This window comes from Candidatus Methylacidiphilales bacterium (assembly GCA_030054035.1).
In the GTDB taxonomy this organism is placed as follows: domain Bacteria; phylum Pseudomonadota; class Gammaproteobacteria; order JASGCS01; family JASGCS01; genus JASGCS01.
In genome coordinates this window covers 29,370-79,189 of record JASGCS010000007.1, presented here as the reverse complement: position 1 = coordinate 79,189, position 49,820 = coordinate 29,370, and the positions used below count along the sequence as shown (strand labels likewise).

The following is a 49,820-nucleotide window of genomic DNA, read 5'->3' as shown; positions in this document are numbered from 1 at the left end:
ACTCGTACCATCTAATCTGTAGAGATAGGCATTGCCACGGTCGGTAGCAACACCTGGTGCAGCGATGAGCGCATAGGTGGAATTGAGGGCGACAGAAAATCCAAAAAATGAATTAGCTGCCAGAGTCGTAATGGGTTGAGATGCGCTTGAAGAGAGAGCACACCAAGGGGTGTTAAATCCTGAAGCGCCTGCGACGGCTGAGGTTTGGCAAGTGGAGTTAAAGACACTCGTACCATCTAATCTGTAGAGATAGGCATTGCCACGGTCGGTAGCAACACCTACTGCACCGATGAGCGCATAGGAGGAATTGAGGGCGACAGAAATTCTTACATTACTATTAAGAGCTAGTGCTGAAAATGGCTGATTAGCGATAGATGATAAATCAAGCCAAGTGTTTGATTGTAAGTTATACAGTAATGCTGTAGCCACTCTATCATAGTAATTACTAATCCCAATTAATAAATACGAACTATCTTCAGAAAGCGCTAAAGTATACTTAGCCGCATTGTTTGTTGTTATTTGATTGATATTAGTTGGGAGAGTATTTATATCTTCCACAACTCCACACCAAGGATAGCGATTGGTTGAATTGAAAATATTGCATGCAGTGCCATCTAATTTGTAGAAAAAAGCATTTCCTTTTGAATTAATAGATCCTTCAGCGCTCAGAAGTGCATAGGTAGCATTTAATGCAACCGTATTACCAAATTCACTATCCTCTGTCAAACTATTAGAAGGATTTGCTGGGGTATCATATAAAGCACACCAGGGTGAATTGAATCCAGTGGCGCCAGCTACTGCTGAAGTTTGACAGGAGGTGTTAAAGGTATTTGTCCCATTTAGTTTATAAAGGAATGCAGCGCCAATTTCAATCTCGCCATTACCTCCCAGTATACTTGAATAGTAATTAAATCCTATTAACGCATAGGTATCATTAAGGGCGACTGAACTTCCAAAGCCATACGGATATGTAAAACTAGTTATAGGATTTTGATTGCCTGCAGTAGTGGAATCAGTATCGGTCATGGAAAGCGTGCACCAAGGGGTGTTAAATCCTGATGCGCCTGCGACGGCTGAGGTTTGGCAAGTGGAGTTAAAGACACTTACACCATCTAGTTTGTAGAGATAAACATTAGCAGCGTCTGGAGCTCCGATGAGGGCGTAGGTAGCATTAAGCGCTACAGAATGTCCAAAAGATGAACCAGAATCAAGGGAGGTAATGGGCTCAGATTCACTTGAGGAAAGAATACACCAAGGTGAGTCGAATCCAGTGGCGCCAGATACCGCTGAAGTTTGGCAAGTGTAATTAAAGACATTTGCGCCATCAAGTCTATAGAGAAAAGCCTCGCCTGAACTTAATGGATTGTCATAACCAGGGGTACCGAATAGGGCGTAGGTAGCATTAAGCGCTACAGAATAACCAAAATTTGAACCAGGATCAAGGGAGGTTACGGACTCAGATTCACTTGAGGAAAGAATACACCAAGGTGAGTTGAATCCAGTAGCACCAGACACCGCTGAAGTTTGGCAAGTGGAGTTAAAGACTCTTGCGCCATCTAGTCTGTAGAGATAGGCATCGCCTCGGTTGGTCGCAACACCAGGTGCGCCAATGAGCGCATAGGTATCATTTAACGCAACTGGATAATTTAGGAATAGATCAGAAATCACACCAAGGGCAGTAAGAGGATTTTGATTGCCCTGTAAACTAGAGTTAGTGTCAGTTGTAGTTAGATCACACCAAGGAGTGGTAAGTGGAGCGCCCGAGGTGGCACAATGAGTAGCAAAAGAATTGGTGCCATCTAATCGGTAAAGAAATGCCCGAGGACTTGAACCACTATAAATATTACCTTGGTAAGCATTACCAGCAATGAGAGCATAGGTAGCATTGAGATCTGTCGTGATAGAGATAAATAAGCCAAGTGAAGCAAAGGGATTTTGTGCTGTCGTACTAAGATCTAACCAGTTTCCATTGGTGAGATTTAAAAGAAAAATATTGGCTTTCAGAGCTTGCGTTGTAGGATTAGAAACAAATAACGCATGGGTATCTGATAAGGCGATTGAGTTTGAAAAGTTAGAAATTACAGTAAAATCGCTCTGTTGATAACTACACCAAAATGAATTAGCATTGTTAGGAAACAAGCTACAGTTGCTTTGATTTAAATTATAAATCAAGAATGAATTGTAGCCTAGTATGATCGCAGAGTCGGTATTTAACGAAACAGATGCGCCAAAGTAAGGAATTAATAATTGATTTACTAAAATTGGATTTTGTTTACCAGTAGCGCTGGTATCAATGTCAGTAGAAGATAGATTGCACCACGGTGTGTTAAAACCAGTTGCACCAGAAACTGCTGAAGTTTGACAAGAGGCATTAAAGACATTGGTGCCGTCAATTTTATAGAGATAGGCATTGCCTGTAGGACTCCCATCAGCACCGATGAGAGCATAGGTATTATTCAACGCTACGGAACGCCCGAAAGACCCATACCCATTGGCAAGATCAAGAATTGGATTTTGCTTGCCTGTAGTAGTGGTATCAGTATCAGTAGCGGATAGACTGCACCAAGGTGAATTAAAACCAGTTGCTCCAGAAACGGCTGAAGTTTGACAAGTAGCATTAAAGACATTGGTGCCGTCAATTCTGTAGAGATAGGCATCGCCACGATAATCAGAGACAGCAGGAGTACCGATAAGGGCATAGGTGGAATTAAGTGCGAGAGAAAAAATTTCATAATGCACTACATCAACAATGGGGTTTTGATTGCCTGTTGTAGTGGTATCAGTGTCAGTAGCGGATAGACTGCACCAAGTTGAAGTAAGCGTGCCAGTGGTTGCACAAGATGCAGTAAATGCATTATTGCCACTTAGACTATAAATGACTACATCATTATTGCCAGATAGCAATGCAAAGCTTGCGTTGAGTGCTAATGCATTTCCAAATTGAGCGTAAGTACTTCCAGCAACAATTGGATTTTGTTTTCCAGTGGTGCTGGGATTAGTATCAGTACTAGAAAGAGTACACCAAGGCGAAGTAATTGCAAATGCTCCAGTTACTGCGGTGGTCTCACAAGTAGCATTAAAATGCATCGTACCATCAAGTTTATAGAGATAGACATCGCCTCGTTTGGTCGCAACACCAGGTGCGCCAATTAAGGCAAAGGTGGAACTTAGGGCTACCGTGAATCCAAAGTTGCTTAAACTAGAAAGGGACAGGACAGGACTATCTGATGTATCGGATAACGCACACCAAGGTGAATTTAAACCAGTTACTTGATATACTGCAGAGGTTTGACAAGAGGCATTAAAAACATTGGTGCCATCAATTCTGTAAAGAAAAGCATCGCCGTGAAAAACTATTTCATCACCGCTACCGCCTGTGAGTTTGTAGGTTGAAATTTTATCCGCACCAATAAGTGCGAAGGTAGAATTAAGAGCGACTGAGACACCAAAATTGCTATTTGCCGGCAAGCCAGGCACGGGACTGTTAATTACCGTTGCTAAATCTACCCAGGTATTTGTTGCAATTATGAATAGATAGGCATTGCCCCTGCCATAATAGATTTTAGGTGTTCCAATCAAGATATGAGTATTGCTGCTGGCAATTGATTCAATATGCCCATCCCAAGAGAGATTTGAAAAAAGAGGATTGCTGGGCAAAGGATTTCCATACCCAGAAATTAGCGACTTAAAAATTTCTGTGGGACTCGGAATATCTTTTATAATCACTATGTCAGGGTCGATCACAATAGTGCCCGAATGCTGGAAGTTAGAAGCAACACTGATTTGTACATGTTGAGAAAGTTGCAATTGCTTCGCTGATAATTCAATGAAACCACCATTGCCATAAATACTATTTGCATTAAAGACGCCATCTATACTCGCTGTTTCATTCGCAAATATTATGATTGAACCAGGGGTAGTTTCATGAGCTACCGATATTTTTGTATTACTATCAATAGTAATGATTGGAGTTTTCTTTGCCCCAATTTCAATCATCCTACCCATAAGGGTTGCGGACAATAATGTGATTGAAGTTGCAGAGCTATAGTGTTGCTGTTCAGCACTAATGCTAGCAGAAATTAATGAAAAATCAGTGGAGCTGGTACTTACACGCTGAGTGGTAAACGATGCAGTGGAATTGAGCAACATGGTTCCTGAATGTATTGTAATTAAGTCAAGCGCAGTATAACTACCAGCAAGTGAGAGATAATTGGTATCTATGGTTAATGAGTCAGTATTGATAACACCTCTCCCTACGATACCACTATCAGCAAATAAATCAACAGATCCATGGTTAGCCGTGGTCGTAAGCGCTCCCTGCAATACAATATCTTTTGTTGCCCTTATGATGATAGATGATGCGGCAGTAAGTGTAGTTTCTGAATCAAGCGTAATATCTTTTGCGACAAGTATGGTTTTATTAGTGGTGGTTATCGTGCCATGGGATACTATCGTTGATGCATCTATAGCTGTATAGGAAATTGAATTGGTTGCTTGATGGTAAGTAATATTATTTAATTGTGTAGTAGCCACAATGAAAGTATTAGCTGAAACTGAAGATGCTGCGCCAAAGTAAAAACCTTGAGGATTGAGTAACACGATTCTACCATTAGCTGTAATTGAACCAAATATCTGCGAGGGTGTCTGTCCGGTAATATTATTAATTGCAATTGCAGAGTTACTCGGTTGATTAAAAATCACCCTCTCATTGCTATTGATATCAAAGCCACTCCAGTTAAGAGTAATTGAATCAGTAATCTGATTAATAGTAGTATCAGCGCTGTTTTGAGTTACGGTGGCTTGCCCACTCCCCACAGATTCAAATTGAGGCGCACCTTCAACAACAAATGAGCGCAGGAGAAACGGCAATAAGAATATCAACATACTGACCGCATGTAATGGCTTGAAAGAATTCTGAGTTGGGAATTGAGAAAGATGAGAGAAAAAACGAAAATTAAACATATGATATACCTCTTGTTATTGCAACATGAACCGCCCTAAGTAACTTTTAATAAACACAATTTGATTATATATCAATTTACTGTGCAATACTGACAATTTTTTCCAAGGATTACATAATTTCTTAGGCGAGATGATTGTTCATTTCACCCTACCGCACTCAAACATTGCTTAGGTAATTGATACTTAAGCGCACTGTGTGGTCGTATACATTGAACTATTTCTGATACTTACAATTATTTTCTAAGCATCTCGCTATCCTATTGATTTTACTTGGAGCATCAAGTACCCAGTAACTTTATTTAGTTATTCCAAATTATAAATAGTTCAAGTATCTGATTTTTCGTAGAGTGTCCAATAACCAAGTTTCTTGGCACCTAAATATTTTACTTTCTGTTCTTTTTTAAGCTCAGTTAGTGTGTTTGATATTATAGCTTCGCTTAGTTCAGGAAGTAAAGAAATGATTTCTTTTCTGCTAATTTTATTTTTCTTTTTTAAATGATTGAGAATAAGTTCTTTTTTATTCTTGCGAGAAGCGCCTTTCGGTAAAGTTTCCCAATAACCTGATTTTTTGGTGCCTATAAATATAATTTTATTATCCTTTTTAAGCTCATTTAGTAGGTTTGATATTATAAAACTACTTACTTCAGGAAACGCATCAATAATTTCTTTTCTGCTAATTTTTTTCTCCCCTTTTATAAAATTAAAGATAAGTTCTTTTTTCACATCCCGAGAAATACATTTAATCTTTGAATACGTTGCCATGCCGTTGCTGAGAGTGTAGTATTTACTTGAAATTGAGTATTTTGTATCTTTTGATTTTCCGTGTTTTTCAATAAATCCATGTGCTAAGAATTTATTAAATGAATCAATTCTTATATTCTTTTTCTGCAATGATAAGTAACTTCTGATTTTTTCTAGTTCAAGGATATCACGATCAGAAAGATGGACGCTTTGGCTATTAGATATAGACTCAATAAAAGCTACAAAACTTGAATCTAACACTACCATAGGTAAGGTTAACTCAACCCAGCGACTATCCGAGCCATTGAAATTAGGTAGCCCCTTACCATCTTTTGCAATTTCACTAAATATTTTAAGAATGCCTGTGCCTGCTCTTTCAGTTAATTTTAGATGCTGTAAAGTTTCTCCAAGTAACTTATTTCTGTGAGCTGATTTATTTTCAAGAATAGTCTCTATGGTAATATCTGGCAAAAAACCACCAGGACTTAGTATGGTTAATTTGTCGGGATAAATATCAATTCTAGTGTAGGAAGGTTTAGTGTAATCTCTGTGTGTAAATGCATTGTACAAAGCTTCACGGAAGGCTTTTTCATTGATTTGTTTTATATACCTTCTAAACTGACGTTCTGGAAATGCTAACGTATTACTTCTTTTTTCTACCTCACCCCAAATTTCTTCATACGCTAAGAGGAATGGTTTGCGTATTTCAAATCTATGAATATATAATGTAGAAATTGGGTCATGCCAAAAACACTGTATCTCAGCATTTTCTCCAGATCTATCAAGCGCCTCTTTTTTTCCTATTAGTAACAAACATGCTCTAGTAACCAACCCTTGATCGGTTATCAGTTTATATTGTTTTAAAACCTCAATTGTAATTGATGATGGTTTTTCTACTAATGTTTTAAAAACAGTAATTGCTTCTTCGTCAAGATCATTGATTGTCCATTCAGCTACTACCTCTGAAGAGTAATCTTTCTCACTCATAGTTTCATTGAATATATCCTTTAGGGTAGCCTCATCCATGTAAGTTGTAGAAGAGCCTATTCTTGTCCATCGGATTCCATCAAGTAGAATGGCGGAGCCTTTCTGTCTGCTGGGAATTACAATCACAATAATTCTTTTTTTAGAATCAGACATAATCAATGGTTTAATTTCCACTGATAGCTTTATCTTGTTAAAAATTTTATTAGGCATCTCATGGTATGTGCTCTCCCAGACACTACTGCCTGTAATAGCGCCATTATCATCAACACCAATTAAAAAATAACCGCCTCCAATATTTGCAATGGCGCAACAATACTTGCATACATCAAATTCGTCAATTGAAGTTCTTGCAGATTTAAACTCAACAGAGTTTTTCTCTCCTTCCTCTATGATCTCTTTAATAAACGATTCTGTGATACTATCTAGCATTAGAATGAGAAACTAAAAATTATAATAGGGTTATTCTTGTTCATAAATGTAATAATCTTATTATATTAGATCGAGCTGCCAGCTAATACTTAAAATATAAAATGGGGGTTAGGGCTGTTTTATAATGTTATTCCAAAATAGAAACTATCCTATATTTGTAGTGCTTTTTTTACTTTTTATATTTTTTTTAAGGTAGTTAGGTGGTTTTATAATGTTATTCCAAAACACAATTCACCCTTAATTTATAGTGTTTGACTTTTACCCAATTAGTCGCTACTCTTTTCCATCTTCTCAACCCTCGCCTGCAGTTTAGATAATGTATTTTGCAATGCTTGGAATTCTTCTCTGCTCACGAGTTCATATTTTTCTATGGTGGCATTAGTGAAGGCGGTGATGGTATTTTGTAGCTCTGCTTTTGCTTGGACTGGATCGGGCAGTAGTCCTTTTTCTGATAAGGTCTCTAGCCTGCTGGCAAGACCTTGGGAGAGTTCTTGAATGAACTGTTTGATATTGTCAGGTTTTTGCATGTGGGGTGGGAGTCATGCTAATTTGGTAGGTCTGGTTCTGGCTTGTGGAGATTAATGGTCATTTTTTGGTTATCATCAAAGTCAAAGCCCTTGATTTTTTTTCTGGCTAAAATTTTATTAGCACTTCTGCTTAAGAGACTAATTGCTTTGCCTTGCATTTTGTAAAGCTCACGGTGCATAGGATTAAATTTTTTAGTTTCTACTAGCGTTTTTAGCTCTTCAAATTTCTGGTAGGCTTCGGTTAGCTGACCAATGACGCATAACACTGAAACGAAATTTAATAACGCACATCCTTGATGAAATAGCAAATCGTTATATCCATCTGTCTCTTGATTATCATTGACGAGAGTTACTAGTTCATTGTAAATGCTTTGAGCTACCGATACTTGATTAATAAAGCCAAAACGATAGACAAGGTTAATATGAAGTTGGGTGGTAAAAAAAATCATTCTAGGATAGGTGATCAAGTCTGTAGCGGTGGCTAAGATTTTTTTTAATGTCGTGTAATGTGGTTTTGCCTTTTCCAAATCACCATTAGATGAGTGATAGTGAGCTAGAGAGATCAGCACTTTAACCTGCTCAAGCACAATATCAGGATAATGCTCTTGGTTCTTAGCAACTTTCGCAGCTACCTTTAATTCTTGGTAGATTTCCATTGCTTTTTGAATCTTTTCTGGTGGAAAAGTTACATTTTTATCAACGAGATGTATGACCATGGTTCTCTCCTTAATTAACATTATATAGGGTATTTACAGTATATAGTATACTTAAGTAGTATGAATTAACATAAGTAGTGAAGTATACTATTGGTGTTATAATCAAAACTATGCCTCATTTTAGTGATCTATTAAGAACAGCTACCCCTCTACAGATTGTAGGGACGATTAATGCCTATAGTGCATTATTGGCAAAACAGGCTGGTCATCGAGCAATCTACTTAAGTGGAGCTGGGGTGGCAAATGCATGTTTTGGGTTGCCGGATCTTGCGATCACGACCATGAACGATGTGGTAGCTGAAGCAAAAAAAATTTGTGATCGTTGCGATCTACCATTATTGGTAGATATAGACACGGGTTTTGGTGGGGCTTTTAACATAGCTCGTACCATTAAAGAAATGGAATCCGCTGGAGTAAGTGCAGTTCACATTGAGGACCAAGTCTCGGCAAAACGCTGTGGCCATCGTCCTAACAAGGAAATGGTGAGTCAAGATGAGATGGTGGATAGAATTAAATCTGCAGTTGACGCAAAAAATTCACTCTATATCATTGCCCGCACAGATGCACTGCAAAATGAAACATGCGAGCAAGTTGAAGAGCGATGTGAGGCATACCTTGCCGCTGGTGCTGATGCGATTTTCTTAGAGGCAGTGACTGATATCTCACTCTATGCTCGTTTTAGTAAAAAATTAGGTAAGCCTATTCTTGCCAATATAACCGAATTTGGTAAAACACCTTTATATCCGCTTGAACAGCTTGCGAACCAAGGAGTTGCCATGGTGCTTTACCCTCTATCAGCGTTTCGTGCCATGTCAAAGGCAGCCTTAGATATTTACACTACATTAAAAGAAGTGGGTACGGTTGAGAGTAAACTTGGGGCGATGCAAACAAGGGAAGAGCTTTATAAAACACTAGACTATTACACCTACGAAAAGAAATTGGATAATTTATTTAAAAAAACATAATGAGGAGACCGATATGACTGAATCAACTTTAACTGAAGGATTGCGAGGCGTCAAAGCTGCAAAAACTGATATCTGCACCGTTGGGAGTGAAGGATCAAATTTATACTACCGTGGCTACAATATAGAAGAAATGGTATCCAAAGGTGCGTTATTTGAAGAGGTAGTGTATTTACTCTGGTATAACACCTTACCAAATAAACAAGAACTGGAAACATTTAAGCAAGATTTAATCTCAAAACGAGCCATACCACAGGCACTAAAAGATTTATTAGATAAAATTCCTGGCACTGCAGCTGTACACCCTATGGATGTGATAAGGATAGCAGTAGATTATTTAGGAATTTTAGAACCTGAAGCCTCTGGTTTTAGTAATCAAGATGAAATTGCACGCAGAATAATTGCAATATCACCAGGCATCATAGGGTATTGGTACAATATCTCACACCATAAAAAAAAGATCAATGAAATTAATCCCACCGATTCACTGGCTGGGCATTTTTTACATTGTTTGTTTGGTACAATGCCAAGCGCACAACACACTAAAATTATTAATGTCTCACTGATTCTCTATGCAGAACATGAATTTAACGCCTCAACCTTTGTGGCAAGAAGTTGCACCTCAACGCTCTCAGATATTTATTCGGCATTAGTCGGCGCGATTGGTACGCTGCGCGGTCCATTACATGGAGGAGCAAATGAAATGGCAATGGCTATGCTAGAGAAATACAAAGACCCTGACGACGCTGAAGCGAAGTTAATGGCTGCTTTAAAAAATAAGGAAAAGGTTATGGGTTTTGGTCATGCAGTGTATAAGATTAGAGATCCTCGTAGCGATATCATTAAACAGTTTTCCAAAGAATTGGCGGAGACTAACAAGAGTATGAATTTATACTTAATGAGTGAACGATGTGAAATGGTCATGAAGCGAGAGAAGAATATGTTTCCCAATGCTGATTTTTTCCATGCCTCTGCATATAACTATATGGGAATTGCTACTAAGTTATTTACACCAATCTTTGTGCTCTCCCGATATTCAGGCTGGATCGCCCATATCCGAGAACAAAGAAAAGATAATAAATTAATTAGACCCGGTTGCGAATACACTGGCCCTGCGCCAAGAACCTGGGTACCACTTGCAGAGCGATAAGATACTAGATAAAAAATACTGGAGAAGAGAACTATGGGAACAAATATAGAAATCAATGTAAAAGCACCTATTGATACGGTCATTAAAACAATTGCTGAGTATGTCAATTCTGAAAAGAATTTGAGCGCCGACGCCTATCAAACTGCTCAATACTGTTTACTCGACACAATCGGTTGCGGAATTATGGCGCTTAAATTTCCTGAATGTACCAAAATGCTCGGACCGGTGGTAACCGGAACAATAGTTCCACATGGTGCGAGAGTACCGGGAACCTCATTTGTTTTAGATCCAATCAAAGCGGCTTGGGATATTGGTTGTATTATTCGTTGGTTGGATTTTAATGATACATGGTTAGCCGCTGAATGGGGTCATCCTTCGGATAATCTTGGCGCAATTTTTGCGCTCACAGATTACCAATCCAGATTACGAAGAGCAAATGGCCATACTCCATTAGTTGTGAAAGATATATTAACCGCAATGATTCAAGCCCATGAGATTCAAGGTGTGTTAGCAATCAAAAACTCATTTAACCGAGTTGGCTTAGACCATGTACTTTTAGTGCGCATTGCCTCAGCTGCAGTAAGCGCTAAACTCATGGGAGCTTCCCAATCAGAGGTAGAGGCAGTAGTCGCACACGCTTTTATTGATGGAAGTGCCTTGCGAACCTATCGCCATACCCCCAATACCATGTCGCGTAAATCATGGGCAGCTGGCGACGCCTCCTCAAGAGGATTAAATCTCGCACGAATTATTCTTAAAGGTGAGGGCTCCGTACAATCTGCCTTAACTGCAAAAACCTGGGGCTTTCAAGATGTGTTATTTAAGGGAAATCCAATCGTTTTAGATCAGCAGTTGGCAAGTTATGTTATGGAACATGTCTTATTTAAAATTTCCTTTCCTGCTGAATTCCATGCCCAAACAGCAGTAGAGGCGGCGATCACGCTTCATGCTGAAGTAATGAGTAAATTAAATGAGATTGATATCATTCGTATTGACACCCATGAATCTGCAATTAGAATTATCTCAAAATCAGGTGAGCTTAACAACCCTGCCGACCGAGACCATTGTTTACAGTACATGGTAGCCTGTGGCCTACTCTTCGGCAATCTCACTGCTGAGCATTATGAAAACCACTTTGCGGCTGCCCATCCTTTAATTGATGTACTGAGAAGTAAAATGCAAGTCTCAGAAAATAGTCAATACACTAAGGACTACCTTGACCCAACCAAACGATCTATTGCCAATGCATTGCAGATCTTTTATAAAGATGGTAGCTCAAGCAAGAATATCGCAGTGGAGTATCCGATCGGACATAAACTAAGACGCAAAGAAGGAATCCCAGTATTACTTGCTAAATTTAAAAAAGCGATTGAATCACATTATGGAGCAAAGCAATCCAAACGCATCTTACTCGCTTGTGAAGATACAAAATCTCTCAGCACCATGCCAGTAGATCAATTTATGGATTTATTTATTCTCTAGACTTGCAAATCGTAGAGAAGTCTAATAATTTCTTTTGCATTAACCGAAAGTTTTTTTCCAGAACAGGCAGCAGTTAGCGCTGAAGCTATTTTGCTCTTGCATTGGTCTGTTAGTTTGGGATAGATTAAACATTGACGAAATAGCAAGGCTGCCATTTGAGGATTTTTTTCATCAAGGTATGCGGCAAAAGAAAATATTGCCTGGTAACCACTGCTATCTAGACTATGAAAAGCAGAGAAATTAGCGTTATGAAAATTGACATATACTGCTTCAAGACAGCTTGGATTTTTTTCATCCCAATGGAGCTGTGGATTAGCGGTGATGATTTTAAAATCAGTGCTTGGATTAAACTCGTGGCGTTGGGTTTGTACATGCATCAGGCGATAGCGTGCTGGAGCATGATGGGAGTATTGATTAATAAATAACGAAAAAAGCTCTTCGCGCGTGGACTCTGATACACCGTCCATGGTGCATACGCTCAGCGCAGTAACTTTATCGGTCATACTTTCTGAATTTTGATACAACTGCCTAACTAATGATTCGGCCATGCTCGGGTCATGGATGGCTATGTACTGTAATACTACGGATTTGAGCACACGAGATTGAATAGCGCGCATGGTAAATTGCTCTGAAACTGGGATAGGAATATTGACTGCACTATATAATTTAAGCGCTGAGTCAAATATTTCAGCAGCTACAAATTGTAAAACTTTTTTTCTTTGCTCAAGTATCGTACATGGATCGCACAATTGCTGTGCGGAAAAAATTAAAGCTGATTCATGCATCGGGGCAATAAGAAAACCACAATGTCCCCAGAGAGTTACTTCATGGCTAGCTCGTTCAATGCTGCGATGTATCGCATCGCTAAGACAAGTTACTAATGCGGGGGCTGGAGGACGCTCAAGTGGATCTGGTGTACAAGCCAAAGTGAATATTCTCTCCATAGCATCTCTACTTACTACTAGATCTTGATGGTCTGTGAGCGTTTTAAGTTGGTTTAACGAATATTCATACTTGACCAGTACCGGTGCATACAATCCATTCTGAAAAGTCGGAATTACTCCTGATTCTGGCATTGATGGTAGTGCAACGGTTTTAGATTTCGTGGTTAAAAGTAATTTTTTCTCACCAATAGGTTTGGATAAATCATTTTCAAGGTAGAGTGATATTTGAATTGGAATCGGCAATAGCTTTGCCTTACCATATGAAGCTAAGGGATGTTTAAATATGGCTGGATGGTTTTGGGTGATACTAATGCGATACTCGCTAGATTTTTTGTCATATGATGTCGAAAAGGTCAATTCTGGGGTACCGGCTTGGGTATACCAGCGAATAAAATTTTTTACTGACTTATTCGCACCATGGGTCATTGCCAGTAAATAATCTTCTACCGTAACTGCCTTGCCATCACAACTTTGAAAATATCTTTGCATTCCTTTTACAAATAATTCATCGCCTAGATACTGATATATCATTCTAATAATTTCACTACCTTTATCATAAATAGTAGCAGTGTAATAATTATCAATCGTATCATACTGGTGTGGGCGAGGTGGGTGAGCGAGTCCTGTGGCATCTTCTAAGAATTGTTCATGTTTGATGAATTCAACCATGCTAATTCGCTCAATGCCTATAGGGTTTATTTCTTCTACACACTGGTTTTCGCGAAAGGTGGTTAATCCTTCTTTCACGGTTAACTGAAACCAATCACGACAAGTTATTCTGTTTCCTGTCCAATTATGAAAATACTCATGTCCAATCATCGCTTTTAGAAATTGATACTCTTCGTCAGAGGTAAGTCTGGCATCTGCTAACGCAGTATCTACACTAAAAATATTCAAGCCTTTATTTTCCATAGCTTTAATGTAGAAATGTTCAACTGCAGCTACGTGAAACTCTTTCAAATCATAAAATCTTTTATAGCGTAATTCATCCCAACGCATAGCGTCTTGTAATACTTGCAGTGCGATGCTGGTCTGAGCGACCAGGTGCGGTTCACAATAAAAATGTACTGGGGTGTCAGTCTCTTCGCAACTAGTATAGGTAGTGGTAACTCGCTCAACATTTCCGGCAATGAGGGCAAAAAGATAACTTGGCTTCGGGTGTGGATCAAAATAGGTAACTTCACGATAATTTTGATTATTAAGTTCCACTACAGAATCATATTTTTTATTACCATTAGCAACCATCCAGCGATAATTTTCCACCAATCCACGCAGCGTGGTAGCGTAGGTAGCTAACACATCTGGCCGATCTAAACAATAGGTTATGTTACGCAGTCCCTCTGCCTCACATTGGGTTACTAAAAAAGCACCAGAGCGATACAATCCCATTAACGCGACATTTGCATCCGGATAAATTAAAACCTTAGAAGTAATTGTACACCGCTCTGAATTACAGTATATGTGCATACCTTTTGGAGTAACAATAACTCCCTGCTCTTTAATTTTAATCTGAGTTACTTCTGACTCTTCTAGAAATAAAATTTCTTGTTGCATGTAGCTCTGGCCATTGATGAGGAGAGAGACTAATGCAAGCGATTCCCCATCAAGAAAAATAAATTCTGATTTATTTTTCTTTTCTAATCTCAGTGTTCCGGTCACTAAGGTGGCTGGATACGGTGAAGACTGGTCAGGGAGTTTATAATCAAAGGTAAAATCTAAATCAACATGCTTTAAGTGCCAATCATATGGTTTGTAATCTTTTAAGGAAGCCATACTGTAAGTTTATTTACCTTTTTTTCAATGTAAATAGTAGTTGGAGCAAGGTAGTGCGAAAACGATAACAAAGATACCCGCCCAATAATCCACCAAGATGGGCAAAATGAGCAACGCTGGAAAAAATATTGCCAACACCGAATAATAATTCTAATACTCCATACACTATCACTAGAGTCTTTGCAGATAGTTTAATCGGTGGAAACAATAACTGTAGTTCTAATCTAGGAAAAGTAAAGCCAAACAAAAGCAACACCCCAAACACTCCACCTGAGGCGCCGATAACTATGGTGCTTTGATTGAGAAAAATCGCTATAGCAATATGTAGCATTCCTGCAATAACAACACTGACCAGATATGTAACTATAAAAAAAGCACTGCCATAATAAGTTTCGCAGTGATTCCCAAACAACCATAGTGAGTACATATTAAAGGCAAAATGAAAAATACCTCCATGCAATAAACTATAGGTGAAGAGTTGCCACAACATTGAAAAAGTAATAAAGCAATGTGAAGGATAACAGACCATCTGTAGTGCAAGGGGGTCGAGGTTTACTTCTGGTACGGCTGACTGTAAGAGAAAAAAAACGCCATTGAGGATAATAAGATTTTGTACCATACCAATAATTTTATAGTATTTTTACGATTACTACCTTATTTCATGCTTAGTCTGGCTATGGGACTAAGTACCTATCTGGCTACCACTACTTACCCAGAACTACATCTTTTTGAGTTATTCTTAATTATTTGCGCATTAGCCATACATCCAAGGTTTGGAATAATCATTGGGGCAAGTATTAGTATTTTTATGATAGCGCTTTATGGTGTCAATCTGGCAAAACTCTCCATTCTTCATCAACCTGTTAATTTAGAAGATATTAGATTACTCCTAATCTATCCAGATACTATGTCTTCTGCACTTGGATTTACCTACAGTTCAATGTTGGGAATCGTAATAATTGCAATGCTATTATTAATTTATATATGTGTAAAAGTTACACAGCCAATAGTGCGATTTTACACATATACCTACAATTTTTATGGAAACTATAAAATTCTGGTTACCGTTGTGCAGTTCGTTTTAGCGCTTACGATTGGATGGTTTGGAATAGTCTCATGTGGAAATAAATCCGTAGATTTAGCAGAACGACTGCAAGTCTCACAAAAAGATTCAACCAGACTCTCCTATGCAATGGTATCCCTCGCCATGCAAAACAAACTCGGTCCTATTGGTTATTTGGTCTATGATTTTTATAAATCTAAAACTAAAACTTCAACACAAAATGAGACTACTGCTTCAACCACTGATCCAATATTCTCAACGGTGAATACCTTCCAAACATTTACAAAGCTATTCAAAACAAGCAAAGCAATTGATAGATTTCCCCTACCAGACATATACATAATACTTGCCGAATCCCATATGGATATCGCACATACTTGTAGCAAAGTGAATAAAACTAGTTTTAATGCGTTTACTCAGAAGGTAATTGGGCTGATCAAAAGATTCTGGTGCAAAAACTTCGGCACGGGTACAACTACAGCAGAGTTTGAATTATTCACTGGATTAAGTGCCGAAGTTTTTGCACCAGAATCTTTTGATCAGCCCAATTACCTTCTGAGTAAACGCATTAAAACTAGTTTTATTCACTTTGCTACAAGTATGGGGTACCACGCAAAGGCAATAATCTATGAAAATAAACAATTCTCTTCGGCTGAATATGGACTACAAAACTATGGATTTGACACGATACTGGACGGAATACAACTCGGAGTAAACAGTGATTGGCAAGAGGCTTCAGATACTATCTACTTAGAAACTATTGCCAATACATTAAATAGTATAATTACTTTAGACTCACCGCCCCATCTAATTTTTATCTCTACAATTGAAAATCACGGTCCTCATCCTTGTAAACATTTTGGTGCAAATTCAAAACTACTAGTGGAGACTTCCGTATCAATGCCCGTAGAGCTCCTTTGTCAATTAAATGAATTTGTTTTGCGAGACCATAATCTACATCAAGGATTGCTCACGCTCATTCATTCTATAGAACAAAAAGCAAGACCATTTATTGTGCTTATTTTTGGCGATCATCTTCCTTTTAGTTTTTCTTCAAATGCATACACACCGTATCGAACTCATATCTCCGATTACCAAACCCATGCCATGATTCTTAGTAGCACCATGACTTCTTTCACTCCACCATATCATGCAATTCCATTATTTACTCTACCAACAATATTATCACACTGGATCGCTTCTGATCCACAAACTATGTTTATGGCTCATAATCTAAATGTCATTGATCATTGTAAAAATAGTATCATTACGCAATGCGCTCTCTTTAATACGCTAACCATAACAAGTAAAATGAATATAAAATCCAAAAAACGCACTCCACTTCATTCAAAATAAATGCTATGTATTATAATTGCATCAGAGCTTTGTCAAATCTATCCAAAGATATTAAATCATAAAATTTATTTAAAGAGTATAAAATAATATGGTGAGCAAGAACATTACTATCGCAGTCTTGGCCGAACAAGATCCCTTAGAGCATCGCATTGCAATCGTTCCGTCGTTGCTACAACGCTATCTGGCCTTAGGCGCTTCTATTGCCATTGAACAAGGGGCATGGCGAAAAACCTCAATCAGTGATGCATCATGGCAAGAAGCACAAATCGTTACTCGAGATCAAGCGCTTCGCGAGGCAGATATTGTCATTGGTATTCAAGCCTTGCCAGAATCTGAATTAACTCAGCTAAAAGCGGGGACAATAATGATTAGCTTAGTCTACCCAGATATTCGCCCAACTTGGACTAAAATAGCCTGCACGCAAAAACTTACGGTGTTTGCACTTGAGCGCATGCCAAGAATTTCTCGCGCACAGAGCATGGATGTGCTTTCATCCCAGGCCTCCTGCGCTGGATATGTGGCAGTGATTAAAGGCGCAAGTTTATTGCAACGCTATCTACCAATGTTAACTTCAGCAGCTGGAACGATTAAGCCAGCCCAAGTGCTAGTATTAGGGGTAGGGGTAGCAGGTTTACAAGCAATCGCAACTGCAAAACGACTTGGAGCACAAGTACGGGCATTTGATGTGCGACCCTCAACCAAAGAACAAATTGAATCGCTGGGAGCAAAAGCAATAGACCTTGGGATTTCAGGTGAAGGAAGTGGAGGTTATGCAAGAGTGCTCACCGATGCAGAACAAGAAAAAATAACTACAGTACTTACCGAAGAGATCAGTAAGGCGGATTTGATTATTACCTGCGCTGGGGTACCAGGTAAACCTGCACCGCGCCTGATCACCGCTGCTATGATTACGCGTATGAAACAAGGTGCCGTTATTGTAGACACCATGGCTGAACAAGGTGGCAACTGTGAACTAACCAGCAAAGGTACTACTATCTCACAAAATACCATCACCATATGTGGAGAAACTCATTTACCTTCACGATTAGCGCAGCATGCCTCTGAATTATTTAGTAAAAATATTTTTGCTTTTTTAAGCCCCCTCTTCACTAAACAACATTCCATCAATATAGATTGGAACGATGAGCTTTATACTGCAACAGCACTTTGTCATCAAGGCGAAATAACAAAATCATGATTTTAGAAATTTCTGGGTTTATCGCGCTCTACCTTTTTGTACTGTCAGCAAGTACTGGATATGAAATTATTGCACGAGTTCCCGTGATTTTACATACCCCATTAATGTCGGGGAGTAACTTTATCCATGGTATTGTTCTGGTTGGAGCAATGAGTGCGTTAAGTAACGCCCAAGGAACCATGGAACAAACGATTGGATTTATTGCAGTGTTTTTAGCTTGTGGTAACGCAGTCGGTGGGTATGTAACTACCGACCGCATGCTTGAGTTTTTCAAAACTACCAAAATGAGAAAAGGCCATGATACTTAATATGCCCTTTCTTGAATTTTTTGTTTCATGTGCGTATTTCATTTCATCTATGCTATTTCTATTTGGCTTAAAACAAATGGCATCTCCTAAAACTGCCAGTCAAGGTTTTAGCCTTGCTGGAATTGGTATGCTTCTCGCCACGGGAGCCACAATATTAGTTTCACCTCACAATACCATGCTCATGATTCTTGCGCTTACCAGTGCGTCGCTTATCGCATGGTATTCTGGAAAAAAAGTTGCCATGACCGCTATGCCACAAATGGTTGCTCTCTACAACGGTATGGGTGGTGGTGCAGCAGCCGCTATTGCCTTGCTTGAACTAATGAAACATACACAAACTTCCACTCATAGTGCTATTGCATTTGCTGGAGGGTTAATTGGCGCAATCTCATTTACTGGATCCATCGTTGCGTTTGCCAAACTCCAAGGATTACTCACCCGAACCATTAGATTACCTTTGCATCACACCATTAGTTTATTGGTGTTACTCTTGAGTGTTGCTACGGCGATTTTTACCATGCAGCAGTATTCCATCTCTCTGATTTTTTTATTTTTTATTTCTGCGTTATTGCTTGGCATTCTCATAACCATTCCCGTAGGTGGTGCCGATATGCCAGTGATCATCTCACTCTTTAATGGATTCACAGGACTAGCAGTTGGATTGGAAGGATTAGTTTTAGGCAATCCAGCCATGATCATTGCTGGGACAGTAGTTGGGGCATCTGGAACATTATTAACGCAGCTTATGGCAAAGGCAATGAATAGGTCTATTCTCCAGGTATTATTTAGCTCATTTGGGAATAGCGAAAGCACCAGTGATACACTACTTACCCTGCGAACTGCAGAATCTGAAGACATTGCAGTGCAGTTAGCCTACGCTCAAAAAGTTATTATTATCCCTGGCTATGGATTAGCGGTAGCCCAAGCACAACAAAAAGTAGCCGAACTAACCACGCTATTACGAAAAAAGGATATAACGATACTGTTTGCAATTCACCCAGTTGCTGGTCGGATGCCGGGGCACATGAATGTGTTGTTAGCTGAAGCAGGAATTGACTATGATTTAATCAAAGATATGGATGAAATTAACCCAGAATTTGCTTCCTGTGATGTCGCCATCGTTGTGGGGGCTAACGATGTAATTAATCCAAGCGCGAGAAATGATAAAAACTCCCCGCTCTATGGAATGCCGATATTAGATGTAGATGCAGCAAAACAGATTGTAGTGATTAAACGCGGAAGTGGAAAAGGTTTTTCTGGAGTAGAAAACCCTCTCTTTGGGTTACCTAATTGCTCAATGCTGTATGGTGACGCGCAAGCAGTGCTTGCTACTTTGCTTGCCAATGTAAAGCAAGTTGATTAAATTACTTTCATGATTTCACTACAACATAGTTATCGTGAACTTCCAGCTCCATTATTTGCCAGTACCATTCCCCAATATTTTTCTACACCTACACCCTGCCTGATTAATGACACTCTGGCAAAAGAGCTTGGGCTACCCCACGATGAAAATTTATTATCCTTGCTACATGGAAATCAAAACTCATCACTAGTCATTGCTCAGGCCTATAGCGGTCACCAATATGGACATTACAATAGGCTTGGCGATGGTAGAGCAGCGCTGATTGGTGAAATAAAAACAAGTCAAAACAAAATATTAGATATTCATCTAAAAGGTTCAGGGAGAACAGCATTTTCTAGAAATGGGGATGGAAAAGCTACTCTCAATGCTATGCTCAGAGAATATCTCATCAGTGAAGCCATGGCCGCCCTTGCCATTCCTACCACGAGAAGTTTACTTGTGGCAACCACTGGTGAAAATATTTTTCGTGATCAGGAACGCATTGGTGCAGTGCTCGCTCGTGTTGCCTCAAGTCATATACGAGTCGGTACCTTTCAGTTAGCATCAGAATTTGGTGAAACAATAGTGCGCTCATTAGCTGATTACACCATTGCTCGTCATTATTCAAATTGTCAAATCAGCGATAATCCATACTTGTGTCTCTTTAATCAGGTGAAACAAAAACAAATCGCCCTAATCATTGATTGGTTGCGAGTGGGATTTATTCATGGAGTGATGAATACCGATAATATGCTCCTCTGTGGTGAAACAGTTGATTACGGACCATGCGCATTTATGGATGAGTACCATCCACAAACGGTATTCAGTTCAATTGACAGCTATGGTAGATATGCCTTTGGACAGCAACCACAAATAGCAAAATGGAACTTAAGTAAATTTGCTGAGACACTAGTACCACTCGTAGATACTAATCAAGAAAAAGCAATCAGCGCACTTCAAATCGCACTTGATAGTTTTGATCTTGAGTTTAATCAAGCATGGATAACTATGATGAGTAAGAAATTGGGATTAGCTGAAGCCACCATTGATCAAACAGAATTATTAGAATTAATTACTAGCTTGCTAACAATTATGCAGGAACAATCTATGGATTACACCAATACCTTTGCGCTCTTAACCTATCCTAATACAAGTACAGCAAAGATAGATCAGAATAAAGAGTTTAACCAGTGGTATAAAAATTGGAAAAATAAAACCGATTCTCTAGCGGTAGTATCTCAATCACAGATGCAACAAAATAATCCAGTTTATATTCCTCGAAACCATCTCGTTGAATATGCGTTAACACAAGCGGAAAAAGGTAACGTTGCAGCAGTCACTCAATTACGAAGTATTCTTACTTCGCCTTACCAGATTCAAGATATCAATCCTAACTATCAATCTCCACCGACTCCCTCTGAGCGAATACAAAATACTTACTGCGGGACCTAAAATTGGTATTTAATGCCAAAAGCAACTTGTGGAACATACTTGATACTAGTAATGGTCTCAAAAGAATTTTTAAATTTCTTGCCTTTAAGATCACTGAGCTCAGTTTGGTTGCAGCCTACACACTTCACCGAATGAGTAATATCGCTGAACAAAACCCCAATATCAAAAATAAATTTAAAACCTTCTAAATTGGATTCATGGGTAGAATACCCAATTCCAAGGTACGGCAACACTTTATCAGAATCACCAATGGTAATAGTAATGTTTTTAAATGAAGATATATTTGTATTTTTATCAGTGATGCGCGACTTTAACTTTAAGGTTACGGCAGGAGTAAGCTCGAGATACATTCCCATAGTAAATCTAAAACCAGTATGGCTACCAGTGTAAAAATCAAATAATAAAGGTATTGAGCTTCCCGATAAGCTAGGAGAAATTGACAACTCATCAGGAGGGGTGGTAAATAAATCATCGTGATCTTCAGCTTTTAGACTATAATTCTTTTGATATTTTAAATAGTTATAACCTACCCTAACACCTATTTTGTTACTTAAAATACGGTCGTAGAAAAGTGTAAACCCTTGAAGACTAAGCGTCGCACCAATACCATCCAGCGACTCTTCAGTTTCAGCTTTACTCTCGGTAACTGTGGCATTTGTTTCAGAAATTTTGGTTTGTTCGCTACTGGTCTGTTCGGCATAGCTATAAGTAATAAATGTAAATACACTAAACAGTATTAATATTATTTTGTTCATTTGCGCTAAGTCCCAATGTAAGTTAGTTTAATTTTCTCAGTTTTCATTCTACTTTATTTTTTGACCCCATACATCCATGGTTTCTAATTCTAGCTCTCTGGGAGGATAAATCTTTTTAATTGACCGAATAGGCTCGCAATTCCAGGGTAAATCACAGCGTGCTTCTCTGACAAAAGCCAATCTTTGCTCATTAGTTAAATGGGGATTATGCAACCAATCTTGATACGCGGATGGTTTTAATACTACTATCCCGCGATCATGGCCTTGCTCATGAAAATATGGGTACGGAGTATCGGTTAGGATTGTAAAGGTTGCATAGGTTTGGTTGGCTTCAGTATAGTTTGAATACAACCCTGCAACAAAAAACACTTCATTATCTAATTGATGAAATCGTACAACATGCCCTTTTTGTTTACCATAATGACAAGACTCGATTGCTCCAGTCATTGGCACTAAACAGGTAGTGGCATTTTTCCAGGCTTGTTTCCATGTTGGCACTTGATAGATATATTCATGATTACCATTTTGATTAATCCGTTCTAACCTAGCATTATATGTAGAGGCAGTAAATGGGTAAACTTTTGCCCAACTAGGACATAATGAAAATGCCATATTGACAAGCTGGTACTCACCATTATTAAGATATATCAACGGAGCTTGTTGGGTTTTCATAAAACCCTTAACCGTAAGGTCTAGCGTTGGCGTAATAAGGGGGTCTTGAGTCTTTAGGGGATTACCAAAATGCTTGGCAATGTTATCAAGTGTTGTCTTTATTTCAAAAGTCGCACACATTATTCATTTGCCAATCACTAATCCTTCTCGTCGGGGGTCGGCGCCTCCAACCAGCCCAGAATCGCTAATCGCAATAACATGAATGCCACTATATTGTTTATTAATCACAACCGTATGCCCCATTTGTTCAAGAGCTTGTCGGTATGTGGCAACTGGAGTATTCTCTTCAAGTTCAGTAACAGTATTCATATTAGTTATATGAGGTAATGCAGGCGCAAGTTTTGCATCTAATTGCCAATCCAGTAACGCAATAATAGTTTTTGCAACATATTCTATGATTCTTGGACCACCTGGAGAGCCAAGCGCGTAGCGAGGTTGCATATTTGAGTCAAAAATAATAGTAGGAGACATTGAGCTCCTGGGTCGCTTTCCTGGCTGTACTCGATTGGCAATAGACTCTCCTTGGGAATTAGTAGTCTCAAAACTAAAATCAGTTAGTTGGTTATTTAAGATAAAACCTCCAGCCATTAGGGTGGAACCGAATCCCTTTTCTACACTACTAGTCATAGAGACAATGTTGCCTTGTTTATCAACAATGACAAAATGCGAAGTGGATGGGTTGCTGCGATCAGGTACCGTCTCCCTCGGAATACCGGTGGTTGCCGTACCCATATCTTTTTCAGTTAAGATTAATTTTGAACGAGAAGAGAGATACGCAGGGCTCAATAAAGTCGCAAGAGGTGCTGAGACAAAATCTGGATCGGCTAGATGTGCGTTGCGATCCGCATAGGCAAGTCTACTCGCTTGAGTAAAAAGATGTACAAATTGAAAAGTATTCGGCTCAAATGATTTTAAATTAAATTTCTCGAGCATGGAAAGTATCATTGACACAGTAGTGCCACCAGATGATGGTGGTCCCATTCCACAGATATGGTACTGGTGATAATTACTGCAAACTGGAGTTCGGATAGTGGCACGGTAATTGCAGAGATCCTCTCGTTTGAGTGAACCAGGAAACTGTTTAGCCTTTTGAACCGAAGAGACAATTTTATCAGCAATGCTGCCACAATAAAATTCAGAGACACCTTTGCTAGCAAGCAAGCTAAAGGTTTGCGCCAACGCAGGATTTTTTAGGAGATGGCCAGGTAGCAATGCCCTTCGTTTAGAGTCAAAAAAATATTTTAGTGCGTCTTTATTAGTACCCAATCCACCAAACAGCGCTTCTTCCGCTATAGCACTTGACAACTGAGGCGAGATAGCAAATCCTTTGTTGGCTTGTTCAATAGACTGGGTAAATAAATCGCGCCACGCTAACCTACCAAAATTAGTATGAGCGAGATGTAACATAGCTAACACACCTGGCACACCGACTGCGATACCGCCTTGCGCAGCTTTTGACCAATCAAGTGGTTTTTCACTCTGAATAAATAATTTTTCATCCACAGAAGCCGGTGCAGTTTCTCTACCATCATAACTATAAAGTTTTTTTGTTTTTGCATCCCAATAGAGCATAAAACCACCGCCACCAATCCCTGATGATTGAGGCTCAACCAGTGTGAGCATAGCCTGCACTGCAATGGCTGCATCTACCGCGCTACCACCTCGATCTAAAATATTCATCCCTGCTTGTGATGCTAATGGGTGGGCAGCTACCACCATAGAAGAAAATTTCTTATGCGCCTCAGCAAAACATTGATTGAACCATAGTGCACTACCTAAAAGCACTACGATTTTAAGGTGGTTTTTTATCACTGAATTGAAAGTTGACATTAACACCATTATAATGCTATATAATGTGTTTAATGCTACGAAGAAAGTTTTTCAAGCAAATCATCGCGCTAGGCGCTCTTCCATTATTACCAAGCAATATTCTCTACGCTTCTGCACCAGCGTCACCTCCAACGCTTAGCGGAGTATCAGTTCTTGAGGGGCCACATATACATTTGACCATTGCCAAGCAGGTTAGAGAAATACAAGGGCTACAAACAGAAATGATACTAATTAATAACTCACTTCCTGCGCCAATTATTCGTTGCCGTGAGCGAGACAAGGTTACCATAAGAGTAACTAACACTCTATCAGAAGTATCTTCTATACATTGGCATGGTTTAATTGTACCCAGTGCAATGGATGGCGTGCCTGGATTAAGTTTTAACGGTATCCAACCTGACCAGACATTTGAATATTCATTTCCACTCAACCAACATGGCACTTACTGGTATCACTCTCATTCAGGATTTCAAGAACTGCTCGGAGTCTATGGTGCTTTTATTATTGATAGCACGAAGGCAAAGCCACAACAAGAAGTCGTGATACTTTTATCAGATGCAACAGTGATTCCTCCATCAAGATTATTACATGAACTTAGAATTAACAGCGAGAGACTTTCAGTAATTCGCGATCGGGTTCAGGACTACGCAGAGAATAAAGAAAAATTTGCGATGTGGAACGCCATGGCAATGAGCCCCTTTGATCTTTCGGATACTAGCACTAAGGTGTTTACCTATCTGTGTAATGGTCTTGAAAATCAACAACAGCCCACCCATATTATTCAACCTGGGCAACCCACAAGAATTAGAGTTATTAATGCCTCCTCAAGCACGATATTTGATATTCAAATTCCTGATTTAGAATTTGCAATTATTGGCGCTGATGGTAATGATATTGAAGCAGTTTCCGTACATGAATTCAGAATCGCACCAGCGGAAACCTATGATCTTTTTTGCATACCCAAAGATCGCCCCTACTGTTTTTTTGCACAAAGTATTGAAAGAACTGGATTTGCACATATTGCCCTAACCCCAGAGATATCGGAGCGCGCCCCTATTCCTATTTTAGATAGACCGGTAACATTAGCTATGAATGATATGATGGGTGATATGGAGTCGGAGCGAAAGCCCATTTCAGAAAAAAAACCTATTAAAAAATCATACCTAGTGGAAAGTGAGGTGGAATACGCCAACTACCAACTTGATGACCCAGGAGTAGGCTTAAGAGATCGCGATTGGAAGGTGCTAACCTATGCAGATTTACACACCATTGACCAACCCATCTTCACAGGTGAAATAGAAGATGAAATTATTTTGCGACTTACCGGCAACATGCATCGCTATCTATGGAATATTGATGGTGTAGAATTCGCCAAAGCAGAGCCGATTCGCTTAGCGTATAAAAAACTCTATAGAGTAACGCTCCACAATGACACGATGATGTCACACCCTATGCATCTGCATGGTCTCTGGAGCAATATCTGTAAATCAGATGGGACCTTCATTAAAAAACACACCCTGCTCGTTCAGGGTGCCAAAGCTATAGAATTTATCGTTGATGCTGATACTATAGGTCGTTGGGCTTTTCATTGCCACTTAGCATTACATATGAAATCAGGAATGTTTAGAGAATTTCGTGTCACCTAATCAAGTTAACTATTCTGCAGCCATCTCTAAAACATTAAAAGTTTATCAACTAGGCTTTCTCATCACTTGGTTTGTTATTGTATCAAGTTATACCGATAGTACTTGGAGTGAAGTTACCCCTGATGAACATCTGACCCATACTGAGCATTCATTTTCACAATTTTCCACCACCTCATTTACATTAGATCAATTTGTAATAGATCTAAAACAACCTCATGATCTCAGCATTAGTTTTGAAATTCAATCAGGTACGGAGACTGATTATTTTCTCCTCTATCATGATGCTAGTTACTCCACACAAGGCGCTACCAATGAAGCGTTAAGTGAATTATCATATGGTACTCCCCTGGGCCGCCATTGGGATATTAAATTTGGGGTATTAACGACCAATCAAAACAAAGCTAACCCTGCCTTGATGGTTCAATTCTCAGGTCTTACCCCTGGAAAAATAGACGCAGACTTTTCCCTCTACCTCTCTGACAACTATCTTGGCTTTAGACAGGAGTTTAGCAAAGATATCTCCATTAGTGAATCTGTGCTTCTTTCTGTTTCACTAGAAGTACTAAAGCTCAAAACACTTTTGGAGACCTCAGGTGAGCTAGCATTTGTTTTCCCCACCTCACTAAATCTAAATGTCTATCTGCTCTTTAGTGGCACAAAACAATTCACACCACTCAATACCTTTGATAGCGCGATACATTTTGGAATTAGCGCGGTGTATTAGCGGGAAATTCTTGCTCAAATTCTTTATCATTTAAAAGCATAATTCTTATCGTCTCACGCAAGATCTCATAGGCTTCTTTCTCTGCGAAATGCTGTTCAATGGTATCAGTTGACTGTTTTAAGGCTTTCTTTTCTTCGTTATCAAGTACAACGGTTTGCACTGACTTTGCATTCTTGGAATAGAGCAATAATGCCCAGCCTCCAAATAAAATCATCGTTGCGATTAGAAATAGTATAACCATAGTTGAAAGGAGTGGAATTAATGTATAGTACTCAAAGAAAGATTCCACAATACCAATTAAAGCAATCCCGCAAAAAAATGCAGTGGCGAATTTTCTTACTAGTGATGGTGTTCTCTCTAAATGCCACCCCAGTATAGCGCCAACTACAAACGCAGAAAAGGAGAGTAATTTGCTAGAGAATAAATTAAGCAAGCCTGTTTTAAATATGGTTAGGAGTATTAGCCCCAGTGCAACTAAACTAACCATACTAAAAAGTATAATGCTACTGTTATTATCAGAGGCTTGTTTTAATTGGTGGATTTCTAAACGACGCACAGAGATAGTTTTATATTCTTCTTTAAGATTTTCAATTTTGTTTAATTTAAGTTGGTTATTTTTCTGTGAAATTACCTTGCTCTGTTGTTTACAATAAATCTGTTCAAGGTTAAATCGTCTGAGGTAGGGAAAATCTATTGCGATTTTTTTTATCCGAGTAATGATTGCTTGCAATTCGGTGAAATAAGTCTTAATAAAAGTTTCTTCAGTTTTTATAACCTCAACATCCTTACGAATATTCGCCGCAATAAAGTCACTTACTTGAGTGGTGATTAAGTTAAAGAGTGGTGCATGAACGGGTAGATTAGCTTCTACAAATGTAATATAGCGGTCAAAAATCTGTAGAAAACGAGGGGAAACTCTTTGGTAATCTTTTTTCCAGTTTTTTTCAAGCGACTCTTTGATCAGAGTTACTACTTCATTAGCAAGCGCTTGTTTTTTAATAATAATGTGATTACATTTTGCTAAAACTCTGTTGATATTCTGATACAAGGCTTCGGTGGAATCGGCGCTCTCACAAATAAATCGCAGGAGCGGTGCAATACAGTGATCTTGATATGTTTCATTGCTTAGGTAGTCAATGATAATCTGTGGCAACGATGCTTGACAATAGTTAGCCAACCAATGGTGTGCGTTAACTAAGTTTTGTTGGGCTTGGTGGGCAGAAATAAAAAAATTAAGATCTTGTTTAAAATACTGATAAAATTCAGATTTATCCTTACAGTGATTGCCGTTAAGATCAAATCCCAATTGAAAGGCATAGGCAAAGGTAGTAGTATCAAAGCGTTTAAGCTTCCGCCATAAGTCAATGGTTGGTTGCAATTTTGGAAACCTACTCATCCACAACGATAGTTTTGAATTTTGATTAGCGAGCTGTTCAATAATACTAGCCTTGGTACTGGCAGGTACAGAGAGAAGCTCTTCGGGCTGATAAAACTCTTGCCCATTAATAATACAGCTATGTGCACCTTGTAAATTGAGGATAAGCATATTCAAAGCAAGTTCGGGATTATAACTGGTAAAGTAACCACGGTATTGATCGGCTTTTTCTTTGTAATGTCTAGCTTCAAGAAATAGATAAAATAAGGCATTAGGATTGCTTAACTCTTTTTGATAATGCGCACTATGTCGCTCATAATGCAAGGCAATTTCTTCTTGTGATTTTAATTCACTCCCATCAAAGCCTTGGTAATGTTTTTCAGGGTCAAGAATATAAGTTGCTTTTTTTAATCCGGCTCTTTTATCTTGTGGATAATCTCGCTCAACCACATCCATGAGCTCATTAAACAAACCTGATTCAACTGGCTCAACCCATTTGGCAATAGTATTTCTGTAAAGATGCCCTTCACCTTTTTCAGGGTATTTCTCTAGGTAATGAGCAAGTTCTTTGGGATTTTTAACTATTATTTGCGCGCCATCCACACTGCCAAATGAATATGGCTTGTAATTAAAAATTAAGTCTTGGTAATGCACTGGAACTGCAACTCCCACCAGCCACTGTTTAACTTCTTGATATGACCAGCGCTCCAGTGGATTCACCGTAATTAATCCCTTGATTAGTTTTGCTATTTCAGCATCTAGGTTAGGTGGGATAGTAATTCTACCTTCACTTTTAAGTCGCATAATTCCAAATTCATCAACATGCTTAAATGGGTTTTCACCTAACCACAGATGCAATACGGTTATCCCTAACGCGTAATAGTCAATGCTTTTATCAATAGTGGTTTTACCTTGGATATTAGTAAATAGTTCAGGGGCGGCATAGATACTGGTGCGGGCAAAGGTAGTGCGAATTAATGAATCGGAATGCAAGGTTAGTGAAGAAATACCAAAATCACCTATGGCCAAATCTTTTTTTGCTTTTGTGCGAAAGTAAATATTATCAGGTTTAATATCGCGATGTATGATTCCATTACTATGACAATAATATAAAGCTTCAATAATTTCCGCAACAATTTGTTTCATGGCGTCAAGAGAAGTAACTGGCATATACTCTAAAAGTGTTCCGCCCTGAGCGTATTCTGAGATTTCATAAAATCGACTCTGATAATAACCGTAATCATAGAGCAGTACGATGTCGGGATGTTTGAGCATTTTAAGTTTTATGAGGATCTCATCTTTTGGTTTAAAATTAGAATAATAGTACTTAAGCACCGCGTATCCTCCTAAGCGAGTGACGAGATACACTTCTGATTCTCCAGAACGAGCCAGCTGTTTAATAATAACAAATTCTTTCCCATTAAGAATAACACTATGGGAGAGAGATGATTGAAAGTTATTTGCGTCGCTTACGCTAGATGATATCACCGCATCATCACTTCTAATGGTGTGGCTACTAGTACCGGATCCAACAATCTGATCGTCTGTTGGTCTTTGAGTGCTCATAGATCTTTTTCTGTAATAACCGAATCAGTGACCATTTCGTACTGCCAAGTTCCCCCGAGCGAGGGATCTTCACATTCATGCGGACCTTCAGGATGAAAACAATTATAGGCATTACAAAGCCACCCAATAGGTTTTCTATGCGTCACCAAAGTAGGTAAGAGAACTTTAATAGCACCAAAAAATCTTCGCGCCTCTTGGTTGGTGGCAAAGGTTTTACTTCGGGTATCATCTAATAATGTAAGTGCAAGCTGCTCTTTTTCTTTTGCTTTTTCTTTTAGTGTAGGGATGCTTTCAGGTTTAGTAGCCAGACTCGGTTGCAGATCGCCCTGAGCAATATTAATGGTAGACTTTTCTTTTAAGACAAAAGAAGGTGATTTTTTAGCTTGATTTAAAATTGATACTGGCGCAGGCGCAATACCATTATCAATTGGTAGAGGTGGATTTTGGATGCTGCGACTAACCTCAAGCAATGTTTGGTGGGCTTGGGCTGTCAGTGCCGTAGCGCATTTGGCACAAAAATCAAAATGACTTATGGTGTGACAAGTAGGACATTGAATGCCTTGGGGTGGATTACCACATTCAGAACAAAAGTTTGTGCCCTCTTCAAATTCAGTATAACAAAAATTACATTTATGTAACAGTAGCCAGATTGCACAGTTTTCGCAAATATCGGCAGTGGACGAAACCTTCCAACCACAATTATGACATTGGCGCCCTGTAGAACTTTCGTTCAATTCAGTTTTAGCATGTTGTAAATGCTGATTCTTAGTGGTTCGGGTTCTATTCATATCTATAAATTAATATTATAGTCTATCGTTATTAAAGCAGATTACTGGTTGATAATAATTTGCAATTCAATATTCGCTAATAACAAGTAACGGTAGGATTGTATCGCTACTTGGTTTTGTGGCTTGAGCTTTGCCACCCCTTGCCACTCTGGTAAGTGATTAAGCGCCGTACCATTGGTTGAGCCTAAATCCTGAAGCATCCAACCCTGATTGGGATTAAACAAAAACTGCACATGTCGTTCTGAGATTTGATGATAGGCAGAAAATATTTTGCTATAATTGCCATGCAACCTACCAATAATTTCTTCAGGTCTAATTGTTATATCAATGTTTAGCGTCGTATTAACCAGTCGTAAAACCGGCACTGAAGTACGCATTGAAGTGTTCATTGGAGTAGCGTTAGGATTATTTTGCTTCGCCGATACTAGTGTGTTCCCATCATTAATACATTTTTTTCCTTTGCCGGTCTTTCCACATAAGGGACAAATCAGTATTTCCTTGCCACATTGATCGCAATAAAAACAATCATTTTCAATTTCACTTTTACAGTAGATACAAATCATGCAAAATCAATTTTGACTATGGTGTTAATAATCTTGCTTACATCTGGTTGTACTCTGCGTCTAGCCGCGATTCTCATCGCCTGATTTTGCAGGACTCGTTCAAATAGATTTCGTACTGTCCTACCATTGGCAAAATTTTTATCTCGCTGATTAAATAGTTTAGTCAATAGGGTAAGTGCATGCCCTTCGGTATGCTCGGCAAGCTCCATGTCTTTTGCTTTCACCATCTGCTTAAATATCTCAAGCATTTCTTCTGGGGTGTAATCTTCAAATTCAATATGGTGGGTAAAGCGAGAGCTAAGTCCAGGATTAGACTCTAAAAAACCCTCCATCTCATTGTGATATCCTGCGGCAATGACCATTAACTTTCCTCGCTCGTTTTCCATTCTCTCTAAGATAATTTCGATGGCTTTCATCCCATAGTCATTAGTACCGCCCTTACTCAGGGTGTAGGCTTCGTCAATGAATAATATTCCACCTAAGGCTTGATCTATTTTTTTGTTGGTGATATTTTCTGTTTGCCCAACATAGCTACCGACCAAATCCTTTCGACTTGCCTCAATGACTTTGCTACTCGGTAATAATCCCATGGCTTGCACGATGCTGCCTAGTATTCTCGCCACAGTAGTTTTGCCAGTTCCAGGGTTTCCCTTAAAGATAAAATGGGTACTCAGCGTGGTTTTTTTACCGCCCGAAGTCATCCTAATTTTTTCAACCTCAAAATAGTCAATCAATTTTGTAATGGTTAACTTTACCGATTGTAATCCCACCAGAGCATGTAAGGCTTTCATGGCATCATCTAGACTCATAACAGTATTTTCATCTTGGAAACTAGGGATGTCATCAGCGATTAGGACTAGGTCATGTGCATGAGACTTTTGTAGTCTAGTTGCACGCAGCGACAAACACCGTTCATAGAGATTGCGCATGTCACGACCATTGGCAAATTGTTTGCTACGATTATCGTAGAGCTCTTGTATGGTTTTTTGTAACTTAGCTTCCGCATCACCGGCGATCTGATACTGATCAAGGCGAACAAATCTTTGAAATATTTTAAATAATTCAATGGGCGTGTAATCCTTCAAATCAAACATATTTTCAAGCTTAAATCTTGATTGCAGGCCGGGATTGGCATTAATAAAATTTTGCATTTCTTTTTTATAGCCAGCAGCAATGACCATGAACTTTCCTCGATCATCTTCCATTCTTTTTAATAAAGTATCAATGGCTTCTTGGCCATAGGAATCATTATCACTATTTTTTAGGGTGTATGCTTCATCAATAAATAGCACACCTCCCATTGCATCGTCGCAGTATTTTTGAATAAGCTTTGGTGTAGACCCGAGATATTCACCGACTAACTTACTTCTATCAACTTCAATGACATGCCCGCGACTTAGCAAACCAATAGAATAAAATATCTCTCCAAGTTTTCTCGCTAAGCTAGTCTTTCCTGTACCAGGATTTCCGGTAAAGAGTAAATGTTCACCAAAACTATAGGTCTTGCCAGTAAGCAAGGCATCTTGTTTGGCAATTTCAATGCGACTTATCATAGTTTTGACATAGGCCTTGATCTCCTCCATGCCAATCAACTCTTCAAGCTCAGCAATAATTTGCTGCGTGGTTTTTTCATCTGAAACCGCTCCATGAATATCTCCAGCCATAATGACTTGAGGAAGATGTACATACTGCGGATTGAGCACATGGGCTTGAATAATTTCTTTAACTATTTTTTTTACGGTATGTCCATTACCAAAACCACTATCCTTATTCTTGATACAGGTTCTAAACACATTACTTAATTTATTTTTTGCATCTGCATCTAGCGTGAAGCGTTGATGTTCAAACTCCCTAATGGCTATTTCACACATTTCTTCAGCAGATAAATCAGGTAATATAAAAATTTGACTAAAGCGATTCTTGACTTCTGGATTTGTCTCTAGGTACTCTTTAAAACCATCTGGACGGGAAGCGAGCACGATGATTGGATCTCCATTGTTTTTATCCATTTCGGCATAGAGCTTGTCCATCGGGGTAATAGTACCAGGGATATAATCTGCAGGAACTAATCGATGCACATCATCGATAAACACCATACCACCTTTTTCATTATTCAAATTAATCGCCAAGTCTTTTGCAAAGTTCACAAAATCAACCGCATTAATAATCTTAGCGTCTGGCTTACTGAGTATGCCATTCTTAAAATATGTTTTGGCGAGAAGGTCTGCAATCATAGACTTCCCTGTGCCAGTGCTACCAATCAGTATGGTGGTGAGTATTTTAAGGTCTAGTTGCCTACCACTAGATTTCATTTTACGAGCAAAGGTAATGGTGGTAGTAATGCTCTTTTTTAATTCGGTTAAGCCTACCAATACATCTAAACTTGCATCTAAACTGCTGCCGAGGTGTTTGGGCTTAGGGCTTGGTTCAAGCAGTTCTACTCCACAATGCTTACAGTAACTTGCAAGGTCGCGGTTAGGACTATTACATACATTACATGTTATTGCCATATTGCATTAGTTACATATCCATTACTTCCATAATCTCAATAGTCGAACCTGGTATTTGTAAATGAGGGTGGTTAGTATATTCTTTTGCAATTGCGTCATGGGATTCGCCCTGTACATATGAATACACTCCTATATCATTTTTATGTTCAGTAACTTTTCCAAGTGTGATAAGTTTGGTTTTGCCAGCTATGTAGTGTTTGATGATCATATTTGCATGTGCTTCTGACCATGCCTGCCACTCTTCCATCATTTTTTTCTCATCGAGTTCCTTTGTTTTTGCATCAGTTTTTTCCCATTCTTGCATAGAAGCATAGGGTATCATAAAATAAACTACATATCTTTTAAGATTTGTTTCAGTCATAAATCCTCCTTTTGATAAATCTCAGTTAAAAAACCATTGCTGCTAATCAATTATACTACACGGACATAGTAATATATAGATATGACAAACGCTAATTCTGAAATTATTCAACTCAACGCTCATGCTACTGTACAAGGAGAGCGTAGCACTATGACTCATGATCATGAACAACAGTTCGCTATTCATCCAGAGAGTAGTAATCTCAAGTTCCAACCAGGTGAGACTACCACTAGCGTCATAGACATTGGTCTAAACAACGCTCAAACCGGATTTTGGACTTGTAGCAACAGTCTCTGTTTAGTAAACTTCAAAGTTTGGCAATATTGTCATTTCCTTGAAGGAGAGGCCATTATTTCCAATCAACATGGTAAAACTTGGCATATTAATAACCAACATGGTTTTATTATCCCCTATGGGTTTAAGGGCGTCTGGCATACTACTAAAAAAATTCTAAATCATTACACCGCTATCACGCAAGATGCAGAGATAACTAAAACTATCTCCCCCGATGAAATTATCATGCTTAATCCACAAGCTAGTCATGCGCCTTCGCCCTCCCCTACTCCCACCCCGCCTGAGAAACTAATCCATGGCACATTAACTTCACAAGCATGGGATTTTTTTAACTGCAACAATAACCCTGCAATTGATTGTGGGCTTTGGGAATGTGATATAGGCAAAAGGCACTCCTTCTTTGAGGGATATACGGAAGTAGAGCGAATCATCAAGGGTCAGTGTGTAATTACCAATCAAATGGGCAAATCATTCACATTCACTGCAGGTGATATTTATGTCATTCCAAAAGACTTTAAGGGTACTTGGGAAACCGTATCTCCGCTAGTCAAGGAATATGTGGTTATTACATAACACATATATAAATACTTAATTTCAAAATATAACAGATTTATCCGTTATGTTATAAATATTTTTGATATAATAAAAATTAAATTAGGAGATAAATTATGCACAATGTAAATAAACTAAATAACCTCAAACAAGTAATGCTAATTTCCATTGGCATTTTTTTACTTCAGGCCTATCAGAGCTCACAAGCAAATGAAGATTTAAGTGGTGGCTATGTGGCAGTGGTAGCTGACTTTTATAAACCTATTTCATTTTCATCTGGTGGTTATCAAACTGTTTCTGGAATTAGTTATCCATTTCTAGCAAAAACAGAAATACAAACAAAAAACACATTTTCAATCGGAGCTGGATATTTGTATGTCATGGACAAGGGTTTTAGTATAGGGGGAGAAGTAAACTATATTCCTAATTTAACCATAGAAGCTAAATCCGTTGCTACAGTTACAACAACTATTAATAATCGGACAACTACGACCACAGGGAGCAGTACTACTAATGTTACTGGTTCTAACTTCAGTGCAAGTATGCTTTTGGGATATAGCTTCGACGATGGTACTGCCATATTAGTTAATTTAAAATTAAAGAATAACTACAAACTTGGCGATAATACCTCTGTAGATGATAAAGAGCTTTCTCTTGAAGCCAGAATAGCACTCGACTCTGATGCTAATCATTTTATTAGAATTAACCTAAATCCTTTTTTTGGAACCTACGCGAATAGCAAAGGTAACATTTCAGAAGAAGACTGTTTAAAGTCATACACCTGCTCATCTGTTGAAAGACAGTTCGCTATTGGCTACCAATACCGATTTTAAAAATTAGCGTGGTGTAGTGCCTGCGCTGGTATTTTTGCGCTTAATGTATTTATATTTATGAAGGCTTGCCGTACCTAAAAAGTTATTGATGCCTAGACCAGTAATAAATAATAAGATGGTGATAAGGACTCTATAGAGCTCGATAAGTGCGGCAAAGATTTTATTTTTATTAATATTTAGCTCATTAGCAACGGTATCAATCGTATAAGGTAGATGGATTTCTTTAACAAAAGGATGTGGGACCATGTACTCTACAATCGAGAAATTAGGGAGCTCTCTAGAATAATTACTAACTATATAAAAGTGCAAGATAGTACTTAGGACAAAGAAACAACCTATCGGCTTAAAGATAGCCACACCATTATCTGAGATTTTCTTATAGAGGGTGAGGAAGACTACCTCAAAAGACTTTGCGATCATTTTCAATCGATGCGTGGTATACGTTAACCATACCATAGAGTTAAGTGAATTTAAAAACTCACAAGGTGCTAGTAAATATTCTCGGGTATATAAAATATCGGTAGTTATTTTTCTTACGCTATCTTTATCTTTTTCACTTAATTCACGAAGTAATTGTAGGCGATTAATAATACCATGCGCATTAGCTAATAAATATTCCATTGAAGTATCAGCTACTTGGTGTGTGAATTTTAGGCGCACCAAAATCTTGAATATTTGGGGTACAACATACACAGCAACAAAGGCAATAGTACTATACGTTAATAATAAGAAATTGGCAGGAACAGGTAATGGGAATACATATATCCCAATGCAAAGCAACAGACACCCTATCCCATAGACTCGTGCTAATCGTTGCGCTAGTGCAATCTCTCTATTTGCAGTATCAGCATCAATTGGCAAATCGGTAGCCTGATTAATGGCACGATGTATGGCCGCATTAATTATTGTAGGAAGTGAATACTTGATTTTATCAAAACGAAAGTTGCTATTACGGTAAGTGACATTAGCAAACTTGGGTAACTGAGGTAATGCATTATCGTTTTCACCAAAGGCACTACCTTCTAACAATATACTGTTATCAAATCTGGATTCTGATAGATTTAAACATCTATTGATACGACTGTTGCGTAGGTCGAGTGCATGTTCAAATGATGAGTTTCTAAATATAACATCGTGGTTGCAGCTCATTGCCTTGAAATATGAGATCGTAAATTGACATAGGTAGTACTCAACGGTTCTTGAGAAAGTGGTGTAATCAAATTTTATGTTATCTAAACATTTGCAAAATCTAAACTCCGTCTTGGCGTTAAAGTGAGAAAAGGTAAAGGAGGCTCTTTTTTCAAATTCTACTCTCAATAATAATACCTGTGAAGCTGAATAATTCTCTCCCTTCTGTTCATTGCCAAATCTACTACCGATAAACTCAACATCTCCTCTGCAGATAACTTGCTCTAAAGCAACCATAGGTTGTCTAGCATTATCAAGTGTCATAGTAATACTGCTAGGTGATTTATAGAGATCAAAACAACATTGGTTAAATGAGAGTTTTTTATTGAATATTGAATAGGCAATAGTGCAGGTATTAATATGCGTATTACTTGAAGGTAATTCACTTTGCAACACTTCATTGATTATTTTTTTGTTATGTAGAAATCCCAATTGAATTGGGTAATTACTTGTAGTGGAGAGTATTTTCTGTTGTGAAGCAATTTTTTGCTCAATCAGTCTTTCAATGGTTTTCATTTTTTCAAATGAAATAGTAGTGCCGACATAGGCATTCCCCTCAAATAAACAAGCTGCAATATGTAGACTATCAAATGAGTAGTTGAGGGTATTGGCGGTACTTTGGTTTTGGAAAGAAACCTGATCGGTAAAAACACAAAACTCAAACACGATAGAAATTGATCCCGTATTAATGGCGGTTGAATCAAAACAGGAAAGAAAGTCAGTTACACTAGGAAAAATACAACCACTAAATATACATGTGGTACCTTTGTTATTTTTAATATAAGATTTTAATTTTTTAATGAAAGTCTTTTGGTCAATAGAATTTTTCTCAGTTTGCTTTCTCCATTCTGATAATATTGTATTTACCTCTCCATTACTAATTGAATAGTCTTTATAATGTTGATAAAAAGAATGCTCGGTAACTTCTTTATTTAAAAAATCTAATTTTTTATTTAAAAATTCACTCCATGTTTTATAGTTATCATTAAAATAATATTTCATGTAATCAATACGATTCTACTAGTGATGTGATTTTAATTTGAGTGAAGTATGCTGGTGTGCTTACGAGGCAAGCTGACCCATTTCTACAATGGTTGGCTTTACCGCATTAGGTACCATGTTCAATAACTTTTCTCTTAATTTTGCGTCATAGGAAACCAAAGGCTTGCTACCCTCAAAGGCCCTTGCTTGCAAGGCATTTACCATCTCTTGATTAGTAAAATCAAACTCTTCCATACCATGGGTTCTACAATAGTGCCAAGGACTTCGTTCATCATGGGTGATGGATTTAAAATCTTTACCACCTCCATACCGTTCCCATACCCCAGCTACAATCATGGCAGGCAACATTTCCATTTCTTGTGGTACCATTTTTATAAATTTCGTTTGTATTTCTAACAACCTCGCGTTAATCTTAGTTTCATCTTGTTCAGAAGGATAATTATTTTCTAATCTCCACATATCTGACGCAAAACAATCGGGATTAGTTTCGTTGCTATATTCATCTTGAAGAGATTTTATAACAGGGCCATTGGTAGCCACCAAAATTTTATCTTCAAATAACTTTCGGCCACCACTGTAAGCATAAAACCAAGTAAAACTAATATATACCAGTTTAATTAATTTATAGGGGTTGATGTCCTGCTTGTAACCATGGGCAAATACTTTAAATACATCTGCAACATCTTTTGCCGTAACCTGTATTGCGCACTTATCGTCATGTTCTATTTGTGTCATAATTGCCCCCGAATTAATGATACTAATGATTGTACCACAAATCAAGAACTATTTTGACAATTTAATTCGCAGATGCTTTGCTTTTCTGTAGCTCAGAGACAATCGCCTCTCCTACACCAGTTGCCGATGCAGGATTTTGACCTGTAACTACCCGTTGATCCACTGCAATATGTTTCTGCCATAAACCAGATTTCTCAAACTTAGCACCCCGTTCAATAAGCCTTGATTCCAGCATAAATGGCACTACGCCCTGCAACTTTACAGCAATTTCTTCTTCATTCGTAAAGGCATTAATGCGCTTTCCCTCAACAAGGTATTTACCATTACTTAGCTTGATATTTACCAATCCAGCAGGTCCATGGCATACAGCTCCTACCACACCACCTCGTTCATATATTAATGTCGCAAGTGAGGCGATTGCAGTATTATCAGGAAAATCCCACATCGTACCATGCCCACCAGCATAGTAGATAGCACCGTACTCTTCTGGCCTAACTTGTGCGGGCGTAAGGGTATTCTCAACCTTAGCCCTGTACTTAGCATCATCCCAGAACTTCTTATTAACCGCATCTCCTAAATCAAACCCATCTACAGGAGCCTTGCCTCCCTTTGGGCTAACAAAATCAATTTCATACCCAGCACCCACTAAGACATTCCACGCATGTGAAACTTCAGACAAATAAAAACCTGTTGGCTCACCTGTAGAGCCCTTCTTATCATGACTTGTAACTACAAATAATATTTTCATAACATAACTCCTTTTATTTAACAGACATTAGTATACAATGTCAATAATCGACAAATGAAGTACTATATTCTGCCTGAGCAACTATCGTAGATTAAGGACACTAGAGTATCTTTAAAATCGTCGCTACAATTATCCCTTTCATTTATTAGAAACTTCAAGGTAAGGATTTTATCTGTGACCTCAAGGAGCGCATTATAGAATTTATTTAATTCCTCATGAAACTTAATTGGTTTTTTCGCTTTTATACTTACAACGCTAATAATATGCTTATTATCGGGTTCATCGGGTTCATCGGGTTCATCAGGTTCATCGGGTTCATCTACTTCTTTAACATCTAAATCTCGAGCAAACACAGTTCCATTAATCGCAGAAAGTATCAAATGGTTATTGTTAAGTAATTGCTGGTAGTTGAGTATTTTAATTGGTTTAATCTGCGTGCCGATTGAACCATTATATGAAGTAATGGAAACATTACTAGCCTCTAGCCAACTATTAGTGGCATTAATATCACTGTTCGCTATGAGAGTAATTTTTCTAGCTTGAATAATAATATCATTCAATTTAATTTTACCTTTTCCTTCTTCAGTACCAGTCGCAGTCAAGATAAGGTGAGCCTTAGATAAATTTAATTTATAAGGGGAATTATTAACGATACTAGGACCTAGAGAAATAGTAGCTAGAGATGGAAATCTAGGTAAATCAAAATTATTAGCTTTGATTGAATACACTCCTTCAAAATCATCTGTAAGTTTGGCATCAATAGCTCCAAATTTATTATCATGAATATAAATAGACCCAGTGACCGGAGTAAGTAATTGTAGCGATGAATTATCCCAGCTCATAGGTTTGATGAGTATTGCTGTAACTATACAACCCAAACAATTTTTGAAAAACGCGCCTATAAATATTGGATTATTAGATGTGCCAATATTACCATTTTTCGTGATGAGTGTTATATTGTCTGAGTGTATTTTACCGAATCTACCATTTTTGACTTCAATATTATTGTATGCTTCTAGCGTTATTGATGGAGCGACTAGCATATAGTCATTGAAGATAATATTACCTGCGCCAGAACTAGTATCTGAAGCAATCAAACGAATCCTGCTGTAAGAAGTTGAACAACCATATGAACAAATTATAATAGCACCATCATTATTATTATTCTCAATAGAGAATTCAATATTTCCCTTGGTTTGCTCAAGTGAGAATATATTTACATTTTCTATATCATTTACAAATGATGAAAATGCTCCAGCTGATGGAGTTTTAAGATGCACTGCTTTAAATTTGTTAAAGCGACTGCGATTTATTTTTAGATTTGATTCAGTCCAAACACCATTGAATTGTTTTATTGTAATGGGGTTAGTATCTGTTCCTAGTGTTCCATTTATTATAAAGTAGGGGTAGTTGCGACCATTAACTTCTAATTCAATTGAGTTTGCGGTAATCATCGCTATGTCGCTTTGAGTGGAGTTATAAATATTATTTGCTTTTATACGGACATGGTTTGCAATGAGACTATAGTATTGATTCCTAATGACATCGCCTGCACTTGCAATTAATTTGAGCGTTGCTAAGGGAAAGTGTAGATCAGCACTAATATATAGATCGCCATAGGTTTGCTCGAGGGAGAATGTGCCGGTTGCAGAAAAGAAGACTGAATCGAGCACACCTGCACTCGCAGTTTTAATATAGAGAGAGCCATTGGTTGCAATAAGTGTCAGAGTTTGTGGAGTCCATGCAGTACTTGTTTTAGATTCAATAGTGAGGGATTGTATCTCACTGCCGATTGAAGCCTGACTCGCAATAAGGGTAATCAAAGATGCGGTGAGTGAGCCTTGGCTTGTCGCTTCAAATGAATGTGCGGTAGCGTTGATAGATCGTAGGGTTAGGGCATGAGCTATTGTTAATGAACCAGGTGTGACAATGGTTAATGCTAGATTTGGTTGGTTGTAGTTCGCTACAGTTGTGCTTTTGGTGTGGTTTGATTGGTAAAGGTAGAGGGCGCCAGTTTGTCCATGGGTGATCACAGCGTCAGGGGTCAAGATTTCTAAAATATTATCTGATCGTCTAATGTAGATAGAGTCTGTTGCGGTGAGTACTAGTTGAGCAAAGGTTGAAGTAGAAAGTATTATTGGATGATTGGGAGAGCCAATATCACCAGCGTAAGCTTGCAGGATAATGGTGCTGGCAGTAATGGTGGCATCGGTATTGTTGGTGATGGTGTCTCGGATAAATGAAAATGTTGAATAGGCGTGGCTGCCGTAGTTGATACAGGTAGGTAAGCCACTTGTGAGCTCAGTGCAGGTAGCAATATCATTAGTGATGGCTGGAGGGGTTGGTAATGAAATGGTAGTAGAGGTATCTGCAAATATGTAGCCTGCGGTAGCTGATGTAGGTCTGGTATTCACTTGCAACTGCACGAGCTCATTTTTTTTGGGTGCTGAAGTTCGGGCTAGGAATATTGCTTGAGCATCGGCAATAAACTGCGTGAAGGTGCTATCGTTCAATCCTGCAAATACGGTTATAGGCTGCGATGCAGTGCCGATATTACCTTGTGCTGCAATTAGGGATATGGTTGGTGCTCTGATTGATCCTGTGCTACTCGTAATACTGGTATAGGCATTGAGCATGACTGCATGGGCAAACAATGCATGGGATGAGAGCGCTATGGAGCCATTGCCGAGCGATGAGTCTGTCGTATAAAGCATTAATCGTAGGGTGGGATGGCTAATCCCATTTGTCAATGATATATTGCCACTAGTTTGTATGAGAGAAAATGTTCCATAGGGTGATAGGGATGTGGGTGTGCCCGAAGCAAGGGTAGAAAGTAATCCTGCTATATTTGTTTTCAGGTACATGGATCCAGCAGGAGCAGTAAGGAATATATTTTCAGCAGACCAATCATGAGCGGTGCGGGAAACTGTGATGGGATGTTGTGATGAACCAAGTGAACCGGTATATGAGGTGAGTGAGACTATCTGAGCAGTTATGCCTCCGCTCGTGTTAGTGATATCACGCTGTGCCCAGAGGGTAAGCGCATGGACATTGATGGAATGGGTATTGAGTATGATACTACCATAGGATGCTGCGGTATCAGTTGCTACTATAACCAAGGTTGCATTAGGACGGGTAATATCTGCATCAAGGGTGATATTGCCAATGGTTTGCTCGAGGAAATAAACCCCTGAGAAACTTGATGGGATAGTTGCGCTAAGAGCACCCTGTGAAGGTGTTTTGATATAGATAGAACCTTGAGGTGATGAGAGCGCTAGATTGGAAGGAGTCCAAGTGCCTTGTGCTTGGGCGATGTTAAGTGGACTTGATGCTGTTCCAATTGAGCCACTAGTCGCGGTAATAGTGAGATTAGACAGAGTGAGGAGTGCGTTGAACTTAACATTGGTATTGATAGAGTCAGCTAGGAGGGTTAATCGATTGGTGCCAAGGTAGGTAATAGAAGTAAGCAGAGATATTTCATTAGCTTGTAATTCTAGATTACCTGACGCTAATAACGATTCAATGTTACTGCGACTATAAATTGTAGCAGTGGGATTAAAGAGCTTTGTTAGGTCAATGAGGTAAAGCTCAGGCTTCACACTACCATTCGTAGTAGCAAACACAAGAGCATATTCATCTGAGAGGGCTACAGCTTTTCCAAAATATGAATATGATTGTATTGATGGTGCATTAGGGGTAGCAAGGAGATCAGTCCAGCTGCCAGTTACAAGGTTGTAGAGAAAGGCGTTGCCTGTGTCATTTAATGAATTATAGTCATAGGATTGGGCGCTGATGAGAGCGTAGTTGTCTGAGAGGGCTACAGCTGATCCAAAATATGAAAATGATTGTATTGGTGCGTTAGGGGTGGCAAGGAGATCTGTCCAGCTGCCAGTTGTAAGGTTGTAGAGAAAGGCGTTGCCTGTTTCATTTAATGAATTATATTCATAGTATCGGGCACCGATGAGGGCGTAGTTGTCAGAGAGGGCTACAGCTGATCCAAAATATGAAAATGATTGTATTGGTGCGTTAGGGGTGGCAAGGAGATCTGTCCAGCTGCCAGTTGTAAGGTTGTAGAGAAAGGCGTTGCCTGTTTCATTTAATGAATTATAGTCATAGGATTGGGCGCCGATGAGGGCATAGTTACCTGAGAGGGCTACAGCTGATCCAAAATATGAATATGATTGTATTGATGGTACATTAGGGGTAGCAAGGAGATCTGTCCAGCTGCCAGTTTCAATGTTGTAGAGAAAGGCATTGCCTGTGTTAGTGTTATTTAATGAATTATAGTTATAATAATCGGCGCCGATAAGGGCGTAGTTGTCAGAGAGGGCTACAGCTTTTCCAAAATATGAAAATGATTGTATTGGTGCGTTAGGGGTGGCAAGGAGATCTGTCCAGCTGCCAGTTGTAAGGTTGTAGAGAAAGGCGTTGCCTGTTTCATTTAATGAATTATAGTCATAGGATTGGGCGCCGATGAGGGCATAGTTACCTGAGAGGGCTACAGCTGATCCAAAATGTGAATAAGATTGTATTGATGGTGCATTAGGGGTAGCTAGGAGATCAGTCCAAGTACCAGTTGCTATGTTAAAGAGAAAGGCATTGCCTGTGTTAGTGTTATTTAATGAATTATAGTCATAGGATGGGGCGCCGATGAGGGCATAGGAATTAGATAGAGCGATTTCATTAGTATAAATATCGCTCTTATTAATATTTAGACTTTGAAGTAATTCTTTGAATAGCGTCAGAGATGCAGGTGTCTCTCTGATAATGATATGGATGGGGTCGATGAGTATGGTTTTAGCTTGTATCTCTGATGAATTATGGGTTAAGGTATTGGCAGCTGATAATTCTATGTAATTAGTTGCGAAGGCTCTGCCATAAAAATTAGTATTGGTTGCATAGATGCTAATGCTATCTGTTGCTGTGATAGTGGTGGTATCATTAATTGTGATAGTTTGTGGTGGGTTGGTTTTAGAGCCAATATCTATGATATGTCCTGTTATGGTTGCATACAAGAATGTAAGGTTGGTTTTGGCGAAGTAGTATTGAGAGGAGGCATTAATGGTGGCGGAAATAAGTGCATGAGAGTTGGTGGCACGGAGAGTTAGTTGAGGGGCAGTAATCAAGGCAGTGGATTCTAGAAAAATCTCAGAAGCAACTAGGGAGAAGCGATTGGTAGCAGTATGGTTTCCAGATAAGGAGATACTAGCATCTGCAGTAAAAGTTATTTGATCTGATGATGTTTGTGCAGAGCCTAAGATACCGCCTTTCGCAAAGAGGTCTAAACTACTCGCATCTGCAGTAGTATGCAAAGTGCCATGTACTGTTATGGTGCCTTGTGCGGTAAGAGCAATCGCATTAGTAGCGGCAAGCACAGCTGATTGCTCTTGGGTAATCGCTCTAGCCATAAGCTGGATTTTATTCGTGGCGTTAATTGTGCCTAATGAATGAATATCTCCATTCAGAAGCTCGGGATTATTTATGGATATGGAATTCGTCAAAGCATTATAGGTAATGTTACTCATAGGAGTAGCAACCGCAATAAAAGTATTGGCTGAGACTGATGAGGTGGCTCCAAAATAAAATCCATTGGCATTTAAGAGTATTACTCTGCCATTGGCTTTTAAGGAGCCTAAAATTTGAGAAGGGTTTGCATCTAATATATTATTAATGGTGATAGCCGAAGCTGATGGCTGGTTAAACACCACTTGTTCGTTTGGGTTAATTGTAAATGAGTGCCAGGTAAGTGTTGCACTATGAGATGTTTGGTTAATGACAGTGTCAGATGCAAGTTGAGTAATGTTGACGCTCCCATCTGCAACCTGCTCTAAACGGGGAATAGCCTGGAGTAAAGAGGTGGAGAACATTAAAACAACAAAAACAAAAAACTTCATAAATTCTAAGAGTGTATTACTATAGACGCATAAGGACTAGAGAAGGTTCCATGTAATGCAAGAATTTATGTGTAGGGGGTGTGGTATCAAACTACCCCTAAGTTACTGAAATAGCTAGGTTACACTTTAAGAATTGTTGATTTTAATGGCTCAGGAACTACATCTCAAACTGAAACAGAAACTGGATAGATTCTTTCTCTACAGTAAATTTGTTGGTATTATAATTGCTACCACTTGCAGAGGGGCTTAAGCTTTTTCGATAATCACCTAGATTGATCTGATAATCAATACGAAAGTAATTGTAACCCGCATTATCAATTGGAATCAACGCAACTAGGCCAATAAATTGGGAGTTAAACTTGAGCGCTTCGCCAACAAAAATAAAATCATTGGGTTGTAACTGTTGATAGGCACCGATATTAAAATAGAACCGGTAAAATTGATTGCCGTCATGCATACCAATGAGCAGTGATTCATAGAGGTAGGTGCGTTTAGATTGTTGCACTGGTAGTTTGGCTCTGCTAGCGGTCTCATACTCAAACTTCACTACATCTTGTTCATAAGCAAATTCAAGTCCAAAACTAAATGAAGTGTCAGCAAAATCTTTTAATATGCTAAAACCTAATTTTGGAGCTAAACAAGAAGACACCATGCTACAGGTAGTGTATTCTTTTAACTTACCACCTCCATAGAGATCATACTGACTAGCATAGATATCATCTTTTTGATTTAACACTATCGCCTGGGTACCAATAAAAAAATAGCTTTTCCAGGTACTAGCCACTGAGTCTAGGTTAAGGACAGTTTTATCTTCAGGCTCATCACTTGCAAATACAGGAGTGTGAAGCAGGTTGATACTACAGAATAAGAAAAACCAATAAAAGTGAGAAATAGAAAATCGAGAATTAAGCATGCTATTCACCAACTCCCTCTTCAATGAAATCTTCATGGCTATCATTTTGTATATCATTTTGTATATCATTTTGATCTACGATTTTTGAAACTTTGCTTAGGCGCTTGATTGCAGTATTAATCAGTGGGTCAGAGTCTAAACCAAGTCTAACACGCTGTTCAGCAAGCTTCTCATAAGCTTCAGTAGCTTGGGCATAAGATTCATCTGCTACCTCAAGGCAAACTGCTAGATTAAAATCAAGATCAAGGTCCTGCATCGCGACCATCTTGCGAAGCTGATTCCAAAGCTCACATGCTTCCTTATAGTTACCTTGATGAAAGCGTACACTTGCTTGGGTAAAGATGCGGTGGAATAGACCGCGTTGTGCGCTGCTCTCTCGTTTAAAACGAACAATAAAATTAGCTTTAGGAGGAAATAGTTCTAGCGCAATCTCCTGAACGATTGCCTTGATACGCTTTTGAATAAGGTATTCTTCGTCGCTGGTCTCAACCCCTTCCGTACGACAGCGAGTCTCTTCATTACTAGTAGCTTTTAATAATTTAAGTTTATCAGGGATAGTGAAACGATAGATGCTTTCTCCAGATTCTACCTCAATGATTTCAAAGACCAGATGAAAGGTATAGGTCTGATAAATACAATTAATACTAGATCGTCGTACGGTAGTCTCATTGCGCTTAATCGTCAATCCAGTGAGAATTACACCTTTGGCACTTGATATTTTACCGAGCTCTGATTTATCTTCTGCTAATGAGGTAAAAACAGAATCATCCTGAAACTTAAATATTTTATTAATAATATTAAATTGCTTAGAGCCTGGATCAGTAACTTGAATCAAAGACCCTCGATCCGGTTGTTTTGTGAAAAGTAGTTGAGCAACATAATCCTGTACGGTATAGGAATATTCCCCAGAAAACGCATCGTTGGTACTCGTAGTATTAATTAAATATCGTTTTAGAGCAATTACCCTCTGATGAGTGTTCTTTACATTAACGCTATAGCTGATTGAGTCATCGCTAGGTTTTACAACTGCGCCAACAAGACCAGTAGCACCCACCAAGGCGAGCGTAATAGACATTATAAAATAGCGCTTCATTTCCATTAGCAATAGAGTTTCTCTAGTCCTAGCAAAGAGGTATCACACATTGAACGAAATGGTGAGAGCAATGATGATAATAATTGCAAGATAGGTAAAAGTGTTTTTGGCTTTGGATTGCGTTTAGGTATGCTGGCTAAACGAATTCCTACTAATGCTGAAGTAAGATCACCACCGACATTGGAAAACACTCTAAGTTCTCCTCCCGTAGGGATTTTTTGTGAAAGGAGTAACTTTGCCAAAGCCTCCGCATTGTTATCACGAGTCAGGTATGCCTTAAATCCAGTACCTAAAGTAAGCGTAAAGCTTGAAAAATCATTACTAGCTGAATTGACCCGAAGCGGTATTACTGAAGTACCAATATCTCCTGCTTGCGAAATTAAACTAATGGAATTAGCAATGAGATTAAAACCACCACCCTGTGAGAATATCCCCTTTTGAGCATTAATCGTAAATGACGCAGCTCTAAACTCTTGATTGCCAAAAATAATAGCGCCTTCAATGGCAATGAAGCCAAGCGAGCGAGTACTGGCTGAGATATTATTATTAATTACAAAATTACCGGTTTTTTGAATAAAATTAACCGTCTGCCCTGCTAATAAACATCGTTGAGTGCAACTAGTCTCACCAAGTAAAGCAATAAACGATGTTGCGCTTTCTGAGGCAAGGAATATGGAGTTGGTGGCGTTTATTCTAATGAAATTACTACCATCAACAATAGCTTGGTCAAAAGTAAGATTGATCGGATTTTTCGTCGTGCCGATTGAACCACCTGCAGTGAATTCTAACTGATTTTTATTTCCCATAATAGTGATGGTCGCGCTGCTGGTGATATCCCCACTGGTAATAACCACTAACCCTTGTGAAGTAAAGGCATTTTCAAAATTAATACTTCCACTAGAAGCCACTAAACGAACATGTGTCATCGGAAGTGAGACATCATTATTAATAGTAAAATTGCCGCTTGATTGGGTAATAGAAATCTGAGGTGTAATGGTGTTTCCTGTTAATATACCCGAACTCGCAGAACAACTACCAACTGGAGTGATAGCGCCAACACAATGAGTGGCACGAAGTAAATTATGAGCTCCGCTTTCCATAGTTGCATAGGTGCCTGTTGCTGAAAAGAGTTTCAAGTTACTTGCCTGCAGCACGGCATTAGCATTAACTAATTTAAAAAGTAGTGGGGTACTGCTACTACCAATACTACCAGATACCGCAATTAATTCTAAACGCTTGTTACCACCAATATATACAAATGATCCTGGATTAGCTCTAATACTTGATCCAATTAGTCTTAAGTTCACATTAGTAATTGGGTTATTGGTGGCGAAAATAATATCCCCAGTACGAGCGGATAGTACCAATGTATCTACTGCACCAGGCAAATTAATCTCAGCACTATAGCTAATATTTCCAGTTGATTGGTAAAGGCCAAATATACCTCCAGAATTAGTAGTAAAGCTACCAGTTAGTAACGAAAACACATTAACAGGATCTTCAATAAATATGGAAGCACCAACCACTTTTAAGTTTTCTGAAGTCCAATTCCCTCCTCCAATTCGCGCTAATCGCAGAGGTAATTGTTCAGTGCCAACCGTACCATTTTCTGCGATGAGAGTAATAAATTGTAAGGCAGCAATATTCAAAAGATTTGCATGTGTGATATTGCCAACCGTTTGGATAAGTGAAAATATTGGTGGAGAACTTGGTAATGCGGTGAGTACCCCTTCACTAGAAGTACGAAGATAAATTCTAGTAGATGGAGTAACAGTAAAGGTAAGAGTGGAGGAAGTCCAAGTACCGGATGAGCGATGGATAGTTAGTGGCTGTGTCGAACTACCTATCAAGCCAGAACTTGCAATTAGGTTGATGATTGAAGCAGTAATTGATCCTGTCGTACTAGTAATATTATTGGAAACATCAAGTTTGACCGTTGATGCTGTTATAGATAGGTTAGATAAATTAATTGAACCATTTGATACATTACTGTCAGATGCTTTAAGGTAAATTACCGCAGAAGGCAAATTAATTGATTCTGTTAGGGTAATATTACCTAAAGTTTGATGCAGAGAAAAAGTTTCTGTTGCTCGGAACACAATGGTAGGAGCTACGCCAGTCAATGTAGTAAGTAATCCCTCAGCTGCTGTCTTAATAAAGATCGATCCATTTGAAGCGGATAGTGCAATTTTAGATTTTGTCCAAGTATCTGAACCCGATGTCGCAATAGTGAAATGATTACTGCTACTACCTATCGTACCAGAAGATGTGCTGAGGGTGAGTACTCCACTACCGAGGGTGAGGTTGCCAGTAGTGGTGGTAATGTCTCGATAGGCGTCAAGAGTAACAGATGATGCATTAATAGAATTTGCACCAAGTGAGATTG

The 49,820-nt window shown here is 38.7% G+C and carries 33 protein-coding genes; 12 read left to right on the top strand and 21 right to left on the bottom strand.

Annotated elements, in window-relative coordinates:
* The 4 genes from QM538_05885 to QM538_05870 all read right to left on the bottom strand — a co-directional run.
* Nucleotides 1-4,962, bottom strand: a 4,962-nt coding sequence (locus tag QM538_05885) for a filamentous hemagglutinin N-terminal domain-containing protein (protein ID MDI9348017.1), incomplete at its 3' end; no start/stop codon positions are given.
* A gap of 324 nt (nucleotides 4,963-5,286) precedes the next feature.
* Entirely contained in the window at nucleotides 5,287-7,119 is a 1,833-nt protein-coding gene (locus QM538_05880; GenBank protein ID MDI9348016.1) for an ATP-binding protein, read from the bottom strand.
* Between the two features lie 266 nt (nucleotides 7,120-7,385).
* Nucleotides 7,386-7,646, bottom strand: coding sequence for a hypothetical protein (locus QM538_05875; GenBank protein MDI9348015.1), 261 nt, complete (start codon nucleotides 7,644-7,646; stop codon nucleotides 7,386-7,388).
* A 17-nt stretch (nucleotides 7,647-7,663) separates the two neighbouring features.
* The gene (locus QM538_05870) at nucleotides 7,664-8,383 is read right to left on the bottom strand and encodes a hypothetical protein (GenBank protein ID MDI9348014.1); all 720 of its coding nucleotides are present in this window, start codon (nucleotides 8,381-8,383) and stop codon (nucleotides 7,664-7,666) included.
* An 89-nt stretch (nucleotides 8,384-8,472) separates the two neighbouring features.
* Between QM538_05870 and prpB the strand changes: the two genes are divergently transcribed.
* From prpB to QM538_05855, 3 genes are read left to right on the top strand one after another with little or no spacing between them, the layout of a single operon-like run.
* Nucleotides 8,473-9,327: a methylisocitrate lyase gene (gene prpB, locus QM538_05865; protein ID MDI9348013.1), complete on the top strand. Its 855-nt coding sequence runs from the start codon at nucleotides 8,473-8,475 to the stop codon at nucleotides 9,325-9,327.
* Between the two features lie 13 nt (nucleotides 9,328-9,340).
* Entirely contained in the window at nucleotides 9,341-10,474 is a 1,134-nt protein-coding gene (locus QM538_05860; protein ID MDI9348012.1) for a citrate/2-methylcitrate synthase, read from the top strand.
* 33 nt (nucleotides 10,475-10,507) lie between these two features.
* A complete protein-coding gene (locus QM538_05855; protein ID MDI9348011.1) occupies nucleotides 10,508-11,956 on the top strand; it encodes a bifunctional 2-methylcitrate dehydratase/aconitate hydratase in 1,449 nt (482 codons plus the stop codon).
* Here QM538_05855 and QM538_05850 read toward each other — a convergent pair.
* The gene (locus QM538_05850; protein MDI9348010.1) at nucleotides 11,953-14,673 is read right to left on the bottom strand and encodes a DUF3458 domain-containing protein; all 2,721 of its coding nucleotides are present in this window, start codon (nucleotides 14,671-14,673) and stop codon (nucleotides 11,953-11,955) included. The two genes, QM538_05855 and QM538_05850, sit on opposite strands and share 4 nt — an antisense overlap.
* A 13-nt stretch (nucleotides 14,674-14,686) precedes the next feature.
* Nucleotides 14,687-15,292 (bottom strand): rhomboid family intramembrane serine protease, encoded by a 606-nt coding sequence (locus tag QM538_05845; GenBank protein ID MDI9348009.1) that lies wholly within the window; start codon nucleotides 15,290-15,292, stop codon nucleotides 14,687-14,689.
* On the opposite strand from QM538_05845, the gene QM538_05840 reads away from it, so the two are divergent.
* The 5 genes from QM538_05840 to QM538_05820 all read left to right on the top strand — a co-directional run bounded on the left by QM538_05840 (nucleotide 15,284) and on the right by QM538_05820 (nucleotide 21,392).
* Nucleotides 15,284-17,092, top strand: coding sequence for a sulfatase-like hydrolase/transferase (locus tag QM538_05840; GenBank protein ID MDI9348008.1), 1,809 nt, complete (start codon nucleotides 15,284-15,286; stop codon nucleotides 17,090-17,092). The genes QM538_05845 and QM538_05840 overlap by 9 nt on opposite strands.
* A gap of 88 nt (nucleotides 17,093-17,180) precedes the next feature.
* Complete coding sequence (locus tag QM538_05835) at nucleotides 17,181-18,290, top strand: NAD(P) transhydrogenase subunit alpha (GenBank protein MDI9348007.1); 1,110 nt, start codon at nucleotides 17,181-17,183, stop codon at nucleotides 18,288-18,290.
* Nucleotides 18,287-18,598 carry an NAD(P) transhydrogenase subunit alpha gene (locus tag QM538_05830; GenBank protein ID MDI9348006.1) on the top strand — a complete coding sequence of 104 codons (312 nt, stop codon included), beginning with the start codon at nucleotides 18,287-18,289 and terminating at the stop codon, nucleotides 18,596-18,598. Before QM538_05835 ends, QM538_05830 begins: the two co-directional genes overlap by 4 nt.
* The gene (locus QM538_05825; GenBank protein MDI9348005.1) at nucleotides 18,588-19,961 is read left to right on the top strand and encodes an NAD(P)(+) transhydrogenase (Re/Si-specific) subunit beta; all 1,374 of its coding nucleotides are present in this window, start codon (nucleotides 18,588-18,590) and stop codon (nucleotides 19,959-19,961) included. The genes QM538_05830 and QM538_05825 overlap by 11 nt, the downstream gene beginning before the upstream one ends.
* A 9-nt stretch (nucleotides 19,962-19,970) precedes the next feature.
* Complete coding sequence (locus tag QM538_05820; GenBank protein ID MDI9348004.1) at nucleotides 19,971-21,392, top strand: YdiU family protein; 1,422 nt, start codon at nucleotides 19,971-19,973, stop codon at nucleotides 21,390-21,392.
* Here the strand turns inward: QM538_05820 and QM538_05815 are convergent.
* Genes QM538_05815 through ggt form a run of 3 tightly spaced genes read right to left on the bottom strand, consistent with a single transcriptional unit; the run spans nucleotide 21,389 to nucleotide 24,649 of the window.
* Complete coding sequence (locus QM538_05815; GenBank protein MDI9348003.1) at nucleotides 21,389-22,147, bottom strand: hypothetical protein; 759 nt, start codon at nucleotides 22,145-22,147, stop codon at nucleotides 21,389-21,391. The two genes, QM538_05820 and QM538_05815, sit on opposite strands and share 4 nt — an antisense overlap.
* A 48-nt stretch (nucleotides 22,148-22,195) precedes the next feature.
* Nucleotides 22,196-22,939: an SOS response-associated peptidase family protein gene (locus QM538_05810; GenBank protein ID MDI9348002.1), complete on the bottom strand. Its 744-nt coding sequence runs from the start codon at nucleotides 22,937-22,939 to the stop codon at nucleotides 22,196-22,198.
* 3 nt (nucleotides 22,940-22,942) lie between these two features.
* Entirely contained in the window at nucleotides 22,943-24,649 is a 1,707-nt protein-coding gene (ggt, locus tag QM538_05805) for a gamma-glutamyltransferase (protein MDI9348001.1), read from the bottom strand.
* Nucleotides 24,650-24,681: 32 nt separating this feature from the next.
* On the opposite strand from ggt, the gene QM538_05800 reads away from it, so the two are divergent.
* Together QM538_05800 and QM538_05795 are read left to right on the top strand one after the other, a co-directional pair.
* Entirely contained in the window at nucleotides 24,682-26,295 is a 1,614-nt protein-coding gene (locus QM538_05800; protein ID MDI9348000.1) for a multicopper oxidase domain-containing protein, read from the top strand.
* Nucleotides 26,285-27,019, top strand: a complete 735-nt coding sequence (locus tag QM538_05795) for a copper resistance protein B (protein ID MDI9347999.1) — start codon at nucleotides 26,285-26,287, stop codon at nucleotides 27,017-27,019. Before QM538_05800 ends, QM538_05795 begins: the two co-directional genes overlap by 11 nt.
* Here the strand turns inward: QM538_05795 and QM538_05790 are convergent.
* The 5 genes from QM538_05790 to QM538_05770 are packed head-to-tail and all read right to left on the bottom strand — an operon-like array spanning nucleotide 27,003 to nucleotide 34,182.
* Nucleotides 27,003-29,960, bottom strand: a complete 2,958-nt coding sequence (locus tag QM538_05790; GenBank protein MDI9347998.1) for a protein kinase — start codon at nucleotides 29,958-29,960, stop codon at nucleotides 27,003-27,005. The two genes, QM538_05795 and QM538_05790, sit on opposite strands and share 17 nt — an antisense overlap.
* Complete coding sequence (locus QM538_05785; protein ID MDI9347997.1) at nucleotides 29,957-30,748, bottom strand: hypothetical protein; 792 nt, start codon at nucleotides 30,746-30,748, stop codon at nucleotides 29,957-29,959. The genes QM538_05790 and QM538_05785 overlap by 4 nt, the downstream gene beginning before the upstream one ends.
* Before the next feature lie 41 nt (nucleotides 30,749-30,789).
* The gene (locus tag QM538_05780; GenBank protein MDI9347996.1) at nucleotides 30,790-31,311 is read right to left on the bottom strand and encodes an FHA domain-containing protein; all 522 of its coding nucleotides are present in this window, start codon (nucleotides 31,309-31,311) and stop codon (nucleotides 30,790-30,792) included.
* Nucleotides 31,308-33,821: an AAA family ATPase gene (locus QM538_05775; GenBank protein ID MDI9347995.1), complete on the bottom strand. Its 2,514-nt coding sequence runs from the start codon at nucleotides 33,819-33,821 to the stop codon at nucleotides 31,308-31,310. The genes QM538_05780 and QM538_05775 overlap by 4 nt, the downstream gene beginning before the upstream one ends.
* Before the next feature lie 10 nt (nucleotides 33,822-33,831).
* On the bottom strand, nucleotides 33,832-34,182 hold the full coding sequence (locus tag QM538_05770; protein ID MDI9347994.1) for a hypothetical protein: 351 nt from the start codon (nucleotides 34,180-34,182) through the stop codon (nucleotides 33,832-33,834).
* Nucleotides 34,183-34,263: 81 nt separating this feature from the next.
* On the opposite strand from QM538_05770, the gene QM538_05765 reads away from it, so the two are divergent.
* Nucleotides 34,264-35,049, top strand: a complete 786-nt coding sequence (locus QM538_05765; protein ID MDI9347993.1) for a cupin domain-containing protein — start codon at nucleotides 34,264-34,266, stop codon at nucleotides 35,047-35,049.
* 95 nt (nucleotides 35,050-35,144) lie between these two features.
* Nucleotides 35,145-35,861 (top strand): hypothetical protein, encoded by a 717-nt coding sequence (locus QM538_05760; GenBank protein MDI9347992.1) that lies wholly within the window; start codon nucleotides 35,145-35,147, stop codon nucleotides 35,859-35,861.
* 3 nt (nucleotides 35,862-35,864) lie between these two features.
* On the opposite strand, the gene QM538_05755 is transcribed toward QM538_05760, so the two are convergent.
* The 7 genes from QM538_05755 to QM538_05725 all read right to left on the bottom strand — a co-directional run.
* On the bottom strand, nucleotides 35,865-38,051 hold the full coding sequence (locus QM538_05755; protein ID MDI9347991.1) for a hypothetical protein: 2,187 nt from the start codon (nucleotides 38,049-38,051) through the stop codon (nucleotides 35,865-35,867).
* Nucleotides 38,052-38,111: 60 nt separating this feature from the next.
* Nucleotides 38,112-38,786 (bottom strand): DUF4065 domain-containing protein, encoded by a 675-nt coding sequence (locus QM538_05750; GenBank protein MDI9347990.1) that lies wholly within the window; start codon nucleotides 38,784-38,786, stop codon nucleotides 38,112-38,114.
* A 61-nt stretch (nucleotides 38,787-38,847) separates the two neighbouring features.
* Nucleotides 38,848-39,534: a type 1 glutamine amidotransferase domain-containing protein gene (locus tag QM538_05745; GenBank protein ID MDI9347989.1), complete on the bottom strand. Its 687-nt coding sequence runs from the start codon at nucleotides 39,532-39,534 to the stop codon at nucleotides 38,848-38,850.
* Nucleotides 39,535-39,596: 62 nt separating this feature from the next.
* Complete coding sequence (locus tag QM538_05740; GenBank protein MDI9347988.1) at nucleotides 39,597-45,428, bottom strand: filamentous hemagglutinin N-terminal domain-containing protein; 5,832 nt, start codon at nucleotides 45,426-45,428, stop codon at nucleotides 39,597-39,599.
* A 157-nt stretch (nucleotides 45,429-45,585) separates the two neighbouring features.
* Nucleotides 45,586-46,341, bottom strand: coding sequence for a hypothetical protein (locus QM538_05735; protein ID MDI9347987.1), 756 nt, complete (start codon nucleotides 46,339-46,341; stop codon nucleotides 45,586-45,588).
* A gap of 1 nt (nucleotide 46,342) precedes the next feature.
* The gene (locus tag QM538_05730) at nucleotides 46,343-47,434 is read right to left on the bottom strand and encodes a hypothetical protein (protein MDI9347986.1); all 1,092 of its coding nucleotides are present in this window, start codon (nucleotides 47,432-47,434) and stop codon (nucleotides 46,343-46,345) included.
* Nucleotides 47,435-47,439: 5 nt separating this feature from the next.
* Nucleotides 47,440-49,820: hypothetical protein (locus QM538_05725; GenBank protein ID MDI9347985.1), on the bottom strand; the 2,381-nt coding region annotated here is incomplete at its 5' end.

Bases quoted from the DNA above. Each gene is read 5' to 3' on its own strand.
- QM538_05875 (MDI9348015.1), bottom strand. From the start codon at position 7,646: ATGCAAAAACCTGACAATATCAAACAGTTCATTCAAGAACTCTCCCAA.
- QM538_05780 (MDI9347996.1), bottom strand. From the start codon at position 31,311: ATGATTTGTATCTACTGTAAAAGTGAAATTGAAAATGATTGTTTTTAT.
- QM538_05775 (MDI9347995.1), bottom strand. From the start codon at position 33,821: ATGGCAATAACATGTAATGTATGTAATAGTCCTAACCGCGACCTTGCA.
- QM538_05845 (MDI9348009.1), bottom strand. From the start codon at position 15,292: ATGGTACAAAATCTTATTATCCTCAATGGCGTTTTTTTTCTCTTACAG.
- QM538_05760 (MDI9347992.1), top strand. From the start codon at position 35,145: ATGCACAATGTAAATAAACTAAATAACCTCAAACAAGTAATGCTAATT.
- QM538_05735 (MDI9347987.1), bottom strand. From the start codon at position 46,341: ATGCTTAATTCTCGATTTTCTATTTCTCACTTTTATTGGTTTTTCTTA.
- QM538_05835 (MDI9348007.1), top strand. From the start codon at position 17,181: ATGGTGAGCAAGAACATTACTATCGCAGTCTTGGCCGAACAAGATCCC.
- QM538_05730 (MDI9347986.1), bottom strand. From the start codon at position 47,434: ATGAAGCGCTATTTTATAATGTCTATTACGCTCGCCTTGGTGGGTGCT.
- QM538_05785 (MDI9347997.1), bottom strand. From the start codon at position 30,748: ATGAATAGAACCCGAACCACTAAGAATCAGCATTTACAACATGCTAAA.
- QM538_05800 (MDI9348000.1), top strand. From the start codon at position 24,682: ATGCTACGAAGAAAGTTTTTCAAGCAAATCATCGCGCTAGGCGCTCTT.
- QM538_05860 (MDI9348012.1), top strand. From the start codon at position 9,341: ATGACTGAATCAACTTTAACTGAAGGATTGCGAGGCGTCAAAGCTGCA.
- QM538_05745 (MDI9347989.1), bottom strand. From the start codon at position 39,534: ATGAAAATATTATTTGTAGTTACAAGTCATGATAAGAAGGGCTCTACA.
- QM538_05810 (MDI9348002.1), bottom strand. From the start codon at position 22,939: ATGTGTGCGACTTTTGAAATAAAGACAACACTTGATAACATTGCCAAG.
- QM538_05850 (MDI9348010.1), bottom strand. From the start codon at position 14,673: ATGGCTTCCTTAAAAGATTACAAACCATATGATTGGCACTTAAAGCAT.
- QM538_05755 (MDI9347991.1), bottom strand. From the start codon at position 38,051: ATGAAATATTATTTTAATGATAACTATAAAACATGGAGTGAATTTTTA.
- ggt (MDI9348001.1), bottom strand. From the start codon at position 24,649: ATGTCAACTTTCAATTCAGTGATAAAAAACCACCTTAAAATCGTAGTG.
- QM538_05820 (MDI9348004.1), top strand. From the start codon at position 19,971: ATGATTTCACTACAACATAGTTATCGTGAACTTCCAGCTCCATTATTT.
- QM538_05740 (MDI9347988.1), bottom strand. From the start codon at position 45,428: ATGAAGTTTTTTGTTTTTGTTGTTTTAATGTTCTCCACCTCTTTACTC.
- QM538_05815 (MDI9348003.1), bottom strand. From the start codon at position 22,147: ATGAACAAAATAATATTAATACTGTTTAGTGTATTTACATTTATTACT.
- QM538_05855 (MDI9348011.1), top strand. From the start codon at position 10,508: ATGGGAACAAATATAGAAATCAATGTAAAAGCACCTATTGATACGGTC.
- QM538_05770 (MDI9347994.1), bottom strand. From the start codon at position 34,182: ATGACTGAAACAAATCTTAAAAGATATGTAGTTTATTTTATGATACCC.
- prpB (MDI9348013.1), top strand. From the start codon at position 8,473: ATGCCTCATTTTAGTGATCTATTAAGAACAGCTACCCCTCTACAGATT.
- QM538_05830 (MDI9348006.1), top strand. From the start codon at position 18,287: ATGATTTTAGAAATTTCTGGGTTTATCGCGCTCTACCTTTTTGTACTG.
- QM538_05765 (MDI9347993.1), top strand. From the start codon at position 34,264: ATGACAAACGCTAATTCTGAAATTATTCAACTCAACGCTCATGCTACT.
- QM538_05825 (MDI9348005.1), top strand. From the start codon at position 18,588: ATGATACTTAATATGCCCTTTCTTGAATTTTTTGTTTCATGTGCGTAT.
- QM538_05790 (MDI9347998.1), bottom strand. From the start codon at position 29,960: ATGAGCACTCAAAGACCAACAGACGATCAGATTGTTGGATCCGGTACT.
- QM538_05870 (MDI9348014.1), bottom strand. From the start codon at position 8,383: ATGTTAATTAAGGAGAGAACCATGGTCATACATCTCGTTGATAAAAAT.
- QM538_05750 (MDI9347990.1), bottom strand. From the start codon at position 38,786: ATGACACAAATAGAACATGACGATAAGTGCGCAATACAGGTTACGGCA.
- QM538_05880 (MDI9348016.1), bottom strand. From the start codon at position 7,119: ATGCTAGATAGTATCACAGAATCGTTTATTAAAGAGATCATAGAGGAA.